The sequence below is a fragment of the Paracoccus shandongensis genome, assembly GCF_017315735.1.
GTDB classification, from domain to species: domain Bacteria; phylum Pseudomonadota; class Alphaproteobacteria; order Rhodobacterales; family Rhodobacteraceae; genus Paracoccus; species Paracoccus shandongensis.
The window spans coordinates 168,041-208,587 of the sequence record NZ_JAFLRK010000003.1 but is presented as its reverse complement, the minus strand read 5'-3'; the positions used below and the strand labels follow the sequence as shown (position 1 = coordinate 208,587).

General features: G+C 66.6%; 40 protein-coding genes and 1 pseudogene (1 of these 41 cut by a window edge). 13 read left to right on the top strand and 28 right to left on the bottom strand.

The window, feature by feature from the left end; all coding sequences use genetic code 11:
- The 3 genes from exbB to JX613_RS04660 all read left to right on the top strand — a co-directional run.
- The coding region (gene exbB / locus JX613_RS04670) for a tonB-system energizer ExbB (protein WP_237168356.1) at positions 1 to 893 on the top strand (893 nt) is incomplete at its 5' end.
- Positions 894 to 896: 3 nt separating this feature from the next.
- Positions 897 to 1,373: a TonB system transport protein ExbD gene (gene exbD / locus JX613_RS04665; RefSeq protein WP_207100292.1), complete on the top strand. Its 477-nt coding sequence runs from the start codon at positions 897 to 899 to the stop codon at positions 1,371 to 1,373.
- Positions 1,370 to 2,227 (top strand): energy transducer TonB, encoded by an 858-nt coding sequence (locus JX613_RS04660; protein WP_207100291.1) that lies wholly within the window; start codon positions 1,370 to 1,372, stop codon positions 2,225 to 2,227. Before exbD ends, JX613_RS04660 begins: the two co-directional genes overlap by 4 nt.
- 172 nt (positions 2,228 to 2,399) lie before the next feature.
- Here JX613_RS04660 and JX613_RS04655 read toward each other — a convergent pair whose 3' ends face one another.
- A complete protein-coding gene (locus tag JX613_RS04655) occupies positions 2,400 to 3,842 on the bottom strand; it encodes an MORN repeat-containing protein (protein WP_207100290.1) in 1,443 nt (480 codons plus the stop codon).
- 121 nt (positions 3,843 to 3,963) lie between these two features.
- Here JX613_RS04655 and JX613_RS04650 point away from each other — a divergent pair, with 121 nt between their 5' ends.
- On the top strand, positions 3,964 to 5,622 hold the full coding sequence (locus JX613_RS04650) for an NAD+ synthase (protein ID WP_207100289.1): 1,659 nt from the start codon (positions 3,964 to 3,966) through the stop codon (positions 5,620 to 5,622).
- A 50-nt stretch (positions 5,623 to 5,672) separates the two neighbouring features.
- Here the strand turns inward: JX613_RS04650 and JX613_RS04645 are convergent, their stop codons facing one another.
- The 20 genes from JX613_RS04645 to uxaC form a co-directional block, all read right to left on the bottom strand.
- Positions 5,673 to 6,632 (bottom strand): TIGR03885 family FMN-dependent LLM class oxidoreductase, encoded by a 960-nt coding sequence (locus JX613_RS04645; protein WP_207100288.1) that lies wholly within the window; start codon positions 6,630 to 6,632, stop codon positions 5,673 to 5,675.
- 81 nt (positions 6,633 to 6,713) lie between these two features.
- A complete protein-coding gene (locus JX613_RS04640) occupies positions 6,714 to 7,475 on the bottom strand; it encodes an ABC transporter ATP-binding protein (protein ID WP_207100287.1) in 762 nt (253 codons plus the stop codon).
- Positions 7,472 to 8,440 carry an ABC transporter substrate-binding protein gene (locus tag JX613_RS04635; protein WP_207100286.1) on the bottom strand — a complete coding sequence of 323 codons (969 nt, stop codon included), beginning with the start codon at positions 8,438 to 8,440 and terminating at the stop codon, positions 7,472 to 7,474. Before JX613_RS04635 ends, JX613_RS04640 begins: the two co-directional genes overlap by 4 nt.
- 28 nt (positions 8,441 to 8,468) lie before the next feature.
- Positions 8,469 to 9,275: an ABC transporter permease gene (locus tag JX613_RS04630; RefSeq protein ID WP_207100285.1), complete on the bottom strand. Its 807-nt coding sequence runs from the start codon at positions 9,273 to 9,275 to the stop codon at positions 8,469 to 8,471.
- A gap of 6 nt (positions 9,276 to 9,281) precedes the next feature.
- Positions 9,282 to 10,628, bottom strand: a complete 1,347-nt coding sequence (locus JX613_RS04625) for an LLM class flavin-dependent oxidoreductase (protein WP_207100284.1) — start codon at positions 10,626 to 10,628, stop codon at positions 9,282 to 9,284.
- 12 nt (positions 10,629 to 10,640) lie between these two features.
- Positions 10,641 to 11,543, bottom strand: coding sequence for a TauD/TfdA dioxygenase family protein (locus tag JX613_RS04620; RefSeq protein WP_207100283.1), 903 nt, complete (start codon positions 11,541 to 11,543; stop codon positions 10,641 to 10,643).
- Positions 11,544 to 11,555: 12 nt separating this feature from the next.
- Entirely contained in the window at positions 11,556 to 12,113 is a 558-nt protein-coding gene (gene msuE / locus JX613_RS04615; protein WP_207100282.1) for an FMN reductase, read from the bottom strand.
- A 180-nt stretch (positions 12,114 to 12,293) separates the two neighbouring features.
- Positions 12,294 to 13,079 (bottom strand): ABC transporter permease subunit, encoded by a 786-nt coding sequence (locus JX613_RS19760; protein ID WP_207100281.1) that lies wholly within the window; start codon positions 13,077 to 13,079, stop codon positions 12,294 to 12,296.
- Positions 13,076 to 14,263 (bottom strand): ABC transporter substrate-binding protein, encoded by a 1,188-nt coding sequence (locus tag JX613_RS04605; RefSeq protein ID WP_207100280.1) that lies wholly within the window; start codon positions 14,261 to 14,263, stop codon positions 13,076 to 13,078. Before JX613_RS04605 ends, JX613_RS19760 begins: the two co-directional genes overlap by 4 nt.
- Before the next feature lie 11 nt (positions 14,264 to 14,274).
- Complete coding sequence (locus JX613_RS04600) at positions 14,275 to 15,054, bottom strand: ABC transporter ATP-binding protein (RefSeq protein WP_207100279.1); 780 nt, start codon at positions 15,052 to 15,054, stop codon at positions 14,275 to 14,277.
- Positions 15,051 to 16,124 carry an acyl-CoA dehydrogenase family protein gene (locus JX613_RS04595; protein ID WP_207100278.1) on the bottom strand — a complete coding sequence of 358 codons (1,074 nt, stop codon included), beginning with the start codon at positions 16,122 to 16,124 and terminating at the stop codon, positions 15,051 to 15,053. The genes JX613_RS04600 and JX613_RS04595 overlap by 4 nt, the downstream gene beginning before the upstream one ends.
- A 224-nt stretch (positions 16,125 to 16,348) precedes the next feature.
- A complete protein-coding gene (locus tag JX613_RS20245; RefSeq protein ID WP_336512266.1) occupies positions 16,349 to 16,894 on the bottom strand; it encodes a hypothetical protein in 546 nt (181 codons plus the stop codon).
- The gene (locus tag JX613_RS04585) at positions 16,887 to 18,305 is read right to left on the bottom strand and encodes a mannitol dehydrogenase family protein (RefSeq protein WP_207100277.1); all 1,419 of its coding nucleotides are present in this window, start codon (positions 18,303 to 18,305) and stop codon (positions 16,887 to 16,889) included. The genes JX613_RS20245 and JX613_RS04585 overlap by 8 nt, the downstream gene beginning before the upstream one ends.
- On the bottom strand, positions 18,283 to 19,008 hold the full coding sequence (gene kduD, locus JX613_RS04580; protein WP_207100276.1) for a 2-dehydro-3-deoxy-D-gluconate 5-dehydrogenase KduD: 726 nt from the start codon (positions 19,006 to 19,008) through the stop codon (positions 18,283 to 18,285). The genes JX613_RS04585 and kduD overlap by 23 nt, the downstream gene beginning before the upstream one ends.
- Positions 19,005 to 19,832: a 5-dehydro-4-deoxy-D-glucuronate isomerase gene (gene kduI / locus JX613_RS04575; protein WP_207100275.1), complete on the bottom strand. Its 828-nt coding sequence runs from the start codon at positions 19,830 to 19,832 to the stop codon at positions 19,005 to 19,007. The genes kduD and kduI overlap by 4 nt, the downstream gene beginning before the upstream one ends.
- A 14-nt stretch (positions 19,833 to 19,846) precedes the next feature.
- Positions 19,847 to 20,128, bottom strand: coding sequence for a cupin domain-containing protein (locus JX613_RS04570; protein WP_207100274.1), 282 nt, complete (start codon positions 20,126 to 20,128; stop codon positions 19,847 to 19,849).
- Complete coding sequence (locus JX613_RS04565; RefSeq protein ID WP_207100273.1) at positions 20,125 to 21,405, bottom strand: TRAP transporter large permease; 1,281 nt, start codon at positions 21,403 to 21,405, stop codon at positions 20,125 to 20,127. Before JX613_RS04565 ends, JX613_RS04570 begins: the two co-directional genes overlap by 4 nt.
- 1 nt (position 21,406) lies before the next feature.
- Complete coding sequence (locus tag JX613_RS04560; RefSeq protein WP_207100272.1) at positions 21,407 to 21,940, bottom strand: TRAP transporter small permease; 534 nt, start codon at positions 21,938 to 21,940, stop codon at positions 21,407 to 21,409.
- Positions 21,941 to 22,003: 63 nt separating this feature from the next.
- Positions 22,004 to 22,981, bottom strand: coding sequence for a TRAP transporter substrate-binding protein (locus tag JX613_RS04555; protein WP_207100271.1), 978 nt, complete (start codon positions 22,979 to 22,981; stop codon positions 22,004 to 22,006).
- Positions 22,982 to 23,003: 22 nt separating this feature from the next.
- A complete protein-coding gene (gene uxaC / locus JX613_RS04550) occupies positions 23,004 to 24,410 on the bottom strand; it encodes a glucuronate isomerase (RefSeq protein WP_207100270.1) in 1,407 nt (468 codons plus the stop codon).
- A gap of 87 nt (positions 24,411 to 24,497) precedes the next feature.
- On the opposite strand from uxaC, the gene JX613_RS04545 reads away from it, so the two are divergent.
- Genes JX613_RS04545 through JX613_RS04535 form a run of 3 tightly spaced genes read left to right on the top strand, consistent with a single transcriptional unit; the run spans position 24,498 to position 27,407 of the window.
- Positions 24,498 to 25,196, top strand: a complete 699-nt coding sequence (locus JX613_RS04545; protein WP_207100269.1) for a GntR family transcriptional regulator — start codon at positions 24,498 to 24,500, stop codon at positions 25,194 to 25,196.
- Positions 25,197 to 25,236: 40 nt separating this feature from the next.
- A complete protein-coding gene (uxuA, locus tag JX613_RS04540; RefSeq protein ID WP_207100268.1) occupies positions 25,237 to 26,469 on the top strand; it encodes a mannonate dehydratase in 1,233 nt (410 codons plus the stop codon).
- A complete protein-coding gene (locus JX613_RS04535) occupies positions 26,466 to 27,407 on the top strand; it encodes a sugar kinase (RefSeq protein ID WP_207100267.1) in 942 nt (313 codons plus the stop codon). The genes uxuA and JX613_RS04535 overlap by 4 nt, the downstream gene beginning before the upstream one ends.
- Here JX613_RS04535 and JX613_RS04530 read toward each other — a convergent pair.
- The 7 genes and pseudogenes from JX613_RS04530 to JX613_RS04505 form a co-directional block, all read right to left on the bottom strand.
- Positions 27,398 to 27,655, bottom strand: a complete 258-nt coding sequence (locus tag JX613_RS04530; protein WP_207100266.1) for a hypothetical protein — start codon at positions 27,653 to 27,655, stop codon at positions 27,398 to 27,400. The genes JX613_RS04535 and JX613_RS04530 overlap by 10 nt on opposite strands.
- Before the next feature lie 607 nt (positions 27,656 to 28,262).
- Positions 28,263 to 29,453: a GIY-YIG nuclease family protein gene (locus JX613_RS04525; protein ID WP_207100265.1), complete on the bottom strand. Its 1,191-nt coding sequence runs from the start codon at positions 29,451 to 29,453 to the stop codon at positions 28,263 to 28,265.
- Positions 29,446 to 31,488, bottom strand: coding sequence for a DEAD/DEAH box helicase (locus tag JX613_RS04520; protein WP_207100264.1), 2,043 nt, complete (start codon positions 31,486 to 31,488; stop codon positions 29,446 to 29,448). Before JX613_RS04520 ends, JX613_RS04525 begins: the two co-directional genes overlap by 8 nt.
- 63 nt (positions 31,489 to 31,551) lie before the next feature.
- The gene (locus JX613_RS20480) at positions 31,552 to 31,821 is read right to left on the bottom strand and encodes a type IIL restriction-modification enzyme MmeI (protein ID WP_336512268.1); all 270 of its coding nucleotides are present in this window, start codon (positions 31,819 to 31,821) and stop codon (positions 31,552 to 31,554) included.
- Positions 31,822 to 34,302 (bottom strand): annotated as a pseudogene (locus tag JX613_RS20235) (class I SAM-dependent DNA methyltransferase); the annotation flags it as partial.
- On the bottom strand, positions 34,303 to 34,722 hold the full coding sequence (locus JX613_RS04510; RefSeq protein ID WP_207100263.1) for a type II toxin-antitoxin system VapC family toxin: 420 nt from the start codon (positions 34,720 to 34,722) through the stop codon (positions 34,303 to 34,305). It abuts the pseudogene before it with no gap.
- Positions 34,719 to 34,964, bottom strand: a complete 246-nt coding sequence (locus tag JX613_RS04505) for a FitA-like ribbon-helix-helix domain-containing protein (protein WP_207100262.1) — start codon at positions 34,962 to 34,964, stop codon at positions 34,719 to 34,721. The genes JX613_RS04510 and JX613_RS04505 overlap by 4 nt, the downstream gene beginning before the upstream one ends.
- A 243-nt stretch (positions 34,965 to 35,207) precedes the next feature.
- Here JX613_RS04505 and JX613_RS04500 point away from each other — a divergent pair, with 243 nt between their 5' ends.
- The 6 genes in view from JX613_RS04500 to JX613_RS04475 are tightly spaced (at most 51 nt apart) and all read left to right on the top strand, a layout consistent with a single transcriptional unit that may run on beyond the window.
- Positions 35,208 to 36,710, top strand: coding sequence for a class I adenylate-forming enzyme family protein (locus JX613_RS04500; protein WP_207100261.1), 1,503 nt, complete (start codon positions 35,208 to 35,210; stop codon positions 36,708 to 36,710).
- Positions 36,707 to 37,462 carry a citryl-CoA lyase gene (locus JX613_RS04495; protein ID WP_207100260.1) on the top strand — a complete coding sequence of 252 codons (756 nt, stop codon included), beginning with the start codon at positions 36,707 to 36,709 and terminating at the stop codon, positions 37,460 to 37,462. The genes JX613_RS04500 and JX613_RS04495 overlap by 4 nt, the downstream gene beginning before the upstream one ends.
- Before the next feature lie 51 nt (positions 37,463 to 37,513).
- Positions 37,514 to 39,292 carry an FAD-dependent monooxygenase gene (locus tag JX613_RS04490; protein ID WP_207100259.1) on the top strand — a complete coding sequence of 593 codons (1,779 nt, stop codon included), beginning with the start codon at positions 37,514 to 37,516 and terminating at the stop codon, positions 39,290 to 39,292.
- 11 nt (positions 39,293 to 39,303) lie between these two features.
- Positions 39,304 to 40,173, top strand: coding sequence for a dioxygenase family protein (locus JX613_RS04485; protein WP_207100258.1), 870 nt, complete (start codon positions 39,304 to 39,306; stop codon positions 40,171 to 40,173).
- Positions 40,173 to 40,478 carry a YciI family protein gene (locus JX613_RS04480; RefSeq protein ID WP_207100257.1) on the top strand — a complete coding sequence of 102 codons (306 nt, stop codon included), beginning with the start codon at positions 40,173 to 40,175 and terminating at the stop codon, positions 40,476 to 40,478. Before JX613_RS04485 ends, JX613_RS04480 begins: the two co-directional genes overlap by 1 nt.
- Positions 40,475 to 40,547: the 5' end (the start) of a maleylacetate reductase gene (locus JX613_RS04475; protein WP_207100256.1), read on the top strand. 1,022 nt of this gene lie beyond the right edge of the window; only the first 73 of its 1,095 coding nucleotides appear in the window; the start codon lies at positions 40,475 to 40,477; its stop codon lies beyond the right edge, outside the window. Before JX613_RS04480 ends, JX613_RS04475 begins: the two co-directional genes overlap by 4 nt.

Genomic DNA, 40,547 nt, shown 5'->3' with positions numbered 1-40,547 from the left:
CCGCGCAGCAGCCTGCGGCACCCACGCCCCCGGCAGCCGAGGCACCGGCGGCCCCGGCCCCTGCGGCAGCAGCCGCACCGGCGCCCGCGCCCGCCGCGACAGCCCCGGTTCCTGCCGAACCCGTGGCCGAGTTCCTGCCGCAATCCATGCAGGACGCGCTGGCCCCCATCCTGACGCCGCCCGCGCGTGATCCGAACCTGCCCCATGACCTGTCGCCGATGGGCATGTTCTGGGCGGCCGACATCGTGGTCAAGGCAGTGATGATCGGGCTGGCGCTGGCCTCGGTCATCACCTGGACGGTGCTGGTCGTGAAGGCGCTGGAACTGTGGGGCGCCAGCGCCAGGGCGCAGAACGGCATCCGCCGCATCCAGCGCGCCGACAGCCTGTCCGCCGCCGTCGCCGCCAGCAACGGGCGACGCGACGCGGTGTCGCGCATGATCCGCGAGGCGGCCGAGGAATACCGCCGGTCCCAGCCTGCCCTGGACATCGCGGGCGACGGCGGCCTCAAGGAACGCGTCGAATCCCAGCTTGACCGGATCGAGGCCGTGGCGGGCCGCCGCATGGGCCGGGGCACGGGCGTGCTGGCCACCATCGGGTCCACCGCGCCCTTCGTGGGCCTGTTCGGCACCGTCTGGGGGATCATGAACAGCTTCATCGGCATTTCCGAAAGCCAGACCACCAACCTGGCCGTCGTGGCCCCCGGCATCGCCGAGGCGCTGCTGGCCACCGCCATCGGCCTGGTCGCGGCCATCCCCGCCGTGGTGATCTACAACGTCTTCGCGCGCGGCATCACCGGCTATCGCCTGCGGCTGGCCAATGCGGCGGCGGGCGTGCGGCAACTGGTCAGCCGCGATCTCGATTTCCGCGGCCTTGCCGCCAGGCCGGGGGAATAGGCCATGGCAGGCGGGATCCGCGACAGCGGCGACGATCTGGTCGAGAACCACGAGATCAACGTCACCCCCTTCATCGACGTGATGCTGGTCCTGCTGATCATCTTCATGGTGGCGGCCCCCCTCGCGACCGTCGATGTGAACGTGGACCTGCCGGTGTCGAACGCCACGCCCGCCCAGCGTCCCGACCAGCCGGTCTATGTGACCGTGAAGCCCGACCTGACGCTGGCGCTCGACAACACCGACATCGCGCCGGGCGGCCTTGCCACGGCCCTTGCCGCCGCGACCGAGGGCGACCGCGAGCAGCGCATCTTCCTGCGCGCCGACCGCGCCGTTGCCTATGGCGACCTGATGGAGGTGATGAACACCCTGCGCGACACGGGCTATCTGAAGATCGCGCTTGTGGGGCTTGAAGCGGCCACGACAGGCACGCCGCCTGCCGGTGCAGATGCGGCCCCCGCCGTCCCAGGGCCTGCGCAATGACCGGGCGCGCCAGCCTGATCCGCGAGGGCGCGCTGTGGGGCGGCGCCTCGGCCCTGGTGCTGGCGCTGCATCTGGGCGGGGCCCTGTGGCTGATGGAGCGCGCCGAGGCCGCCGCCCCGCCCGGCCTGCCCGAGCCCGTCTTCATCGACCTGGCCCCCGCCGAGGAAACGGCCGAGGAAACCGTCGCCCCCGCCGAGGAGCCGGTGGAGGAGGTGGCCGAGGAGCCCGTCGCGCCCGAGCCTCAACCGGAGCCCGAGCCCGAGAAGATCGTCGAGCCGCTGGACCTGCCGCCCCTGCCGCAGCTGGAACCGCTGGACGACATGGCGGAACTGTTCCCCCCCGCGCCGCCGGAATTGGAAACCCCGCCCGCCGTGGTGCTGAACACATCCGCCCGCCCGCAGCGCCGCCCCGAGCGCGAGCCGGAACCGCAACGCCAGGCCGAACCCCGCCGCGAACCCGAGCCGCAGCGGCAGGCCGAGCCGCGTCGGCAGGAACAGCCTGCACGACAGAAGCAGGCGCGCCGGGTGGAACAAGGGCAACAGGGCGCCACCGGCAAGACGGGGGTCAGCGCGCAGCAGCTTGCCCGGGATGAGGCGAGCTGGAAACAGCAGGTCGGGGTCTGCCTGCTGCGGTCAGCTTCTCGGGTTTCGGGGGCAAGCGGGGCACGAAGCACGGTCGCCCTGGTCATCGCCCGCAACGGCAGGGTCCAGTCGGCGTCGCTGACCGCCTCGACGGGCAATCCCCGGGTCGATCGGGAAATCTCGCGCGCCATGGGCCGCGCGCGCTGCCCTGCGGCGCCTTCCAGCCTGACGAAAACAGCGTATCAGTTCGTCCAGCCGTTTGCGATCCAGTGAGGCGGCAGGCGTTCCGCGCCCTTGGCGCGGCGGTGCGTGCAAGCACGCACCCTACGGGGGGCAAGGCGGGCGTTTCCGCCGCCGCCCGAGTTTCGCGGGCAGTCCCGTAGGGTGCGTGCAAGCACGCACCGTTCCGGGCGCGTCAGGTTTTCGGTGCGTGTGAACACGCACCCTACGGGGTGGGGGCCTCAACGGGCATGGCGGGCGCTTCGGTCGCCTGGCCCCCTGAGGTGGGGCCGCTTTCGACCAGGCGGTTCTGGTCCCATTGGCCGGACGCGACCTCTCCGCTTGCATAGCGCATGACACCCTGGCCCTGGCGCTTGCCCGCGACGAAGCTGCCTTCGTAGCGGTCGCCGCTGGCATAGGTGGCGACGCCGGTGCCGTCGATTTCCCCCGCTTTCCAGCCGCCTTCATAGACAAAGCCGTCGGGCGTGGTCAGCTTGCCGGTGCCTTCGCGCAGGCCATTCACGAAGCCGCCGGTATAGACGGTGCCGTCGGGATAGGTGGCCTGCCCCTCGCCATGGCGCTGGCCGTCGGCCCAGGCACCCGTATAGACGTAACCGTCGGGATAGGTCATCCGCCCCTGGCCGTGGTTGCGGGCGTTGCGGAAGCCGCCCTCATAGACCATGCCGTTGGCATAGGTGGCCTTGCCCTCGCCCTCGATCACGCCGCCCCTCCACTGGCCGGAATAGCTGGCGCCGTCGGGATAGGTGATGGTGCCCGTGCCGTCGGGGCGGTCGGCCTTCATGCCCCCGGTATAGACCGAGCCGTCGGGATAGGTGATCTGGCCCTGGCCCTCCATCCGGCCCTCGACCCAACTGCCGGTATAGACATAGCCGTCGGTGCCGGTGAAGGTGCCCTGGCCGTGGCGGCGGTCGGCCTTGAAGGCGCCATCGTAAACATCGCCATTGGCATAGGTGGCGACGCCCTGGCCTTCACGCTTGCCGTTCAGCATCTGGCCTTCGTAGCGGTCGCCCGTCCCCTGGACCAGCACGCCCGTGCCCGACATCTGCCCCGCCGACCAGATGCCGTCATAGGTCATGCCGTCGGCCATGGTCAGCTTGCCCTTGCCCGCGCGCTGGCCCGCCAGCATCCCGCCTTCGTAAACCGCGCCGTCGGGATAGGTGATCCTGCCCTGGCCTTCCTTCACCCCCGCGTTCCAGTCGCCTTCATAGCGATAGCCGTTGGGTTGGGTCAGCACGCCGCGGCCCTGGTGCAGGCCCTTGACGAAATCGCCGGTATAGACCGACCCGTTGGCATAGCGCGCCACGCCCTTGCCGGTGATTTCCCCCGCGACCCAATCGCCCTCATAGGTGCCGCCATCGGCATAGGTGATGGTGCCCGTGCCGTTGGGCTTGCCTTCCGCGAACTGGCCTTCATAGACGGATCCGTTCGGGAAGGTGGCGCGGCCCTGGCCCAGGATCTCGCCTTCCACCCAATCGCCTTCATAGCGATAGCCGCCCGGCAGGGTATAGCTGCCCTGGCCGTGCTGGCGGCCGTTGCGGAAGGTGCCCTCGTAGACGCCGCCGTCGTCGTATTGCTTGGTCACGACCTGCGCATCCGCCGCCGTTCCTGCCAACAGCGCCAGCACAGCCGCCCAACTTGCCGCCTTCATCACCACGTGCCCTTTGCCTTTTGCCCATGGTCTAGCGCAGCGGGGCCTTGCGCGCAAAGCCCGACTTTTCCTTTCGCGCCCCCTCGCCTATCACGGGGCCGAGAGAAGCAGGGGCCTGACCATGACGAACCGTTTCCGCCTGACCCTCGGCCAGCTGAACGCCACGGTGGGCGATCTTCAGGGCAACGCGGCCAAGGCGCGGGCTGCGTGGGAGGAGGCGCGCGATGCGGGCGCCGACATGCTGGCCCTGCCCGAGATGTTCATCACCGGCTACCAGACCCAGGATCTGGTGCTGAAGCCCGCCTTCACCCGCCAGGCCGAGGAGGAAATCCTGGAACTCGCGGCCCTTTGCACGGGCGGCCCGGCCCTTGGCATCGGCGGGCCGTGGCAGGACGGCGACAGGCTGTACAACGCCTATTGGGTCTTCAAGGACGGCGCGCTGGTAGCCCGCGTGCTGAAGCACCGCCTGCCCCACAAGCAGCTGTTCGACGAATTGCGCCTGTTCGATTCCGGCTCGATCAGCGGCCCCTATCCGGTCGCGGGGGCGCGCATCGGGTCGCCCATCTGCGAGGACGGCTGGTCCCCCGACGTGGCCGAGACCCTGGCCGAGACGGGGGCCGAGATCCTGGTTGTGCCCAACGGTAGTCCCTATCACCGGAACAAGCTGGACCTGCGCATGGGCCACATGGTCGGGCGTGTCGTGGAAACCGGGCTGCCGCTGGTTTATGTCAACATGGTGGGCGGGCAGGACGACCAGCTTTACGACGGGGCCAGTTTCGTCCTGAACCCCGGCGGGCACAAGGTCGTGCAACTGCCGCCCTTCGCCGAAATGCTGGCCCATGTGGATTTCACCCGGACGGCTGAGGGCTGGCGGGCGGAACCAGGGCTGATGGCGCCTCAGCCCGACGACTGGGAACAGGATTACCAGGCGATGATGCTGGGCCTGCGCGAATACCTGCGCAAGTCGGGCTTTTCCCGGGTGGTGCTGGGCCTCTCGGGCGGGATCGATTCCGCGCTGGTGGCGACCATCGCCGCCGACGCGATCGGGCCGGAAAACGTCCGGTGCGTGATGCTGCCCAGCGAATACACGTCCCGGGCCAGCCTGGAGGATGCCGCCGATTGCGCGGCCCGGCTGGGCGTGCGGCTGGACACCGTCCAGATCGAGGGCGCGCGCGATGCGGTGGGCAGCGCCCTGGCGCATCTGATGGAAGGAACGCAACCCGACATCACCGAGGAGAATATCCAGTCCCGCCTGCGCGGCCTGATGCTGATGGCGATATCCAACAAGTTCAACGAAATGCTGCTGACCACCGGCAACAAGTCCGAGGTCGGCGTGGGCTATGCCACGATCTATGGCGACATGGCGGGCGGATACAACCCGATCAAGGATCTGTATAAAACCCGCGTGTTCCAGACCTGCCGCTGGCGCAACGCCAACCACCGCGACTGGATGATGGGCCCTTCGGGCGAGGTGATCCCGCCCCGGATCATCACGAAGCCCCCCTCGGCCGAGCTGCGCCCCGACCAGAAGGACGAGGATTCGCTGCCCCCCTACGAGGTGCTGGACGCGATCCTGGAAGGGCTGGTCGAGAAGGATCTGTCCCTGCGCGACCTGGTGGACCAGGGCTTTGACGCGGACACGGTGCGGAAGGTGGAACGGCTGCTTTATGGCAGCGAATGGAAGCGGTATCAGGCCGCGCCGGGGCCGCGGATTTCCACCAGGGCCTTCTGGCTGGACCGGCGCTATCCGCTGGTGAACCGCTGGCGGGACAGGCTGTAGCGGGGCGTGGGGGCCAGGGTGGCGTTTCACCCCACCATCCCCCACACGGCCTATCCCGCCGCTTCCACCAATTCCCGCGCCGCCATGTCCAGGAACGCGTCCTGGTTGCGCCCGACATTGTGGACGAAGATCGTGTCCACGCCCAGGTCGGCCATGGCCTGCAAATCCGCCCGGTGCAGGCCCGGATCGGCCGAGACGCGCACCGACCGGCCGATATGCCGTTCGTCCACGAACTGGCCCAGCAGGTCGAAATCGGACGGGCGGCGGATGTCCCAGTTGATCTCTCCGCCGATGGCCACCGGCGCCCATTGGTCCAGCGCATTGGCCATCGCCTGGTCCTGCGTGTCCGCCCAGGAGATCGTGTGCTGGACATGGACGGGCTTGCCCGCGCCCCCGCCTTCGCGGAAGGCCTCGATCACCGGGCCGACATTGGCCGGGTCGCCGCCCAGGGTCAGCAGGCCGTCGGCCCATCCCCCCAGAAGGCGCGCGGTCTCGGGGGTGGCGGCGGCGCCGAACAGGGGCGGCGGCGTGTCGGGCAGCGACCACAGCCGTCCCTCGATGACGGTGATGCGGCCGCGATGGGTGACCGTCTCGCCGCGCAGCAGGGCGTGCATCACGTCGAAGCATTCCTTCAGCCGGGCGTTCCTTTCGGGCTTGTCGGGCCAGGGCAGGCCGGTCATGGCCTCGTTCAAGGCCTCGCCCGTGCCGAGCGCCACCCAGAAGCGGCCGGGGAACATCTGCTCCAGCGTCGCCGCCGCCTGGGCCATCACCGCCGGGTGATAGCGATAGCCGGGCGCCGCGATATTGCCAAAGGGCAGGCTGGTCGCCTGCATCGCGGCCCCCAGCCAGGTCCAGGCATGGCCGGAATGACCCTGACGCGCGCTCCAGGGCTGGATATGGTCGGAACACTTGATGGCGGCAAAGCCCGCCGCCTCGGCCTGGATCGCCAGATCCCGCAGGGTGCCGGGCGCATATTGTTCATGCGGGGCATGGTATCCGATGCGCGTCATGCGAAGGCGTCCTTCCGTCAGGGTTCCGGCTGCAATCACCGAAGCGGCCGGAAGTTCCCGCGAAGAGGATGGAAGAGCGCCCTAATGCAGCCCGAAGCGGCCCATCAGCATCCGGCGCATCCGCACGAACTCGGCGCCGTTGCGGTCGCGAGGGCGGGGCAGGTCCACCGGGATCAGCGAGGGCGGCGTGCCGTCCGCCGACAGCACCAGCACCCGGTCGGCCAGGAAGATCGCTTCCTCCAGGTCATGGGTCACCAGGATCATGGTGACGTTTTCCTCGCGCCAGATACGGGCCAGTTCCTCCTGCATGGTCAGCTTGGTCATCGCGTCCAGCGCGCCCAAGGGTTCGTCCAGCAGCAGGATTTCCGGCTGCACCGTCAGCGCCCGGGCGATGCCCACGCGCTGCGCCATGCCGCCCGACAGCTGGCGGGGCCAGGCGTTTTCGAAATCCGACAGGCCCACCAGCCGGATATAGCGGCGGGCGCGGTCCTGCGCCACGCTGCGGGCCACGCCGCGCACCTCCAGCCCGAAGGCCACGTTGTCCAGAACCGTCAGCCAGGGCAGCAGGCGCGGTTCCTGATAGATCACCGCCCGTTCGGTGCCGACGCCCGCGACGGGGCGGCCGTCGATCACCACCTGGCCGCTGTCGGGCGATTCCAGCCCCGCCAGCAGGCGCAGAAGCGTGGTCTTGCCGCAGCCGGACGGTCCGACGATGGCCAGGCTTTCCCCCGCGCGGATGTCCAGGGACAGGCTGCGCAACACGGCCAGGGGCTGGCCGTTCAGGGTGAAGGACTTGGACAGGTGGCGCAGCGATACCGCGCCCTTGAGGGTGTCCGGGGTCATTTCGCCGCGACCTCCTCGCCCGTGACCAGCAGCACGTCGTGGGCCGTCAGCTTGCCCGGGGGCAGCTTGCCTTCGCGCACCAGCACGTCGATCCAGAACTGCACGTCGCGTTCGACGGCAAGCCCGCCGGGGCGCACGCCGAAGCCCGCGAAATACTGCGCGACCTCGGGGTTCTCGCCGCGTTCTTGAAGCACGCGGGCCAGGATCTCGCGGGTTTCCTCGGGGTGTTCGCGGGCATAGTCCAGCGCGCGGGCGGATTGGCGGATGAACTGCTGGGCGGCCTCGGGGTGGGCCTCGACCCAATCCCGGCGCAGCACGGTGAAGCCGCCCGCGATCTCTCCCAGCACGTCGGTGTCGTCAAGGATCGCCCGCAGCCCGCCGTTCTGGCGCGCCGCACCCTCAAAGGTGGTCTGCCAGTACCCAAACGCCGCCACATCGACCTGGCCCGACCGCAGCACCTGTTCCAGCTGCGGCCCCGGCACGGCCACCAGGTTCGCGGCATCCTCGGGCAGGCCCTTGGCGTGCAGCGCCTCGCGGATGGTGTAATCCAGATGCGCGCCCAGGGTGTTCACGGCGATGGTCTTGCCAGGGATGTCGGCGACCGACCGGATCGGGCTGTCCTCCAGCACATAGAAGATCGACTGCACCTGGTCGTTGATGCCGTTGGTGGGATAGGCCGCGACGAAATCGTTGCCGCCGATGATCGAGTTCAGCACCGCCGCCGTGGCCGCGCTGCCGATCTCGATCGAACCGCCGGCCAGCGCCATCAGCGATTCCGGCCCGCCCGAGGCATAGCCCGCGCTTTCCAGCACGATGCCGGTGCCCTCGAAATAACCCAGCTCCTCGGCCAAGTCATGGGCGCTGACGCCGCCATGGCTGGGCATATGGCGCATCACCACATCCTCGGCCCAGGCGGGGGCGGTCAGGGCGGTGGACAGGGCAAGCGAGATCAGAAGATGTTTCATGGTCGTGTTCCTTTGGAAAATCGGGGGTTCAGTCCAGCGACCAGCGGCACAGGCGGCGCTGCAACAGGACCAGGACGGCGTTGGCGGCCAGGCCCAGGCCCGCCATCAGAAGGATCGCGGCAAACATCAGCGGGATCTGGAAGTTGTACTGGGCGTTCATCACCTGGAAACCGATGCCCTTGTTGGCGCCGATCATCTCGGCCGCGATCAACAGCAGCAGCGCGGTCGTGGCCGACAGGCGCAGGCCCACGAAGATCGCGGGAACGGCGGCGGGCAGCACCACCCGGCGGAACACCTGCACCCGGCCCGCGCCATAGCTTTCGGCCATCTCGACCAGCTTGCGGTCCACCTGCTTGACGCCGCCGATGGTGGCCAGCAGCGTCGGAAACAGCGTGGCCCAGAAGATCACGAAGACCTTCGATGTCTCGCCCAGGCCCAGCAGCAAAATGAACACCGGATAAAGCGCCAGGGCCGAGGTCTGGCGGAACAGTTGCAGGATCGGGTCCAGCGCGCGTTCCACGGGGCGCAGCTGCCCCATCAGCAAGCCCAGGGGGATGCCCAGGGCGACAGCCGCCCCGAAGGCAAGGCCCGCGCGTTGCAGGCTGATGGCGATGTCGTCGACCAGGGCGCCGCTGGCGATGCCGGTCCACAGCGCACCAAGGATGGCGTCCAGCGGCGGCAGCACGGCGGGGCTGACCCATCCCCGCGTGCCGGACAGTTGCCACAAGGCCAGGAAGGCGATCACCAGGCCATAGCGCGACAAGAAGGCGCGCACCGGCGGCGCGGGCAGGCCGCGCGCGCGGCGGGGGGCGGTGTCGAGGTTTTGCAGGGTCATGGTGTGTCACTCCGCTGCCTGGGCGGCCGCGCGGGCGCTCGCATGGCGGTTGACCGGGAAGGGCAGGCCCAGGTTCTGGCGCAGGGTGCGGCCCTCGTATGCGGTGCGGAACAGCCCGCGCCGTTGCAGTTCGGGGATCACAAGGTCCACGAAATCGGTCAGGCCCGTGGGCAGCCAGGGCGGCAGGATGTTGAAGCCGTCGGCGGCATCGGACGTGAACCATTCCTCCAGCATGTCGGCCACCTGCGCCGCGCTGCCCACGACCGTGTAATGCCCGCGGGCCGAGGCCACCCATTGGTAAAGCTGGCGGATGGTGAAGTTGTTGTCGTCGGCGATCTGCCGGATCAGGGCCTGGCGCGACTTCATCCCCTCGGTCGGCGCGACGGGCGGCAGGGGGCCGTCCAGATCCGCGCCGGTCAGATCCAGGGTGCCGCCGGTCAGGCCCTTGACCAGGGCGATGCCGTCTTCTTCCAGGATCAGGGATGTCAGGCGGTCGTATTTCCCGCGCGCCTCCTCCTCGGTGCGGCCCACGAAGGGCGACACGCCCGGCATGATCAGGATGTGGTGGGGGTCGCGGCCCAGGCCACGGGCGCGGGCCTTGATGTCGCGATAGAACTCCTGCGCCGTGTCCAGCCGCTGATGGGCGGTGAAGATCACCTCGGCCGTGGCGGCGGCCAGGCCCCGCCCGTCCTCGGACTGGCCCGCCTGCACGATCACCGGATGGCCCTGGGGGGACCGGGACACGTTCAGCGGGCCTTCGACCTTGAAATGCGTGCCCTTGTGGTCGGCCCGGTGCAGCTTGGCACGGTCCAGGAACTGTCCGGTTTCCTTGTCGCGGATGAAGATGTCGTCCTCGAAACTGTCCCACAGCTTCCTGACGACCTCCACATGCTCTGCCGCGCGGGCATAGCGGAAGGCATGGGGGTGCTGCGTATCCAGGTTGAAGTTGCGCGCCGCGGCCTCGGTCGCCGTTGTCACCACGTTCCAGCCCGCGCGCCCGCCCGAGATGAGATCCAGCGAGGCGAACTTGCGCGCGGTGTTGTAGGGTTCCTCGTAGGTGGTCGAGGCCGTGGCGATGAAGCCCAGATGCGTGGTCTGCGTGGCCAGCGCCGCGAACAGGGTCACGGGCTCGAACCCCGCGACACGGGCCGGGCCGCCTTCGGACGTGCCGCCGGTCGCCAGGCCGTCGGCCAGGAAATAGGCGTCGAACAGGCCGCGTTCGGCTTCGCGCGCAAGCTGGACATGGAAGTCGAAGTTGACGGCCCCGTCGGCAGGCTGGTCGGGGTGGCGCCAGCTGGCGATATGCTGGCCGCCGCCGGGAAGGAATGCGCCAAGGCGGATCTTGCGGGTCATGGGTGTTCTCCTTCAGGCTGCGGTCAGGGCGGTGCTGGCGCGTCCATCGACGCCCACCGGGACATCGCCATCCAGCGTGATGCGGCGCACCACGCGACGGGCGTCGTCATAGTCGTTGACGGCCACATGCTGGGTGGCGCGGTTGTCCCAGATCACCACGTCGCCTGCCTGCCAGCGCCAGCGCACGGTGTTTTCCGGCGCGGTGACATAGGCTTGCAGGATCTCGTAGATCTTCAGCGATTCCTCGCGCGACAGGCCCGCGATGCGCTGCACGAAGCTGCCCAGCACCAGCAGGCGTTCGCCGGTCTGGGGATGGACGCGCACCACCGGATGTTCGGTCTGATAGGGGGTGCGGGCAAAGACCTCGGCATGATACCTGCGGTCCTGCTCGCTGGCCTTGGGACGCTGTGCGGCATAGTCATAGGCGTTGGAATGGACGGCCCGCAGCCCGTCGGCCAGATGGCGCAGCGGTTCGGGCAGGTCGTCATAGGCGGTGGCGGTGTTGGCCCAGATCGTGTCGCCGCCCACCGGCGGGATCACCACGCCGCGCAGCACGGATGCCTTGGGATAGGCGGGCACGAAGGTCACGTCGGTGTGCCAGCGGTCCGCCCGCCCGCCGCCCCGGCTGCTGTCCAGTTCCAGGATCGACGCGCTGCCCGGGACTACCGCCTGCGTGGGGTGCGGGGCGAGATCCCCCAGGCGGCGGGCAAAGGCCTCCTGCCCCGCGTCGTCCAGGTGATGCTGGCCGCGGAAGAACAGCACCTTGTGGCGCAGCAGCAGCGATTCTATCGCGGCCAAGGTGGCGTCGGACAGGTCGGCGGACAGGGCGATGTTGCGGATTTCGGCGCCGATGCGCGGGGTGACGGGCAGCACGTCGGCTGCGGGGATCGCGGCGAAGGTCTGATGGCGGGTCATGGCATGGTCCTTTCAGGCGGCGACCGGCAGGGCCGGGTTCTGGCGGCGGATGAAGGGGGCGAACTGGTCCACGGCGCGGTCCAGCCGGTCCAGGAGCGCGGGCGAGGCCGGGATGCCCTCCCGGAAATCGGCCGCGCCCGCATAGACGCCGGTGGACAGGGTCGCGGCCTCGAAAAAGCCCATCAGCGGGCGCAGCTGGTGTTCGATCACCAGGGCATGGCGGTCGCCGCCGCCCGTGGCGGTCAGCAGAACGGGCTTGTGGCGCAGCGCCTCGGGGTCGATCAGGTCGAACAGGTGCTTGAACAGGCCCGGATAGCTGCCCTTGTAGACCGGCGCGCCCAGGATCAGCGCGTCGGCGCCCACCAGCGACTGCACGATGGTCAGCGGCAGCGGCGCCAGATCCTCCAGCCGCCCGGCCCCGCCCAGCGAGGGTTGCAGGTCCGTCAGGTCATAGCTGGCGGCGATGACATCGAAACGGCGCGTCAGCTTGTCCAGCGCCAGATCGACCAGGGCGCGCGTCTTGGAAGGGGCGGACAGGCTGCCCGAAAAGGCGACGATGCGGAAGGCCATGCACTTCTCCTATAAAACGACTTGTCTTGTCGTGTTTTAGGCGAGCGCAGCCTTTCGGGCGATTCCAAAGGTCGGGGCGCTTTTGGAAGATGCTGCCTGCGAAGGCGGGACCGGACAGGAAATTTGCTTCTGCCGGGCCTGGACGCCCGGCGCAAAGGCTTGATTCGTCAGGCGCCCCTTTCAGGCCACCGGCGCGACCCGGCGGATGGCGGCGCGGGCCAGGGCGTCCAGGCCATAGCCCAGCAGGCCGATCACCAGCACCACGGCCATCAACTGATCATAGGCCAGCCGGTCGCGGGTATCGAGGATGAAATATCCAAGCCCCGCCTGCACGCCCAGCATCTCGCAGGGGACCAGCACGATCCAGGTGATGCCGATGGCCAGCCGCAACCCGGTCAGCACCTGCGGCAACACGCCGGGCAGGATCACGCGGCTCAGCGTCTCCCACCGGGTGGCGGCCAGACTTTGCGACAGCAGCAGCCATTGCGGGTCCAGCTGGCGGACACCGGCGGCGGTGTTCAGCAGGATCGGCCAAAGGGCCGCGAAACCCAGCAGGAAATAGATCGGCGCGTCGCCCACACCGAAGACCATCACCGCAATCGGCATCCAGGACAGGGGCGAGATCATGCGCAGGAACTGGAAGGCGGGCGTGGTCGCGGCCTCGGCCAGGCGGGATGCCCCGACCAGCAGGCCCAGCGGCACCCCCACCAGCAGCGCGGCGGCAAGGCCCACAAGGACGCGCCGCAGGCTTTGGGCGACATGCCCCCACAGGTCGGCGCCCGCCAGCAGGCCCGCCAGCGCCGGAAAGGTCCGCGAGGGCGAAAAGCGCCGGGCAAAGCTGGTGTCGCCTGCCGCCACGTCGGTCGCCAGCCACCAGGCCAGAAGCAGCAGCCCGATCCCCGCCAGCCCCAGCACCGCGCCGCGCAGCCGCGACGGGCCGCGCGTCGTCTCGGCCCCCCTGCTCACGCCTCGATGACCTCTTGTCGGGTCCAGCCCTCGGGCAGGCCGAAGGCGGGCAACCCGCCGACCCCTTCCAGGGCCTTTTTCACGAAGCGGTCGTCCACCAGGTCGCCCGCCACGAAGTCCGGGTCCAGCGCGTCCAGGAAGCCGCGCTCGCCTTCGACCTGGGTGTCCTTCAGCATCCGCACCAGTTCGGCGGTATAGGAGGGGAAGGGATAGGGCTGGAAGTCGATGCGCCTGTCCTGCCAGTCGGGATGGCGGACCACGCCCGAGACGGCATAGCCCTGCAGGTCGGCGTCCGTTGGCGTCAGCACGCGGGCCAGGACCTCGGGGGAATGGGGCGTGTATTTCTGCGGATCGGCCGCCGACAGCAGTTGCGCCGTTTCCGCCCGGTTGTCGCGGGTCCAGAGCTGCGCCTTGACCATGGCGTTGACGACCTTCTGCGACCATTCGGGGCGGTTGGCCAGGTGATCCTCGTGCATGAAGACCAGGCAGCAGGCATGGTCGCGCCACACGTCGCCGGTGAAGCGCAGCACCTTGCCGATGCCGTTGATCTCGGCCGCGGCGTTGAAGGGCTCGGCCACGATGTAGCCCGCGATCTGGCCCGCCGCCAGCGCGGGCACCATGTCGGCGGGCGACATCAGCGACAGCGCGACCTGGTTCGCGGCGGGGGTGCCGGTGGTGATGACCTCCAGCCCGTTGTCGCGCAGCAGGCGTTGCAGCACGACGTTGTGGATCGAATACCAGTGGGGGACCGCCACCGTCCTGCCGCCCAGATCGGCGATGGTGGCGATGTCGCCCGCCCCGGTCAGGCCGGACCCCGAGGTATGGTTCCAGGCCACCACCCTGGCCGGTATCCCGCTGCCATAGCGCGCCCAGATCGCGATGGGCGACAGCAGGTGGACCACGTTGACCTGGCCCGCCAGGAAGGCCTCGACGACCTGGGACCAGCCGCGGAACATCACGGGTTTTTCCACGGCCAGGCCCTCGGATTCAAAGAAGCCCTTGCCATGGGCGACCAGCAGGGGCGTGGCGTCGGTGATCGGCAGATAGCCGATGCGCACGGGCTCGTCGGGTTCCTGGGCGCGGGCCCTGCGGGCGTTCAGGAACGGCAGCGCGCCCGAGGCCGTCAGCAGGGCCGACAGGCGCATGATGTCGCGGCGGGAAAACAGGCTGTCTTCGGTGGGCATGGGATGCTCCTTCAGGGGCGGCGGGTGGCGCGGCGCAGCGCGCCCACGATGTCGATGCGGATGCGGCCAAGCTCGGCCAGGTGATCCTCGCGCGGGGCGGGCAGGTCGATGGCCCATTCGCCGATGGCGCCCGCCGGGCTGCCGCCCAGCAGGATGACGCGGTCGGATACCAGCAGCGCCTCGTCGATGTCGTGCGTCACCAGCACGGCGGCGGTGCGATAGTCGGCCACGACCTTGACCAGCAGATCCTGCATCATGGCCCGCGTCACCTCGTCCAGCGCGCCGAAGGGTTCGTCCAGCAGCAGCACCTGCGGCTGGCGCGCAAGGCATCGGGCCAGCGCCGCGCGCTGCGCCATGCCGCCGGACAGGGCGGCGGGGCGCAGGTGGCGGGCGTGGTCCAGCCCCACCTCGGCAATGGCGCGGTCGATGCGGGCGCGGCGTTCGCCGGGGCTCAGGTGGGGCTGGCGCTTGAAGTCCAGGCCGAAGGCCACGTTGCGTTCCAGATCCAGCCAGGGCAGCAGGCCGGGCTGCTGGAAGGCCATGGCAAGGCGCGGATGGACGCCCGACAGGGGGGTGCCCTCCATCTCGATCCGGCCGGCATCGGGCGGTTGCAACCCGGCCAGCACGCGCAACAGGCTGGACTTGCCCACCCCGCTTGGCCCCAGGACAGAAACGATCTCTCCGGGCGCAAGGTCCAGATCGAAGCCTTGCAGCACGGGGGCCGCCGCGCCGGGATAGCGCAGGGCCACGCCTGCGGCGCGCAGCACGGGACGGGCGGCGGGGCTGGTCATGCGGCGCGGCCCAGGGCATCCAGAGCCGTGCGCAGCTGCACGGTGCTGGGGGTGATGACGGGGACAAAGGCCGCCTCGCGCCAGCGGCGGGCAAAGCCCCCGCCCGGTCCCTGCAGATAGCAGCGCCCGCCGCCCGCCTGCAGTTCCAGCGACACGGCCTGAAACACGATGTCGGACAGGGCGATGCGCAGCTCGAACAGGGCGGCGGGCCGGGTGACGAAGCTGCCTATGGCCAGGCCCGTCTCCAGCGCGGCGGCGATCTGGTCCAGCCGCGCGCGCAGGGCGGCGATGGGGGCGGCCAGCACGGCGCGCCCTGCGCCCCCCTCGCCCGCGGCCTCGTCCAGCGCGCGTTGCGCGAGGCCCAGGGGCAGGCCGCATTGCATGGCCAGGAAGGCCGGGCGCACGCCGGGCAGCCATTGGGGGGCATCGGCGGCGATCACGCGGTCGCGGCCGATGCGCGCGCCCTCGATGCGCAGCGACGCGGTGTCCGACGACCGCATCCCCATCAGCGCCAGATCTGCGCTGCGGAAAACGCCCGGGTCGTCATGGGCCAGCGCCAGGATCATCGCAGGCCCGCCATCGCCCGGATCGGCGGCGGCGGCCACCACGAAGCCCCCCTGGCGCAGGTTCGTGACCCAGGGCAGGACGCCGTCCACGACCAGCGCGTCCCCCTTGGGCCGCGCCGTGACCTGCAACGGTTCCAGCCCCGCCAGGAACTTCATCACATTCGACAGGCCCGAGGCCCCGGCCAGCCGCCCCGCCAGCAGGTTCGGCAGCAGCCGGTCGCGCAGGGCCGCGTTCGGGGTGTGGACCATGAATTCGACGAAACAGCGATGGCTCCACAGCATGAAGGCGGCGGCCAATGATTCCCGCGCCACGGCGGCAATCGTCTCCACCGCGTCCATGACCGTGCCGCCGGAACCGCCCAGGGCTGCGGGCACGCCGATCCGAACCAGCCCCGCATCCGCCAGGCGCGGCAGGATGGGGGCCGCAGGCACCTCGCCCGCGTCGATCCCCTCGGCTTGGGCGGCCAGCCATGCGGCCAGATCCGGGGGCAGGATCCCGGTCATCGGGCCACGCGCGGGGCAAGTCGGCTCATGGTCTTCTCCGTCAGGGCAGGCCGCCCGTCGCGGGCGACCTTAGCCGGTGAGGGTCCGGCTGCAACCCTGTCCGGCGCAAGGACGGAAACAGGCTGCCAGCCGCACGGGGCGGCAACCTTTCTAGCCGTTCGGGCGGCGGGGTCCAACGCCTTGTCGGGCGACAACCCCGGGGGTCCCCGGGAAAAGCCGCAGCGTCAGACCACGGCGCCGATCCGCCAAGGCACGAATTCATGGTCCCCCAGTCCCAGATCCTCGGACCGGGTGGCCCGCCCCGAGGCGGTGGCAAGGATCAGGTCCACGATCTCTCGCGCCTTGGTTTCCAGGGGTACGCCCCGCGACAGGATGTCGCCGCAGTTCAGGTCGCAGGCGACCCCAAGCGCAGGGTTCGCGGTGATGCCCGAAAACCCGTCCGATCCGCCGCATTGCAACCCGATCTTCAGCGCGGATGCGGGCGCGGGGGCGCGGCGGATGTCGCCCACCTGCGGCAGCATGGCGCGGACGGTGGCGCGGGTGCCGCCATTGCCCTGGATGGTCAACCCGTGAAAACGCGCGGCCTGCCCCAGAGCCTGGGCGCCCGCCGCGATGCTTTCGGTCGCATAGCCGATGGTCTGGCCGTATTTCACCACCGCCGTGCCGGGGGCGATGTCGGTGCGCGCAATCTTGTGCCCCGCCGGGGCGATCCCCTTTTCGGTCAGGATCGCCACGGTGTCGGCGGGGTTCAGGACCAGGGGCTCAGGCATGGGCGGCATTTCCGACGCAGGCCCGGGCGCCGTCGCGGACCAGGGCCGACAAGGCGGCGGTCAGGTCGGCGGCAAAGCCCGCATCGTCGCGCAGGGCGGGGGGAAAGACCTGCGCCAGGTGCAGGAAGCCCGCGACCGTCTGCGCCGGATCGTCGCGCCACAGGGCGGCAAGCTGCGGGGCGAGCGGATCCTTCACCTCGATCGGCTGGCCCTGTTCGTCGCGGCCCGAAACATAGCGCATCCAGGCCGCCACGGCGAGCGTCAGCCCCGGAACCGCGCGCCCTGCCGCGCGGCTTTCGGCAATCGTGCCCAGGATCCGCTGCGGCAGCTTCTGGCTGCCGTCCATGGCGATCTGCCAGGTCCGGTGCCGGATCGCCGGGTTGGCATAGCGCGCGGCCAGGGCGCTGGCATAGGCCGCCAGATCCTCACCGGGTGGAGGGGTCAGGGCCGGGATGATCTCGTCCCGCCACAGGCTGCGCACGAAACCGGCGAAGACGGGATCGGCCATGGCGTCGGCGATGGTCTGATGGCCCGCCAGATAGCCCAGATAGGCAAGGCTGGAATGCGTGCCGTTCAGCATCCGCAGCTTCATGTGCTCATAGGGTGTCACGTCGGCGACCATCTGCACGCCGACGGCCTCGAAGGCCGGGCGGGGGCCGCAGAAGGCGTCCTCGATCACCCATTGGCGGAAGGGTTCGTGCATGACCGGGGCCTCGTCGCGGTACCCTGCGGCCGCCTCCAGCCGGTCCAGGTCGGCGGGCGTGGTGGCGGGGACGATGCGGTCCACCATGGTCGCGGGGAAGGCGCCATGCGCCTCGATCCAGTCGGCCAGGGCCGGGTCGATCAGGCGGGCGAGTTCCCCCGCCACGCCGCGCACCACCCGCCCGTTTTCCGGCAGGTTGTCGCAGCACAGCACCGTGAAGGGCGGCAGCCCCGCCGCGCGGCGGGCGGCCAGGGCGCGGACCAGGAAGCCCGGCGCGGATTTCGGCAAGGGGTTCGCCAGGTCATGGACAATATCGGGATGGTCGCGGTTCAGCCGCCCCGTGGAGGGTTCGTGGCAATAGCCCTTTTCCGTCACCGTCAGGCTGACGATATGCGTATCCGGCGCGGCCATCACGTCCAGCACCGCCTGGGGGTCCTCGGGCGCGACCAGCACGTCGCGCAGCACCGTGACAACCTGCGGCTTCTCGCCCTTTGGTCCCAGTTCCACCGCCGTATAGGCCCAGCCTTGCGGTTTCAGACTGTCGCGCGTGCCCGGCGATTGCAAGGACACGCCGGTGATGCCCCAGCCGCCCGCCTCGGCCACATAGACCGCGCCATGCGCCCGGAAGAAGGCGCCAAGGCCCAGGTGGACGATGCCCGCCTGCGTGGTCGGTTCGCGGAAAAGCCTATCGGGCAAGCCAGCCCCCATCGACGTTCAGCACCGCGCCGTTGAAATAGTCGGACGCAGGCGCGGACAGGAACACGGCGGTCTGGCCGATATCCTCGGGGCGGCCCCAGCGGCCTGCGGGGATGCGGTCCAGGATCGCGCGGGATCGGTCGGGATCGGCGCGCAGGGCCGCGGTGTTGTTGGTCTTGATATAGCCCGGCGCGATGGCGTTGACGTTCAGCCCCGCCGCTGCCCATTCGTTCGCCATCAGTTTGGTCAGGCCCGCAACGCCATGCTTGGACGCCGTATAGGACGGCACCCGGATGCCGCCCTGGAAGGACAGCAGGGACGCGATGTTGACGATCTTGCCCCGCCCGCGCGGCAAGGCCGCCTTGGCGAAGGCCTGGCAGGTGAAGAACAGCGCCTTGAGGTTCACGTCCATCACCTCGTCCCAGTCGGCCTCCGAAAAATCCACTGCATCGGCGCGGCGGATGATGCCCGCGTTGTTGACCAGGATGTCGATGCGTTCGGACGCGAACACGTCGCGCGCCGCCATCGGATCGCTGAAATCCAGGCGCAGCCCGCGACCGCGCCCCATCAGCGCCAGCGTCTCGTCGCAATCGCGGCGTCCGCTCGCGATCACCTCGGCCCCGGCCTGCGCCATGGCGACCGCAATGGCCTGGCCGATGCCCGTGTTTGCTCCGGTGACAAGCGCCACCTGGCCGTCCAGCGAGAACGGGTTCACCGCAGATCCCCCGGCTGGACGAAGTCCATGTCGGTATAGTCCACGTTGTCGCCCGCCATGGCCCAGATGAAGGTATAGCCGCCGATGCCCGCGCCCGAATGGATCGACCAGGACGGCGAGATCACCGCCTGCTCGTTGGCGACGAACAGGTGACGCGTTTCCTGCGGCTCGCCCATCAGGTGCAGCACGCGCGCCTCGGGCGCCATGCCGTGATACAGATAGGCCTCCATCCGCCGGTCATGGACGTGCGAGGGGATGGTGTTCCAGACCGACCCGTCCTCCAGCGTGGTATAGCCCAGCACAAGCTGGCAGCTTTCCATGACCAGCGGGTGGATGAACTGGCGGATGGTGCGCTTGTTCGACGTTTCCACCGCGCCGGTCTTCATCTCCTTCGCGTCCTCGACCGTGACCAGGCGGCAGGGCAGTTCCCGATGCGCGGGGCAGGAGGTGATGTAGAACCGCCCGTTGCCGCTGAAGGTCACCGCACCGGATCCCATGCCCAGGTAAAGCACGTCGCCCTTCTTCATCTCCCATGTCTGGCCCGCCGCCGTGACGCTGCCGGTGTCGCCGATGTTGACGATGCCCATCTCGCGGCGTTCCAGGAAGGTCGCGGTCTTGGTCTCGGCGATCTTGTCCAGGGTGATGTCCGACCCGTTCGGCACCGCGCCACCCAGCACGAAGCGGTCGTAATGGGTATAAACCAGCCGGATTTCGGCGTCGGCGAACAGGCCCTCGGTCAGGAAATGCTGGCGCAGTTCCGCCGTGTCCATGCGCTTGGCATGATCGGGATGGATCGCGTGGCGGGTTTCGACATGGGTGGTCATGGTCTTTCGGCCTTTCACAGGAAATCGTCGCGGCGGGGGGTGAAGCTGTCGATCAGCACGCCCCCTTCCAGGCAGGTGCAGCCGTGGACTGCGTTCGAGGGGATCACGAAGGCATCGCCCGGCCCGACCTGAAACTCTCGGCCGTCTACGGTGAAGCGGTAGCGGCCCGACTGCACATAGGTCGATTGCACATGGGGGTGGCTGTGCAGCGCCCCCTGGTCGCCCGCCCGGAAGGCGAAGCGGACGACCATCAATTCGGGGGAATGGGCCAGAACGGTGCGGACGGGATCGCTCATTTGAAGACGCTCGGCAGCCAGAGGGACAGGGCCGGGACATAGGTCACCAGCAGCAGCACGATCAGGCCCGCCGCATAGAAGGGCCAGACGCTGCGCATCGCTTCCCAGATGGAGATCCGGGCCACGGCGGCGGCAACGAACTGGACGGGGCCAAGCGGCGGCGTGTTCAGCCCGATCCCCAGGTTCAGGATCATGATGACGCCGAAATGCACCGGATCGACGCCGAAGGCCGACACGACGGGCAGGAAGATCGGCGTGGTGATGATGATCAGGGGCGACATGTCCATGAAGGTGCCCAGGATCAGCAGCACGATGTTGATCATCAGAAGAATCACGAAGGGGTTGTTCGAGACCGACTGCATCCAGTTGAGCGAGATCTGCGCCACATGCAGATAGGCCATCAGCCAGCCGAAGGCCCCGGCCATGCCGATGATCAGCAGCACCATCGCGGTCGTGCGCACCGCCTGCTGGGTGGCATGGACGAAGTCCGACCAGGACATGCTGCGATAGACGACCATCGTCACCAGCAGCGCATAAAGCACCGCAATGCAGGAGCTTTCGGTGGCGGTGAAGACGCCCGAGCGCACGCCGCCGAAGATGATCGCGATCAGCAGCATGCCGGGGATGGATTGCAGCAGGAAGTATCCGACGCGGGCGAAGCCGGGGAAGGCCTCGGTCGGATAGCCGCGCTGGCGGGCGACGATATAGGCGGTGACCGACAGGGCGGCGGCCAGCAGCAGGCCCGGAATGATGCCTGCCGTGAACAGGTCGGCGATCGAAATCCGCCCCCCGCCCGAGATCGAATAGATGATCATGTTGTGGCTGGGCGGCAGCAGCAGCGCGATCAGCGCGGCCATCGAGGTCACGTTGACGGCATAGTCCGCGCCGTAGCCGCGTTCCTTCATCTGCGGGATCATGATGCCGCCGACGGCCGCGGCCTCGGCCACGGCCGATCCCGAGATGCCGCCGAACAGGGTCGATGCGGCGATGTTGACCTGCCCCAGCCCGCCCCGGACATGGCCGATCAGCGAGCCTGCGAAGGCCACGATGCGCGCCGCGATGCCGCCCCTGACCATCAGGTCGCCCGCGAAGATGAAGAAGGGAATGGCCATCAGCGTGAAGACGGAAATCCCCGCCGACAGCCGCTGGAACACCACCAGCGGCGGCAGGCCCAGGTATCCGACGGTCGCCAGGCTGGAGATGCCCAGGCAGAAGGCGATCGGCGTGCCGATCAGCATCAGGGCGGTGAAGACGCCGAAGAGGATCAGGTATTCCATGTCAGGCCTCGGTCATCAGGATGTCTTCGGCGTCGGGCTCGGCCTCGACCGTGCGGCCCGACAGGCGGTTCAGCAGGTGTTCCAGCACGAACAGCGTCATCAACACGCCCCCCGCGAACAGCGGCATGTAGCCGAAGCCCCCCGGCAGCCCGATCACCGGCAAGGACGATTCCCAGGTCTTGGCCATCAACTGCCAGCCATAGACCGCCATGCCGATGCTGAAACCCAGCACCGCCAGGTCGGACAGCGCCCTCAGCCATGTCCCGGCGCTGTCGGGCAGGAAGAACAGCAGCACGTCGAAACCCATGTGGAAGCTTTCATGGACGCCCACGGCGGACCCCAGGAAGATGAACCAGCTCATCAGCAGGATCGCCACGGGTTCCACCCAAAGCAGGCTGTCGTTCAGGACATAGCGGAAGAAGACCTGCGCGAAGACGATGATCGTCATCGCCACCAGCCCCGCGCCCGCCACCCACAGGCTGATCCGGGAAAGCCGGGCATTGAGACGTGACAACAGGGCGATGCTGCCGTGCATGGCGTCACCTTTCGGTTGCGTGAAAGGAAAGGCTCGCGGCCAGGGCGACCGCGAGCCGATGCGTCACTTGGTTTCCTGGATGCGCTTGACCAGATCCTGCGCCTCGGGCGTGGTCACGTATTTTTCATAGACGGGGGCCATCGCCTCGATGAAGGCGGTCTTGTCCACGTCCTTGATGACCTCGGCGCCCGCCGCCACGACCTTTTCCTCGCTGGCCTTTTCCTGTTCGGCCCACAGCTTGCGCTGCAGCGTGGCCGAGTTCCTGGCGGCCGTGCGCATGATCTCCTGATCCTCGGGGCTCAGCTTTTCCCACGAGGTTTTCGACACGGCGACCAGTTCCGGGACCATCAGGTGCTGGTCCTGGGTGAAGTATTTCGCGACCTCGGCATGGCCCGAGCTGTCATAGGACGGAAAGTTGTTTTCCGCCCCGTCGATCACGCCCGTCTGGATCGAGGAATACACCTCCCCATAGGGCATGGGCGTGGCGTTCGCGCCAAGCGCGGACATCATGTCCACGAAGACATCGTTCTGCATGACGCGGAACTTCATGCCCTTCAGGTCTTCCACCGTCCTGATCGGCTTTTGCGAGTTGTAGAAGTTGCGCGAGCCGCCGTCGTAATAGGCCAGCGCGATCAGATCCTTTTCGGCGAAGGCCTGGGCGATCTCCTCGCCGATGGGGCCGTCCATGACCGCGTGCTGGTGTTCGGGCGAGGTGAACAGATAGGGCAGCGACAGGGTCTGCGTGACCGGCACGATGTCGTTGAACGACCCGAAGCTTGCCCGCACCATGTCGATGACGCCGAACTGGGTCTGCTCGATCGTATCCTTTTCCTCGCCCAGCTGGGACGACGGGAAGACCTCGATGCAGATGCGGCCTTCGGTCTTTTCCTTGACCTCGGCGGCCATGGCCTTGACGCCCTCGACCGTCGGATAGCCGTCGGGATGGGTGTCGGACGACCGCAGCGTGATCTCGCAATCGGCGGCCGCGGCAAGGCTGGCCGAACACAGCAGGGCGGCAAGGGTGGTGGTGACGAACTTCATGGTTTCCTCCCGTTGGTGAAGCTCAAAGCTTGTAGGCCTTCTTGGCGAGGCCATAGGTCAGTTGGTGCGCAAGCCCGGGCGCTTCGTCGCGGTGCAGGCGTCCGGTCGCGACAAGGGTTGCGAGAAAGGCGCAATCCACGCGGCGCGCGACATCGTGGCGCGCGGGGATCGAGCAGAAGGCGCGGGTGTCGTCGTTGAAGCCCACGGTATTGTAGAAACCCGCCGTTTCCGTCGCCATCTGGCGAAAGCGCATCATGCCTTCCGGGCTGTCGTGGAACCACCAGGGCGGCCCCAGGCGCAGGCAGGGCCAGGCCCCGGCCAGGGGCGCCAGCTCGCGCGAATAGCTGGTCTCGTCCAGGGTGAACAGGATCACCGTCAGGTCGGGGCGCATCCCGACCGCGTTCAGCAAGGGGCGCAGGGCGGCCACATAATCGGTGCGGCCGGGAATGTCGAAGCCCTTGTCGCGGCCATGGACGGCCATCACCGGGTCGGAATGGTTGCGCCGCGCGCCGGGATGGATCTGCAGGACAAGCCCGTCCTCCAGGCTCATCCGCGCCATCTCGGTCAGCATCTGGCCGCGGAAGGCGTCGGCTTCCTGGGACGAGCAGGCGCCGCGCAGGGCCTTCTGGAACAGCGCGGCGGCCTCTGCCTGGGGCAGATCCTCGGTCCGCGCGGTGGGGTGGCCGTGGTCGGAGGAGGTCGCGCCGTGGTCGATAAAGAACGCCCGCCGCGCCCGGTGCGCGTCCAGATAGCCGTCCCAAGTGGCGGTGTCAAAGCCGGTCTGCTGGCCCATCAGCGCCACGTTGTCGGCAAAGCCCGCCATGTCCGGGTCCACCACGCCATCGGGGCGATAGGCGGTGACCACGCGGCCGCCCCAACCCGATTCGCGGATCATCCGGTGCCAGTGCAGGTCGTCGGTCGCGGCCTCGGTGGTGGCGATCACCTCGATGTTGAAGCGGTCGAACAGCGCGCGGGGGCGGAACTCGGGGCGGGCCAGGCAGTCGGCGATGTGGTCGTAATACCAGTCCGCCGTGTCCGCCGACAGGCGGCGGTCGATGCCGAAGACGTGCTGGAAACTGTGGTCCAGCCACAGCCGCGACGGCGTGCCCGCGAACAGGTGGTAATGGCGGGCGAACAGCCGCCAGATCCTGCGCCCATCCGTTTCGGTCGGCCCGCCATCGACGCGCGGCACGCCCAGGTCGGTCAGCGCCACGCCCTGCGACACCAGCATCCGGAAGACGTAATGGTCCGGCGTCACGAACAGCTGCGCGGGATCGGGGAAGGGCTGGTTTTCGGCGAACCAGCGGGGGTCGGTGTGGCCGTGCGGGCTGACGATGGGCAGGTCGCGGATCCCGTCATACAGGTCGCGGGCCAGGCCGCGCAGGGCTGGCTCGACCGGAAACAGACGATCCTCGTCCAGAAGCGGCATCTGCAAGTCTCCTCCCGAATCGCCTTGCGGGCCTTCTAGTCATCTAATATGCTAGTCTGGCAAACGCGTCAACGTGGTGGGTCCGACATGCCGACAGAAGCCGCAGCAGCCCTGCCTTTGCTGGACGAGACGCGCCCGCGCACCGTGACCGACCAGATCTATGACGCGCTGTATGAACGGGTGATCAACCTCAGCCTGCCCCCCGGCGCGAAACTGTCCGAGGCCGAGGTCGCGGCCCAGATGGGCGTGTCCCGCCAGCCGGTGCGCGACGCCTTTTACCGGCTGTCGCAACTGGGCTTCATCCAGATCCGCCCGCAGCGCGCCACCGTCGTCACCCCGATTTCCGAGGAGGCGATCCGCCAGGCCTTCTTCATCCGCCTGGCGCTGGAGATCGCCTGCATCCGCGAGGCGGTCCACAAGCTGACCCCGGCCCATCACGACGCGCTGGCCAGTCTGATCGCCCGGCAGCAGGCCGCCATCGAGGCCGACGACCGCGGTGGCTTCCATGCGCTGGACGACCAGTTCCACCACGACATCTGCGCCCATTCGGGCCTTGAATTCGTCTGGACGCTGGTCAAGGACAACAAGGGCCACATGGACCGGGCGCGCTGGCTGTCCTTGTCCTACAACGCCCGCAACGCGATGGAGGAGCATGGGGTGATCCTGTCCGCGCTGCGGGAACGCGACGAGGACAAGGCCGTGGCGGCCATCGGCCTGCACCTGTCGCGCATCAACGAAACGCTGGACCGCCTGCGCGCCGACCAGCCCGAGATGCTGGGCCAATAAACCCGGCACCCACAGACTTATGCCATTCGGAGGGGAATGAATGCGACACACCTGGCGGTGGTTCGGCCCGCGTGACCGGGTCTCGACCGACGACATGCTGCAGGCGGGGGTGCAGGGCGTGGTGACGGCCCTGCACCACCTGCCCACCGGCGCCGTCTGGACGCCCGAGGAGATCCGCAAGCGCCAGGACGAGCTGGCAGTGATGACCGACGGCGCGCCCTCGGGCCTGGCCTGGGAGGTGGTCGAAAGCCTGCCCGTCAGCGAGTCGATCAAGACCCAGACCGGCGACTGGAAGGGTCATGTCGCGGCCTGGATCCAGTCCATGCGCAACCTGCACGCGGCGGGGATCCGGGTGATCTGCTACAACTTCATGCCGGTGCTGGACTGGACGCGCACGGATCTCGCCTGGCGGCGGCCCACCGGCGCGCGCTGCATGCGGTTCGACTATACCGACTTCGCGGCCTTCGACATCCATATCCTGCAACGCCCGGGCGCGGCCGATGATTTCCCCGAAGCCGTCCGCGAAGACGCCGCCCGCCGCTTTGCCGCCATGGACGATGCCACGCGCCAGGCCCTGGCCGGCAATGTCGTCTTCGGCCTGCCGGGCGCTGCGGAACATTTCACCCTGCCCGACGTGCGGGCGCTGCTGGCCAGCTATGCCCCCGTGACCGATGCCGTGCTGCGGCGGCATTTCCACGACTTCCTGGAACAGGTGGCCCCGGTCGCGCAGGATCTGGGGATGCGGCTTTGCTGCCATCCCGACGACCCGCCCTTCCCGCTGCTGGGCCTGCCCCGCATCATGTCCACCGAGGCCGACTATGCCGAACGCATGGCCGCCGTGGACCTGCCCGCCAACGGCATCACGCTGTGTTCGGGATCGCTGGGCGCGCGGCCCGACAACGACCTGCCCGGCATGATGGACCGCCTGGGCGACCGGGTGCATTTCCTGCACCTGCGCAATGTCCGCCGCGACACCGACGCCATCGCCGGATCCTTCTTCGAGGACGAGCATCTGGCGGGCCAGACCGACATGGTGGCCCTGATCGCCGCCATCCTGCGCGAGGAAAACCGCCGCCGCGCCGCGGGCCGCGAGGACTGGACCATTCCCATGCGCCCCGACCACGGCCAGGACATCCTGGACGACATCGGCCGGGGCGGCCAGCCCGGCTATCCGGCCATCGGCCGCCTGAAGGGCCTGGCCGAATTGCGCGGGGTCGAAACCGCGCTGTCCCACCCCGCCATCCAACCCGCGCTGCAAGGAGCCCGACCATGACCACGCCCCTCATCCTGTCCATCGGCGAGGCGATGGTTGAACTGTCCCAGGCGGGGGGCGATCTGTGGTCGCTGGGCATCGCGGGCGACACGCTGAACACCGCCTGGTATCTGCGCCGCTGCCTGGGCCCCGATTGGCGCGTGGGTTATTTCAGCCGGGTGGGCACCGGCGAATTTTCCCGGAAGATGCTGCGTTTCCTGGAAGCCGAGGGGATCGAGGCCGAGCATGTGACCCCCGATCCGCAGCGCGAGATCGGGCTTTACGCGATCTCGTTGAAGGATGGCGAGCGCAGCTTTTCCTATTGGCGCGGCCAGTCCGCCGCGCGCGGCCTGGCCGACGATCCGCAGCGCCTTGCCCAGGCATTGCAAGGTTGCCGGATCGCCTACTTCTCGGGCATCACGCTGGCGATCCTGCCCGATGCCGGCCGCGCCGCCCTGCTTGATGCGGCCACAAAGGCGCGAGCTGCAGGCTGCCAGGTCGTCTTCGACCCGAACCTGCGCCCCCGGCTGTGGCAATCCCCCGAGGACATGCGCCACTGGATCGAACGCGCGGCGGGCGGCGCCGACCTGGTCCTGCCCAGTTTCGACGACGAAGCGACCCATTTCGGAGACACCGACCCCGAGGCCACGGCGGCCCGCTATCTTCGCCTCGGCGCGGGGCAGGTGGTGGTGAAGAACGGCGGCGGGCCGGTCCGTTACAGCGGCGCCCAAGGTGCCGGGCTGGTCGCCGACCTGGCCCGCGTCACCACCGTGGACAGCACCGCCGCGGGCGACAGCTTCAACGCGGGCTATCTGGCCGCAGCCTTGCAGGGGGCCGATCCCGAAACCGCGATCCGCGCCGCCCACAGGCTGAGCCTGCAGGTCGTCTCGCATCCCGGCGCCCTGGTCCGGCAGGCCGCGCTTGGGGACCAACTGTCAGGGGCAACCCGTCAGGCCTGAAAGACCACATAGCCGGTCATGGTGCCCACCGCGTCGTCGTATTGGCCGCCATCGGTGGTGATGCGGATGACGGGCGCCTCGAAGGGATCCGCGTCCTCGGGCATGACGCGGATGGTCCTTGCGCCCGCGAAATCCTCGGCCCGGGCGGGGATGGCGATGAACTCGATCCCGCGCTCGCCGGGGGTGCCGAACCGCATCATCCCCTCGAAGGGGCCGCGCCCGTCGATGGAAAACCTGACCCGCACCATGAGCGATCCTTCCTGCCGTGAGGGAAACGAACAACGGCAGCCCGGCCATGTTCCGGCAGGGCGGACGGGCTTAGCAAAGATCAATCGGCTGCCGGGCGCTACCCTGGCCGAACGGCTGTCGGCCAAAGGACCAGGGCCAGATCGCCCGGCTTGCCCACCGCCGAAGAAGCCGGATCGCGTCTATTCGTATCTGAAGTGGTGCAGGTGCTTGTTTGAGTGGAGATCTTTTCAGTGTCACACGCGATACGCTTGATTACGAAAGACTTCGTTCCCTCTTGCTTCCACAGTGCTTCCACAGGTGGTACAAACGCAAAAGCCGCCCTAGAGGGCGGTGCAAGCATTTGATAGGGCATAAAGTTTGGTTGCGGGGGCAGGATTTGGATTGTCGGGAACGCCCCTAACGGTTCGGCGATGTGGACAAAGCGGAGCACGGCCTCAGTCACATTCTTCGGCACGATAGCGGCTGCGGACATGATGACCGCGGCTGACGAGGTTCATACGTCAGAGGAAGAGAATGACAGGGGGTGCACTGCGTGACAAGTGGACTTGTGGCCACCATGCCATGCGAGAGGTAAAGAGAGGAATCCTCGGCCAGATTATCGGATTCCTAAAGCCGCTCGACCAGTCGGGCCGCTTGCGGATCATAAACGTAGTTCGTGATCGTCCCGTCTTTGATTTTTTCCACCGCTTCGTCGATGATGAAGAAGGGCACCATGAACCATTCCTCTGGAATGACGGGGCGCCCAAAGCGGTCTTGAATCTGGATGTCTAAGCGCACCGATCCGAAGATGCGATGGATCAGCGCTTCCAACTTCGATCGTGAGATGTTGTAGAGTTTGTAGGTCGCCAGAAGTTCGACGTCAGCCATGAGGTAGGTCGTCTGCAGCCGCGCGCCCCTGATGCGTCGATTCACATCGTTGCTTGTCACGCCGATCTTGTGAACCAACTCCCGGTTCGCCGCGACCATGGGATGATCGGACTTGCTGCGCAGGACATAGATCGTGCCGCTTGCCTGATCGTCCTTCTCGACCTGTTCGGAAAACAAAGGCCCTGCAACCGGATCGGTAATCCTGCGTCCAGCCTCATCCTTGTTCAACGCGCGCTGGAGCGATCGCATCAGCATGTTGCTTTCGGTGCCGTTGTCGAAAATCACCCGCAGCCGGGCATCGGTGCGGCCCTGGTCCGTCAAGGTCACCTCACCTTTCTCTGCCACATAGGCTTTCTGCCCGCCAACGATGAAGAAGCGCCCCTTCTCGATCTCGGCCTTCAGTTCGAACGGACGCGTTTCGCGCACCCCGCTGTCCAGGTCGCGCTGCACCTGTGCAAACAAAGGCTTGAAGGTTGCGGAATCGGCACAGGCTTCCCGATTGGCGACATCTTCCGCAGCCTTGCGTTCGGCACTGGATCGAACATGGCGCAACTGGGTGATTGCCGACACGTCGGACCCGACGCCAAGTTCGGCGAGGAGGGCATCGTCGTCCAGATCCTCGTCCTGGGCCGCCGGGCCCGGCGCCGGACCCGCCAGCAAACCTTGCCGATCGAGCGGAAGGCACAGTTCACGGCATTCCGCCTGGTCTCTCAGCCGATCAAGCCGAACGGCATAGAGCCTTTCGAAGATGTCACCATCCTCGCTGTGGCGGGGCATGTGCCCCTTTTCGTCGACAAAGCGCTGCACCTCCTCGAAGCCGGCGAGGATGCGCTCCTCGCGCGCGGTGCGGCCACCCGGCCGCTTGGTTTCGACCTCGACGCCAAGTTGGGCCAGCAACGCGTCATCTTCGTCGGTGAATGTCCTAGCCATTTCTCTGCTCTTGCTTCATCCGGGCAAGAAATGCCACTCCTTCCGCCATGCGCCTTTCCCATGGATCAGGGGCGGTGATATCCGGCAGGCGCCCACGGTCCTGCTTGAATTTCAGAGCCCGTCTTGCCAGATCGCGTGCTTCTTCCGGCGTCAACTGCACCTTGCGGGCATTGATCACCGCGGCAACCTGCTTGAGGCTGGTTTCATCCATGGTCTTCGACAGGATGGCATAGGCTTCGGCAAAGGGGTTGATCCGGTCGATAAGGTCGATGTCCAGGTCCGTCACGCTCATCGCGAACCGGCGCACCCCATCGACAAAGGCCGTGCTGCCACCCCCCTCGCCGCCCCCTTCGGCGATCGCCGCCTTGGCCTGCTGCGTGAGGTTCAGCGCCGCGATGGCGTGTTGCCGGACAGCCTCGTGACCCTCGGCATCAAGGGTCGGGTATTTGTCCCGGATGATCTTGCCCAGGCGAACCTGTGTCAATTCCTCGGGCACAAGCTCCTCGTCGAACATGCCACGCTCGATGGCGGTCCTGTCCTGGACAAAGGCGGTGATGACCTCGTTCAGCTCCTGACTGACGATCCGGTTGGCTTCCCTGCTTTTGGGCGGCGCAAGCCCCTTGATCTCGATCTGGAACTGCCCCTGGGCCTCGTTGAAACCGATGTTGCATTTGTTCGGATCATAGCCGCCCTCGCCATAGTCGAAGCCCTCGACCGGCCCTGCCGCCGTGGCCTTTGGCGTGAAATTGAAGCGGGGCGTCAGCACCTGTTCCATCAGCAGGCTGGCGGCGATGGCCTTCAGCGTATCGTTCACGGCCTCGCGCATGGACTCCTCCGAGGCGTCCGGTTCCGCGATCAGGTTGGTGAAGCGCGCGCGGGTCTTTCCCTTGGCGTCGCGGGTGGCGCGGCCGATGATCTGCACGATCTCGGTCAGGCTGGACCGATAGCCGACCGTCAGCGCGTGTTCGCACCAGATCCAGTCGAACCCTTCCTTCGCCATGCCAAGCGCGATGATGATGTCCACGTGATCCCGGTTCATCTTCTGAGCGGGATCCTTCAGCGCGGCCGATACCCTGTCGCGCTTCGCGGCATCATCATCGACCAGATCGGCGATGCGCAGCACGCGCCCGTCAGGGGCTTTCACCAATTGGAACTCGGTCGCGGGATCGGTGCCTTGCCATTCGCCCAGCGTCTCGATGATATGCTCGACCTCCTTGATCTTGTCCTTGGTGCTTTCGCGCGAATTGACTAAGGGGATGTGGACGATCGTCTTTTCGGCCGGGTCCAGCACCTTCACGATGTCGTCCGCATAGGAGCCGCTGTAGAAATAATAGCCGATATCCAGCTTCTTCAGATACCGATAGCCGTTCAACTGCTCGTAATAGGTATAGGTGACGGTCTCGAACCTAGCCTCGTCCTCGGGCATCAGCACCGCCTCGGCATCGCCCCGGAAATAGGATCCGGTCATGGCGACGATATGCGCCTTGTCGCGGGCGATGAAGGCGGCCAGATGCGCGCCCAGCTTGTTGTCGGGGTTGGCCGAGACATGGTGGAATTCATCCACCGCGATCAGGCAGTCGTCGAACGCCTCGACCCCGAAGCGATCGACGGCAAAGCGGAAAGTCGCGTGGGTGCAGACCAGCACCCGGTCGTCGCTGTCCAGGAAGGACCGGACCGAACCGACCTTGCCGCCATCCTCGCCGGGGGCGTTGCACAGGTTCCACCGGGGCACCACCGTCCAGTCGGCCCAGAAGCCGAACTTCGACAACGGCTCATCCGTGAAACTGGACCCGATCGACTTCTCCGGGACCACGATGATCGCCTTGCGCAGGCCTTGGTTGATCAGCTTGTCCAGCGCGATGAACATCAGCGCACGGCTTTTGCCGCTGGCAGGGGGCGACTTGATCAGCAGGTATTGCTCGCCCCGCTTCTCATAGGCCCTTTCCTGCATGGGGCGCATGCCCAGTTCATTGGGCCGGGTCGAGGCGCCGTTTCCCGCATAGCGGACCGAGACCGAAGGGACAGAACGCGTCATGGAATATCCTTGCTGTCGAAATGCGGAAAATGGCCTTGGCGTCGCCACCGGGCGAAGATGCGCTCAGGCGCGCGCCTTTGGTTTGGTGGTCATCCGGGTGTAAAGGCTGAACAGGTGTTCCAGGCGTTCCGTGTCGTTGCGGAAGCGGCGGCCGATATAGATGCGTTCCAGCGTCTCGTCGTTGCGCTCATGCGCGGCGCGGAGGTTGTCGGGCATCTTTTCGGGGTCGTAGAGGTCGACGATGGTGGCGGGGAAATGCGCCTCTCGCGCCAGAAGGATGGCTTCGGCGCAGGCGGTGAGATCGGATTTCTGCTTTTCGGTCAGCGGCGGCACGGGAAAGGTGTTCCAGCCGAGGGTGTTGGAATAGCGGAAATCGGTTTTCATCTTGCCGCAGACGGTGCCGATCCAGACCAGATGCAGGCGCGAGGCGATCAACGCCATGTTCCAGAGCGGCGCGTCGTAGAGGGCGAAGGCGAGGTTTGTAACGGTCGAATTCGCATCGAGTAATCCAACGGGCAAATATTCCCGATTTTCAGACGAAACACTCGGCAGCGCAACGGTTTGGGTGCGCCCGATATTCATCTCCCGCATTTGATGCGCACGTTGGGCCATAGCATTGGTGCCGCCGTCGCGGCTGGCCAGCCGCATCTGGCGCACACCTTCGATCCGCGCGGCGATTGTTGGAACCTGCATGGCCTCATCAAGATGTTCATCCTCAATCCACAGCACATGGCGTGACAGACCACGGATGAATTCAGCAGATCCATAGATACGACGCACAAACCGGCTCCGTTGTGTGTCCATCAAGCCAAGTTCCGCAACCTCGGAAGTTGACAACAGCAGGTGGCCGCCATCAACCGGCATATTGCCGAAACTCATCTCAGTCAGTTCACCAAGTGGCCGATTGGCACGAGTCACAATTACATCAGCGCCGGGCGTCAGGTAGGCGTTAATGTGCGCAACCTCGCGCAGGATAGTCTCGCCGTCCTCGTCGGCATAAAGGCGGCGCAGTGCCCCCGGCTGCCGGCTAATGCCGATGATAGCGACGGTCACGCCGGCATTATGGGCAGCAAGGTTGGCCCATTTGAAACTAGTATGAGCAAAGCTGATTTGATGTCCTGTAGCAAAAATTTCGGGTCACAGGATGGGAACAATACGTCCTTGGCAGATAGAGTTAGTGGTCACGAAAGCCGAAACCGTTGGCGTGTGCCGTCCATATTCAGCGGCCGTCATCACCCAGCCCGCTACGTAGTCTAGTTGCCGAGAAGAAATTCCGTATGGTTTAAATACACTTTCAAGAGCTGATTTTTGCTCACGATCTTGGGTCTGACTTCCTTTGTAAGGCGGGTTCCCGCAGATATACGTCTCGCCACCCTCATTCTCGAAATCGATCTCGGCCTGATCCAGGGGCGTGGAAAACAGATCGTCCCCGCGCAGCTTCACGCCCGTCCCGGTCGGCGGGCAGATCGACAGCCAGTCCAGCCGCAGCGCGTTGCCGCAGGTGATCCAGTTCTTGCTGTCCAGCGGCAGGAAATCCCGCGTCGCTTCCCTCTGGCCCCGGTGCAGCACGTCGCATTGATATTCCGCGATGATCAGCGCCAGCCGCGCGATGGTGGCGGGGAAATCCTTCAGCTCGATCCCGCGAAAGTTGGTCAGGCTGATTTCCGACCGCCGGTCGGCCTCGCCCCGGCGGCGGTTGATCTCGGCCTCGATCGCGCGCAATTCCTTGTAGGCGATGACAAGGAAGTTGCCCGATCCGCAGGCCGGGTCGAACACCCGGATCCGCGCCATGCGGTTGCGCAGGTTCAGCAGCTTTCGCCCGTTGTCGCCCGCCTCCTCCAGCGCGGCGCGCAGGTCGTCCAGAAACAGCGGGTTCAGCACCTTCAGGATGTTCGGCACCGAGGTATAGTGCATGCCCAGGGCGCCGCGCTCCTCTTCATCCGCAACGGCCTGGATCATGGAACCGAAGATGTCCGGGTTCACCCGCGTCCAGTCCAGCCCGCCGATGGTCAGCAGGTAGGATCGCGCGATCCTGCTGAAACGCGGCGCTTCGGTGGTGCCGGAAAACAGTTCCCCATTCACATAGGGGAACGGCTCGGCCCAGCGGGGGATGCCTTTGGCGGCGCGGTCCCCGGGCGGGGTGTTCATCGCCCGGAACAGGGTGCCGATCACCTCATGCGTGTTTGAACTGTCGCGCGCGCTCATGGTGTCGATGGTGCGGGTGAAGATGGTTTCCTGCGTGAAGATCCCGGTATCCTCGGCAAAGAAGCAGAAGATCAGCCGGGCCATGAACTGGTTCATGTCATGGCGGCGGGTGGCGGTGCCCCAGTCGAGGTTGTCCTTCCGCAGTTCGATGTAAAGCCGGTTCAGGCGTCCGGTCGCCTTGATGTCAAAGGCGTTTTCGCGGATGGCGCGAACGGTGGTGATGCCCGCAAGCGGCAGGAAGAAGCCGAAATGGTCGGCGAAATCGGCATGGGGGCAGATCACCGCCTCGCCCGAGGTCAGGTCTTCGGCCTAAAACTCCACCCCATCGGTGGCCAGGATGAACCTGGCCTTGGCGCGCGCGGTGGCGGGGCTTTCGCGCAAGGCGGCCAGGGTCGCGGTCGCCTCGCCTTCGGCGCAGGTCTTGATGTGGATGTTATTGGTCTGAAGCACGCCGCCAAGGTCGGACCTGTTGGTGCTGCCAGCGCGCAGACGCCTGACCGTAGTGTCCGGGTTCCCGAAGGCCAGCAGGAAGGCAAAGGGAAACTCGGCCGCATCAAAGGGCTGTTCGGCAAGCCGGGAAATGGCCTCTTCAATCTCGACGGCGTTCATTCAGGTGTTCCAGGGATTGATCAGGTCGATGCCGCAACCGGCAAGATCGGGCGTGTTGCGGGTGGCGACGGTGGCGCCATGGACCCGCGCGATGGCCGCGATCTGGCAGTCGGCATGGGTGATGGGCCGGCCAATGGCGCGGCGGGCGGCACTGATGACGGCAAAGGCGCCGGCTGCCGGGCTGTCGAAGGGCAGGACGCGGCCCGCAAAATCCTCTCGCATGATCTGGTCGATCGTCGCGGCCAAGCCGTCGCGCTGCTTGCCGGGGGGCAGGATCGCCACGCCGTAACGCAACTCGGCTTCCGAGATGGTCGTCAGGTAGATGTCGGCGCCATCCTGCGCGGACAGCCAGTCCACGACCTGCCGTTCCGGTTCCGGCCGCAGGATTTCCGACAGGACATCGGTATCGAGGATGATCATTGATCGAAAGCAGGAGGGCTGCGCATCGCGTCGCAGACGGGAATGTCAAGATCGACGCCCCCGGTCCTGGCGACACGCGCGCGAAGCCGGTGGGCCAGGTTCATCGGCGGGCGACTGTCGCCCACCGCATCGCGCAGGATTTCGCGGGCCTCTTCCTCCATGGACCGCCCACGCTCGGCCGCACGCACACGCAGCCGGTGCTTGATACCGTCATCGAGATTTCGAATCGTGATGCTCGCCATGCGCGTGTTCCGGTTCCTCCTCGCGAGGATAGGATTTGATTGCAATGCAATCAACGTCATTCGTGCCTGAGGTTGCCGCTTGCTCACTGCGTCACCTCCTGCCCGCAGCGTCATGTTCGATCACCTTTGGTGAAGGGAGAGGAGAGGCGCAGGGTCGTCAGTCCGGGCATGATTCGCGCTTGACAGCAATATTCAAATGTTCGAACAAAGTAGCGAGTCAGTTCACTCAATCGAAGAGAATCCATGCACCCCATTGATTTCCTCTGGCGCCGGATTGCATGCGCCCCCGACTTGCCTGCGGTCATCGGCGAGGATCGGACGTATTCCTATGCGGATCTGGGGCGGGCCGTGCAGGACAGGGCTGTCTCCCTCCTCCGCCTCGACGACGAACTTGGTGGCAAGGTTGCGATCGGAGCGGCAAATACCGTGGATCACCTGCTTGCACTGCTGTCCAGCTTTGCAGCCGGAAAAGTCTGGGTTCCCCTGAACCCGCGAAGCGGCACGCCCGAAATCCAAAGGATCATCGAGTTCGTTCGCCCGGGGGTTATCCTGGGCGACGCCGATATGGCCGGTCGGCTGAACCCTCTCGGGATCGACGTGATCGACGTTGCGGCGATCGGGAAAGACAGCGTCGATGCGGGCACCGCCCTGCCCTTCGGCCCCCAGGCTTTGACCGATCTTCCGTCGGAATCGCCGATGGCGGTCAAGTTCACCGGCGGCACGACAGGTCAGCCGAAGGGGGTGATACAGACGTTCAGGACATGGACCGCCAACATCGTCACCCAGGTCCACGAGCTGGGATTGACTGAACGCGATCGCTATCTGGTCGCGGCTCCCATCACCCACGGCACGGGAACCTACATGATGCCGCTTTTCGCGGCTGGTGGTGCGCTTGTCTTCCCGAACCACTCTGACCCGGAAGGAATGCTGGACGCCATCGAGAAGCATCGTGTCACGCTGTTCTTCGCCCCCGCGACGCTGATCATGAAACTCGCCGAGGTGCAGAAGGCCCATCCCCGCGACCTGTCGAGCCTGCGTCTGGTGATCTATGGCGGCGCGCCGATGCGGCCAGAGCAGATCAGGCAGGCGCAGGCTGTGTTTGGACCGATCATCTGTGCGACCTATGGACAGACCGAAGCGCCGCAGATCATCACATTCCTGCCGCCCGATGAACTGACCGACGATCGCATCGCATCGGTTGGCCGGCCATCGCTCATGACCCGCGTCGCGATCCTGGATTCCGACGGAAGGATGCTGCCCGCCGGAGAAGTGGGCGAGATCGCCGTGCGCGGCGATCTTGTCATGGGCGGGTATCTCGATGCGCCGGAGGAAACCGGGAAGACGCTGGTCAACGGCTGGTTGCGCACGGGCGATTCGGGGCTGATCGACGACCAGGGCTATCTCTTCCTCCGCGACCGGCTGCGGGACGTGATCATCACCGGGGGATTCAATGTCTATCCATCGGATGTGGAAACGGTGCTCGCGTCGCATCCAGCCGTGGCCGACTGCGCGGTGGTGGGCATCCCCGATGACAAATGGGGAGAGGCCGTTCACGCTGCGGTTGAACTGAAGGCCGGAGCGACTGTCACGGCCGAAACGCTGACGGCGCTTGTCCGTGAGCAGCTTGGGCCGGTCAAGACCCCCAAGCAGATTCACTTCTTCGACGATCTGCCGAGGTCGGCCGTGGCCAAGGTTCTCAAACCGGCAATCCGGAACGTGATCCAGGCCAAGGATTTGGCAAGATGACCCGTCGTCCTCGTTCGCGCCTTTCGTCGCATGATGAGCAGCACATCTGGTATGGCGATGCCGATCTTGTGGCCGATCTGCTCGGCAAACAAAGCTTTGTCGACGTGTTCATGAAGCAGGCCTTTGGCCGCAATCCCGATCGGGCCGAGCGGCGGATCATAGATGCGATCCTTGTCTGCCTGATGGAGCACGGCCTTACGCCGAGTGCGATTTCCGCCCGGCTCGTCTATTCGTCGTCGCCGGAAAATCTGCAGGCAGGCGTGGCGGCAGGATTGCTGGCCGTGGCCAGCCGCTTTGTGGGCACGATGGAGCCTTGCGCCGAACTGCTGGCGCGGATCATCGCGTCGGACAGCGGCGCAGAGGAGGCGCGGCGCATCGCAGGGGATTACCGTGAACGTCGGCTTCCGGTGCCGGGGTTCGGCCACCACCTGCACCGCCCTGACGATCCCCGCGCCGTTGCCCTGCTGGAGCTTGCCCGCGAGGAGGGGCGCGTGGGCGATCATGTCCGGGCCTTGGAACTGCTGGCGGCCGAAGTGGATCGCGCCGGGGGCCGTCACATCACGATCAACGCGACCGGCGCCATTGGCGCGCTTCTTGGCGATCTTGGCATCCCGGTCAGGCTGATGCGGGGATTTGCGGTCCTGGCGCGCTGCGCCGGTCTGATCGCCCACATCGCCGAAGAACAGAACGACCCGACGGACAGGTTCATCTGGGACTTGGTGGACCGGGAAGTTTCGGGCGATCGCAACTGAAAGCCGCCGCTCGACGGGCGGCCCGACTGAAATCTCTGGGAGGAGACGACTTTGCGCAGGATCGAGGTATCCGTTTTCATCGTGGGTGCTGGCGTGACCGGCCTCAGTTCGGCCGGTTTCCTGGCCCGCGAGGGGATCAGCGTGCTGGCGGTCAGCCGCTACTCGCGGGTGGCGAACTCGCCCCGCGCCCATATCACCAACCAGCGCGCCATGGAGGTGCTGCGGGACTTGGGCCTGGAAAGACGGGTGCGCGAAGAAGCCACGCCGGTCGAACTGATGAGCAACAACACCTGGCTGACCAGCTTTGCCGGAACAGAGATCGCCCGGTTGCAGACCTGGGGCACCCTGCCTGAACGCAAGACGGACTATGAGCTGAACAGCCCCGGCCAGATCTGCAACATGCCCCAGCACATGCTGGAACCAATCCTGCTGGAGGAAGCACGCCGGCTTGGCGCCGAGGTTCTGTTCGATACCGAAATGATCTCGATGGAGCAGAACGAGAACGGCGTGCGCTCGGTTGTCCGGAACCGGACTACCGGAGAGGAACTCGAGATCCTTTCGAAATACGCGATCGGCGCGGACGGCGACAACAGCTTCGTCTGCAAGGAAATCGGTTTCACCACCCGGGGCCAGATGGGTCTTGGCCACGCGATCAATGCCTGGATCGAGGTCGATCTGGCGAAATACTGCGCCCATCGTCCCGGGGTGCTTTACTGGACCAAGCAGCCGGGAAACAACTACTGGATCGGGAACGGCACCTATATCTCGGTTCGACCCTGGAATGAATGGGTCCTGCTGTTCATGTATGATCCGGACGAAGGCGAACTGGACCTTTCGGATGACGGGATCATCGCACGCGCACGATCGACCATCGGCGTGGACGATATTCCCGTGAAGGTGAAATCGGTCACGAAATGGACGATCAACCGGGTCGTGGCAGATTTCATGCGCAAGGATCGGGTGCTGATCGCGGGGAATGCCGCTCATCGCCACCCGCCCGCCTCGGGTTTGGGCAGCAACACCTGCCTGCAGGACAGCTTCAACCTTGCATGGAAGCTGGCCATGGTGGTTTGGGGCCAGGCGGGAGAGGCGCTGCTGGACAGCTACAACGACGAACGCCAGCCCGTGGCGAAAAGCGTGGTCGATCGCGCCATGCAGTCAATGGCGGACATGGGCGCGATCACGGACGCACTTGGCTTCGAGCCGGGGCAGGACGAGGCAGCGGGATGGGCCAACATCGACGAACTGTTCTCGGACAGCGAGCGCGGCCGCGAGCGCCGGCGTGTCCTGAAGGAGGCAGTCGATCTCCAGAACGTGCAATTCAATGGCCAGGGGATCGAGCTTGGCGTGTTCTATGACCGTGGCGCCTTGATCGCCGAGGCCGAGCCGCGCCCGGAACCGCGGCGCCGGCCGGACCTGTTCTATACCCCGTCCACCTATCCCGGTTCGCCCCTTCCCCACGCGTGGCTGAACCGCGACAATGCGCAGGTTTCGACGCTGGATCTTTGCGGCCGCGGCCGTTTCACGGTGTTGACCGGAGTAGGCGGCGCGCCCTGGAAGCAAGCCGCTGCCGCAGTCGCGGCGCGGTTGGGGATTGACCTGCGCGCCGTGTCGATCGGCGGGCCGCAGCCTTATTGCGACGCGCATGACATCAACATGCGTTGGGCCGAACTTCGGGATGTTGCCGATGACGGCTGCGTCCTGGTGCGTCCCGACCTTTATGTAGCCTGGCGAAAAAAGGCCCTGGTCGCCGATCCCGAAGCCGCCCTGGAAGCCGCCCTGAGACAAATCCTTGCCCGGACCGAGAAGTCGGTCGCCGTTCCCGCCTGAAGGAGCCAGCCATGAATGAAGTGATTGCAGCCGACCTTACCGACATCGTCCTGGAACGCTATTCCAGGACACCCGATCCGCGCCTGCGCGAAATCCTCTCCTCGCTCATCAGGCATCTGCACGATTTCGCACGGGACGTGAACCTTACCGAGGACGAGTGGATGGTCGGAATCGACTTCCTGACCCGCACCGGACAGAAATGCGATGACAAGCGGCAGGAAATGATCCTTCTGTCCGACAATCTGGGCCTGTCGGCGCTGGTGAACACGATCAGTGCCAATGTTCCGGCGGGGGCGACGGAAACGACCGTCCTCGGACCGTTCTATGTGCCCTCGACGCCCGAGCGGCAGTGGGGTGAATCCGTCCTGCTGCGTCCCCTGGGCGATGACATTCCCCTGATCGTGCATGGCAGGGTGCTTGGCCCCGACGGGGAACACATCCCGGACGCCACGATCGAAATCTGGCAGACGGATTCCAACGGGATGTATGATATCCAAGATCCGGACCAGCCCGAAAACAACCTTCGCGGCCATTATCGCAGCCGGGATGACGGACAGTTCCTGATAACCTCCATCCGCCCCACATCCTATCCGATCCCGGTGGACGGCCCCGTGGGAGAGCTTCTGAATGTCACCGCCCGCCATCCCTGGCGGCCTGCGCATATCCACGCCGTCATCACGGCCAAGGGATACAACAGCCTGACCACGCATCTCTTTGACGCCGAGGATGAATACCTGAAGGAGGATGTCGTGTTCGCAGTCAAGGAATCGCTGATCCGCGCATTCACGCGCATCGAAGACCCGGCCGAGGCGGCGAAATGGGGAACGACCGCACCCTTCTGGTTCCTCGAGAACGACTTCCATCTCACGAAGGCCCGGTGATGTTCTTTCTGGCATTCGCCCGAGACAAGCAGGGCCATCTGGCCCTGCGCATGTCGACCAAAGAGGCCCATGTCGCCCATCTGGACAAGGGCGATCCCGCAGTTCGCCTTCTTCAGAGCGGCCCCTGGCTCGGCTCCGACGGCACGCAGGCGGGATCCCTCCTCGTATTCGCGGCGGACAGCCGATCGGATGTCGAGGCGTTCATGGCGCGCGATCCCTATGCACAGGCTGGCTTGTTCGAAAGCGTCGAGATCATGCCGTGGCTCTGGAACCGTGGAAACCCATATCGGCAGGATGCCCGATGATCGCCCCCTTCATCCATGAATATCGCGCAAGCCGCGTCGTCTTCGGACCGGGGCGGCGGCGCGACCTGG

Coding starts and splice junctions, on each gene's coding strand:
- exbD (WP_207100292.1), top strand. CDS start 897: ATGGCAGGCGGGATCCGCGACAGCGGCGACGATCTGGTCGAGAACCAC.
- JX613_RS04660 (WP_207100291.1), top strand. CDS start 1,370: ATGACCGGGCGCGCCAGCCTGATCCGCGAGGGCGCGCTGTGGGGCGGC.
- JX613_RS04655 (WP_207100290.1), bottom strand. CDS start 3,842: ATGAAGGCGGCAAGTTGGGCGGCTGTGCTGGCGCTGTTGGCAGGAACG.
- JX613_RS04650 (WP_207100289.1), top strand. CDS start 3,964: ATGACGAACCGTTTCCGCCTGACCCTCGGCCAGCTGAACGCCACGGTG.
- JX613_RS04645 (WP_207100288.1), bottom strand. CDS start 6,632: ATGACGCGCATCGGATACCATGCCCCGCATGAACAATATGCGCCCGGC.
- JX613_RS04640 (WP_207100287.1), bottom strand. CDS start 7,475: ATGACCCCGGACACCCTCAAGGGCGCGGTATCGCTGCGCCACCTGTCC.
- JX613_RS04635 (WP_207100286.1), bottom strand. CDS start 8,440: ATGAAACATCTTCTGATCTCGCTTGCCCTGTCCACCGCCCTGACCGCC.
- JX613_RS04630 (WP_207100285.1), bottom strand. CDS start 9,275: ATGACCCTGCAAAACCTCGACACCGCCCCCCGCCGCGCGCGCGGCCTG.
- JX613_RS04625 (WP_207100284.1), bottom strand. CDS start 10,628: ATGACCCGCAAGATCCGCCTTGGCGCATTCCTTCCCGGCGGCGGCCAG.
- JX613_RS04620 (WP_207100283.1), bottom strand. CDS start 11,543: ATGACCCGCCATCAGACCTTCGCCGCGATCCCCGCAGCCGACGTGCTG.
- msuE (WP_207100282.1), bottom strand. CDS start 12,113: ATGGCCTTCCGCATCGTCGCCTTTTCGGGCAGCCTGTCCGCCCCTTCC.
- JX613_RS04605 (WP_207100280.1), bottom strand. CDS start 14,263: ATGCCCACCGAAGACAGCCTGTTTTCCCGCCGCGACATCATGCGCCTG.
- JX613_RS04600 (WP_207100279.1), bottom strand. CDS start 15,054: ATGACCAGCCCCGCCGCCCGTCCCGTGCTGCGCGCCGCAGGCGTGGCC.
- JX613_RS04595 (WP_207100278.1), bottom strand. CDS start 16,124: ATGACCGGGATCCTGCCCCCGGATCTGGCCGCATGGCTGGCCGCCCAA.
- JX613_RS20245 (WP_336512266.1), bottom strand. CDS start 16,894: ATGCCTGAGCCCCTGGTCCTGAACCCCGCCGACACCGTGGCGATCCTG.
- JX613_RS04585 (WP_207100277.1), bottom strand. CDS start 18,305: ATGGGGGCTGGCTTGCCCGATAGGCTTTTCCGCGAACCGACCACGCAG.
- kduI (WP_207100275.1), bottom strand. CDS start 19,832: ATGACCACCCATGTCGAAACCCGCCACGCGATCCATCCCGATCATGCC.
- JX613_RS04570 (WP_207100274.1), bottom strand. CDS start 20,128: ATGAGCGATCCCGTCCGCACCGTTCTGGCCCATTCCCCCGAATTGATG.
- JX613_RS04565 (WP_207100273.1), bottom strand. CDS start 21,405: ATGGAATACCTGATCCTCTTCGGCGTCTTCACCGCCCTGATGCTGATC.
- JX613_RS04560 (WP_207100272.1), bottom strand. CDS start 21,940: ATGCACGGCAGCATCGCCCTGTTGTCACGTCTCAATGCCCGGCTTTCC.
- JX613_RS04555 (WP_207100271.1), bottom strand. CDS start 22,981: ATGAAGTTCGTCACCACCACCCTTGCCGCCCTGCTGTGTTCGGCCAGC.
- uxaC (WP_207100270.1), bottom strand. CDS start 24,410: ATGCCGCTTCTGGACGAGGATCGTCTGTTTCCGGTCGAGCCAGCCCTG.
- JX613_RS04545 (WP_207100269.1), top strand. CDS start 24,498: ATGCCGACAGAAGCCGCAGCAGCCCTGCCTTTGCTGGACGAGACGCGC.
- uxuA (WP_207100268.1), top strand. CDS start 25,237: ATGCGACACACCTGGCGGTGGTTCGGCCCGCGTGACCGGGTCTCGACC.
- JX613_RS04535 (WP_207100267.1), top strand. CDS start 26,466: ATGACCACGCCCCTCATCCTGTCCATCGGCGAGGCGATGGTTGAACTG.
- JX613_RS04530 (WP_207100266.1), bottom strand. CDS start 27,655: ATGGTGCGGGTCAGGTTTTCCATCGACGGGCGCGGCCCCTTCGAGGGG.
- JX613_RS04525 (WP_207100265.1), bottom strand. CDS start 29,453: ATGGCTAGGACATTCACCGACGAAGATGACGCGTTGCTGGCCCAACTT.
- JX613_RS04520 (WP_207100264.1), bottom strand. CDS start 31,488: ATGACGCGTTCTGTCCCTTCGGTCTCGGTCCGCTATGCGGGAAACGGC.
- JX613_RS04510 (WP_207100263.1), bottom strand. CDS start 34,722: ATGATCATCCTCGATACCGATGTCCTGTCGGAAATCCTGCGGCCGGAA.
- JX613_RS04505 (WP_207100262.1), bottom strand. CDS start 34,964: ATGGCGAGCATCACGATTCGAAATCTCGATGACGGTATCAAGCACCGG.
- JX613_RS04500 (WP_207100261.1), top strand. CDS start 35,208: ATGCACCCCATTGATTTCCTCTGGCGCCGGATTGCATGCGCCCCCGAC.
- JX613_RS04495 (WP_207100260.1), top strand. CDS start 36,707: ATGACCCGTCGTCCTCGTTCGCGCCTTTCGTCGCATGATGAGCAGCAC.
- JX613_RS04485 (WP_207100258.1), top strand. CDS start 39,304: ATGAATGAAGTGATTGCAGCCGACCTTACCGACATCGTCCTGGAACGC.
- JX613_RS04480 (WP_207100257.1), top strand. CDS start 40,173: ATGTTCTTTCTGGCATTCGCCCGAGACAAGCAGGGCCATCTGGCCCTG.